The sequence below is a fragment of the Novosphingobium sp. FG137 genome (assembly GCF_057809735.1).
In genome coordinates this window covers 56,589-108,246 of sequence record NZ_JBMDKN010000010.1, presented here as the reverse complement: position 1 = coordinate 108,246, position 51,658 = coordinate 56,589, and the positions used below count along the sequence as shown (strand labels likewise).

Below are 51,658 nucleotides of genomic sequence, written 5' to 3'. Positions count from 1 at the left end.
TCTTGCTGCGGAATGTGCCTTTTCTAACTGGCGCCAACAGATTTCCGGCCCTTGTGTAAGCGCAACGTACAAATGTCACTCTTGCGCCAGATAGAGATGTCACAATCTCTGGTCGGCGCCTTTCGAGTGGCATGCCGCCCGAGCAATTGGGGGCACGCTGATGACGGTGGTCGCGATGAGCCGGAGCGAGTTGTCACGGTACGAAACGCTGCAGCGGGTCGAGCGGGGTGAGATTACCGCAAGCGAGGCTGGCGAGCTGCTCAGGCTTTGCCGGCGCCAGGTGTACCGGCTGCTCGACCGGTTCCGTGCTGACGGCGCTGCTGGCCTTGTGTCCCGCAAGCGCGGTCGGCCGAGCAACCGCCGGTTGAGCGAAACCTACCGGGAGCAGATCCTCGGCATCGTCCGCGAGCGCTACGCCGATTTTGGGCCGACGTTGGCGGCCGAGTATCTGGCCGAGCGCCACGGCATCGCGCTCTCGCACGAGACGCTGCGCCAGCTGATGATCGGCGCCGGCCTTTGGAAAGCCAAGACCGCCAAGCGCGCCAGGATTCACCAGACCCGCAACCGGCGCGAGCGCCGCGGCGAGCTCATCCAGGTCGACGGCTCGGATCATGACTGGTTCGAGGGCCGCGGCCCCCGCTGCAGCCTGCTGGTCTATATCGACGATGCGACGAGCGAGCTGATGCACCTCGAGATGGCGGAGAGCGAGAGCGCCCTCTCCTACCTGCAGGCGACGCGGACCTATCTGGAGCAGCACGGCAAGCCGATCGCCTTCTATTCGGACAAGCACAGCGCCTTTCGGAACAACCGCGCGACTGCCGACAGCGACGGCATGTCGCACCTGGGCCGTGCGCTCGACAAGCTCGGCGTCGAGATCATCTGCGCCAACTCCCCCCAGGCCAAGGGGCGGGTCGAGCGGGCGAACAGCACACTCCAGAACCGCCTCGTGAAAGCGATGCGGCTCGAAGGCATCTCCTCCATCGAAGAGGCCAACACCTTCCTCCCCTCTTACCTCCTGCGCCACAATGCTCAGTTCGCCTGCCCACCTGCGGACCCTCGGGACGCCCATCGGCCCCTCGCTCCGCACGAGAATGTGGAGGCCGAGATGGTCTGGCGCGTTGAGCGCTCCGTCACCGGCGCTCTGGCGCTCCACTACAACAAGGCGATGTTCATCCTGGAGCCGACGCCGCTGGCGCGGACGCTCGCCCGCAAGCGCGTCCACGTTTGCGAATTTCCCGATGGACGCATTGAGGTGCGGCACGGTGAAGTGGTCCTGCCCCATCGCGTCTACGACAAGATGCAGCGGGTCAACCAGGCCGAGATCGTCGAGAACAAGCGGCTTGGCGCTGCCCTGGCGATGGCGCAGGCTATGCAGAGCGCCAACCCGCACCACCGGCAGCGGAACAACAATGCGCCCGCTCGCAGCTCACAGTCGGTGGGCGTTTTCGCTACGCCGCGGGTGGTTCTGGATGACGGTCGATTGGGGAACGAGCCCCCAAAGCGACGAGGAAGACCGCCCCTCCCCCGCGTTAAGCGTCAGCTGGACACTGCCGTCGGGGAAAAGCAGACTGTCCGCTGATGATGAAAAAGCTGCCGGTCCGCTCTCGCCCAATCCCCGTCGTTCACCGCCGCATTTGTGGAACCCGAAACCCGCCGTTTGTTCACCTCCGACGGCGAGGCTTGGATTGGCTTGGCCTGGGACAAACCCACCATCTAGGCGGCCGAGCCGAACGGCGGGTTCAACCGGGAGCAGCCGTTCACGAGCGTCCCGAAGGATGGCGAAACAGCAACGCGCATATCTCGCCAGCACTCGCGCCCTTGGACGCGCAGCTCAAAGGTCGCTTCTGCTATGCCCCGATCACGTCCAACAGGGCGTCTGCGGCTTTCGTGCGATAGCGCTCCTTGTGTCGCAACCCGAAGAAAGGGCGCGGCTCGAACGCGATCGGGGCGGCGTGCAGCGTGCCTGCTGCGATGGCGGGTTCGACCACCAGCGCTGACAGAACGGCGACGCCAGCGCCCGCCTCGACGGCCGTGCGGACGCTCTCGTTCGAGGGCATTGTCAGTGCCACGTCGAGGGTGGCTGGATCGACGCCCAGGCGGCGCAAGTGGCTGTCGAAGGTCGAGCGCGTGCCGGACCCCGCTTCGCGCAGCACCCAGCGCGCCTGACACAGCCAGGCGGCGTCGATCGGCGCATTCCCAAACGGCCTGGCCCCGATCAGCAGCAATCGATCCTCACCTATCCGCCAATGCGCCAATGCCGGATCGTCGATCTGCCCTTCGATGATCCCCAGGTCCGCCGCGCCATCGTGGACGCGCGCGGCCGCCTGTTCGCTGTTCCCGATCGCCAGGTCGATGTCGATCGCCGGGTGACGCGCGTGGAAGGTCGCGAGGAAGGGCGGCAGCCAATAGGCAGCGATTGTCTGGCTGGCGACGACCCGAAGTGTGCCCCGCGCCAGGCCGCCCAGGTCGCGCAGCACCGTCTCAGCTGCTTCCGCCCGCGCCAGAACGCCGCGCGCTTCCGCCAGGAACAGTCGTCCGGCCTCGGTCAGCATGATACCGCGCCCGACACGGTGGAACAGCTTGATCGCATGCCGTTCCTCCAGCGCAGCAATAGCCGCAGAAGCCGCCGATTGAGTGACGTTAAGCGCGCGGGCAGCCGCCGTCATATGCTCGCGCTCGGCCACGGCGACGAAGATGCGAAGCTGTTCCAGCGTCATGCCGGCCCTGTATCTCAATCAATCATGTCTGGCGATCGGAATGATAATATAGATGCGTTGGAACGATCGGTGATCACGGCATAGATGATGCGGCGGAAGGAATATCCCCATGACGACCGTTGCCCGACCCAACACTGTCACACCCATCGGCCGGTCTGACCGACTGCTCCCCCTCATGCCGGGTATCGGTCTGTGTCTGACTGTGACCGGCACCGCCTATGCGCTGGAAGCTGGTGAGCGCGCCGTCGCGGGCAAGGCCTGGCTGGAGGCGTTGGTGCTCGCCATTCTGATCGGCACCGCCATCCGCAGCCTTTGGACGCCCGGTGACAGATGGCACGACGGCATCGCGTTCAGCGCCAAATATCTGTTGGAAGTCGCGGTCGTCCTGCTCGGAGCTTCCGTCAGTGCCGCCACAATCGTGGCTGCCGGCGTGCCGCTTCTCGTCGGGATCGCCGGCGTGGTGGCAAGTGCGATCCTGCTGAGCTTCGGTATCGGTCGCCTGCTGGGCCTGCCGACGCGGATGGCGCTGCTGGTCGCATGCGGCAACTCGATCTGCGGCAACTCAGCCATTGCCGCGGTAGCACCGGTGATCGAAGCCGACAGCGACGATGTAGCCGCTTCCATCGCGTTCACCGCCGTGCTGGGCGTCATCGTCGTGCTGGGCCTGCCGCTGCTCGGGATCGCGCTCGGCATGAGCGGCATCGCCTTCGGGGCGCTGGCCGGACTGACCGTGTACGCGGTGCCGCAGGTGATTGCGGCCGCCTCGCCACTGGGGGCTGCGGCGGTGCAGATGGGGACGTTGGTCAAGCTCGTCCGCGTGCTGATGCTGGGGCCAGTCTGCCTCGTCCTGTCGCTGATTGCGCCGCGCCTTGCCCCGCAGGAGCTACCAGCGGGAGAGGTCGTGGCGGGCACCGCAAGGGTAAGAAAGTTCGACCTCGCCCATTTGGTCCCGTGGTTCATCGTCGGCTTTCTCGTGATGGTCGCCTGTCGGTCGTTCGGGCTGGTGCCGTCCGCCGCGATTGCGCCGATCGGCCGCATCTCCACCTTGCTGACCGTGGTGTCGATGGCAGCGCTGGGACTGGGCGTGGACGTCCGCACCGTCGCCAAGGCGGGCGGCAAGGTGACGGCCGCGGTGGTGCTGTCGCTGCTCGGCCTGGGCGTGATCAGCATGTCCCTGCTGGCCGTGTTACACATCGCCTGACGGCCGATCGTGGCCGGAGCGGATCGAATAACATGGGTTTATGTTGAGCCGGATGCGTGGACCTCCCGTGTCCGACCGTATGGAGTTGCCGATATCGTGAGAATCCCGCTCAAGACAGCGCTCGCTGCTGCCGCTCTGGTCAGTGGCGCGGCGCTGGCCCAGACCAGCGACTTCGCCACCGTGATGGCCGGCGCGATGCAGCGCATGCATCAGGCGATGGCAGTCCCGTCGACTGGCGATCCCGACCGCGACTTCGCCGCGATGATGATCCCGCATCATCAGGGCGCCATCGACATGGCAGAGGCGGAACTCCGCTTCGGCAAGGACGAGCGGCTACGCCGTCTGGCGCAGGGGATCATCGTCGAGCAACGGCAGGAGATCGCGGTGATGCAGGCCATCCTGAACGAAAAGGGCGGCGCTCCCGCCGCTCCCCAGACCCACCACTCGGAAGGAACCCATCGGTGAAGCAGCTGATCCTCGCAGCCCTTGCCGGCACCTTGCTGGCCCCCGCCGCGGCGACCGCGCAGCAGGTGCCGAACGCACAGCCTGACATGCCCGTCTCGTCCGGCGACCGGTTCTATACCTCGGACCAGTTTTCCAACACCGTGTCGGTCATCGATCCGTCGACCAACCGGCTGCTCGGCGTCATCAAGCTGGGCGATCCGACGCCGATGAACCTCAGCCCGCTCTATCGTGGGCAGTTGCTGGTCCACGGCATGGGCTTCTCGCCCGACCGGCGGACGCTCGCCGTCGTGTCGATCGGATCGAATGCGGTCAGTTTCATTGACACCGCCACCAACAGTGTCCGCCACACGACCTATGTCGGCCGCAGCCCGCACGAGGCCTTCTTCCGCCCCGACGGCCGCGAGGTCTGGGTCAGCGTACGCGGCGAGGATTATATCGCCGTCCTCGATGGCGCGACCTACAAGGAGGCGGGCCGCATTCCCGTCCCGAACGGTCCCGGCATGACGATCTTCTCGCCAGATGGGAAGTATGGCTATGTCTGCTCCAGCTTCTCGCCCGAAACCGTCGTGATCGACACCACGTCGAAGCGGATCGTCGGCCGGGTGAAGCAGGAAAGCCCCTTCTGCCCTGACATCGCCGCGACGCCCGATGGCAAGCAGGTGTGGCTGACGCTGAAGGACATCGGGAAGGTCATGGTGTTCGACGCCAGGCCTCCGTTCGCGGTGCTGAAGAGCTTCGCGACGGGAGCGATCACCAACCACGTCAACATCGCTAAGACGCCACGCGGGCAGTTCGCCTATGTGACGGTCGGCACCGAGAATGTCGTGAAGGTGTTCCGCACCGATAATTTCGCCCAGGTCGCGACGATCCCCGTTGGAGCGTTGCCGCACGGGCTGTGGCCCTCGGGCGATGGCAGCCGCATCTATGTCGGCCTGGAGAATGCCGATGCGGTGGCCGCGATCGACACCGCGACGAACAGGGTTATCGCCACCATACCGATCGGGCAAGGCCCGCAGGGGGTCGCCTATGCTCCCGGCGCGGTGCCCTCAGGCGATGGCATGGCCGGTCTTCAACCGCTCGCCAAGGCGGGCGAGAAGGTGCAACTGACCCTCTCCGGCACCGGACAGAGCCAGGTGACGCTGTTCGATCAGGGGCAGGTGCAGATCCTGCAGGCCGCCGTCGCGGGCCTGCCGCCGAAGATGCCGTTCGTGCTGGGCCTGTCGACCAGTCCCGATGGCAACGGCCCGGTCGAACCGCTCGCCAAGTTCATGACCAATCCCGCCGGCGGTGCGATCGTCAACGCGGTTGGCCCCCTGCGGCAGATCGTCACGCCGGCTGCCCCCGCACGATCGCGCCGCTATCTGGTGATCGCCTCCGGTCAGCCGGAATCTGTGGGCACCGTCGTGCAACGGCAGGTCAAAAAGTAACGGACGCCCGTTTCGGAACGAGCATCGGGGACGCCACAGATGCTCGTTCTTGACTGCCCATTTTCGAAAACGAATTTCCAATGGGACGGGATGGTACGAGCGCAGTGGTTTTTCCTATGCTTATAGGTGGCAGTTTTCCCAAAATCTGTTTCAAATCGATCTTTCCCGAACCTGCCCCAGAGAGATGAAGAGGTTGAACTGCCAAATGGTGTGGCGCAGCAGGCAATGTGTGTGCGGAGGCGTATGCAAAGAATGGCCTTCGACCGAACAATGTGAGTGCTTGGTCGAAAACCCATGAGTGGCCGCTTTTGGAGATAGCGGCCGTACACGTGACCTAACCGGAACGGCAATAATTGGTCGGAAGGCGCCCCACGGCGGGGCTCACTCAACGGCAGCTATGCCGATTTCGTCCTCCGAAAGCGGTCATGTCCGGCTTCCACCACTCTCGGCCGTTCAGGCGAGCGGTCGCGCCGAAAGCGGCCATTCGCTGCTCGTTGCCGGCCAACGTCCGCTTCTAGCTCTTCTCCTATCCAGCGCGACCGAGATTGGTGGAAAGCGGACGTTCTTAATTGGCGCTATCCGACCCGATCGCCACCGCAATATCCAGTCCGTCTGCCATCGCCTCGTCAGCTAAGCCAACGTCTCCCCCGTTGCTATGCAGGGCAATTGCTCGCGCGATGTCGCGTGCTCCGTGAAGCATCGCAAAGCCTAAAGCGCCCAAGGTTTGACCTGACGAGCCGATGCTGTAGCGTGGCGATGTATCGATCCCTGCCTCAAGCAGAAGTTGTGACACCTTCAAGGAACGACTGAGAACGGCGGAGAAAAGGGGATTCCGTATTGCCGTTGAGGTATCAAGCGGCACGCCAAGGCCTAAGAAAAAGCTGACATTCTCATCCCTCCCGTTGACCGCTGCCATCTCGACCGGGGTCTCGCCTTCTGGTCCGCCCATCGAACAAGGATCAAAACCGCGCGCAACCAGCCACGCCAGCATTGACGCGCTGCTGTGCGCTGCGGCGTAATGAAGCCATGTTCCGAACGCGGGCACGCGAAGGCCCTCCATCTCAGGGTATCGATCAAACAGGCTCGCCACCTGTTCAACCTGATCTCGCCTGATCGCGTCGGTAATCAGCGGATAAGGCTTCACTTCGTCGGGCATCCCTCGTTCCTTCCGCAAAGATCGTGGCGGATATCGCGAACGACTGCAAATGGGGCGCGAGCTGCCGGTCCGCTTTCTCTCCCGAAGCTGCCATCGACTCCCTACCCGATAGCACGAGCACAGGCAGTTGAGGCGGTGTGACCGGGCCCACTGCGTGCGCAGCGGGTCCGGGGTCAGAAGCCGGGGAGTTGGGGCATCAGCGGGGGCAGCGCTGCGCTGTGTGGGGGGCTCCACGCAGCCCCCGCTGCCAACGGCGTTTGTGCCATTTCTATCTTGCTGCGGAATGTGCCTTTTCTAACTGGCGCCAACAGATTTCCGGCCCTTGTTATTTCGGCTCTCAGCGCTTCAGGCAAGCAATGATCGCCGACACGACGGCGGCGGTTTCGGCGACGTCGCGGACCTTCACCGTATCCACGCCGATTTCCGCCGCCGGATAGTCGTTGCCGCCGGGGTAGATCGCATCGCCGAGGAAGAGCATCCCGGCCAGCGGCACGCCGCTTTCCTTGCTCAGCCGCTTCAGTCCATAACCCTTGTCGACGCCGGCGCGGGTGACATCGATCGACGTGGTGCCGCCCAGGTTGATCGAAAGGCCGGGCAGCGCCGCCCGCAGCGTCTTCTGGATCGCGGTCCGCTTGGCGCGATCGCGATCCCAGCCCTCCTTCGCTTCCAGCGGCGCATCCTGGCCGAGGCCGGAAAAGGTAATCTGGCTTCCCCGATCCTCGATCCGTTCGCCCCAAAAGCGTTCGTCGGCAAGCCCCGCTTCCGACAGCGCACGGTCGAAGGCTGCGCGGATGCTCGCCTTCTCCGCGTCATCGAACAACTCAGCATAGATCGCGCGCCACGCACCGTCGACAAAGCGGTAGAGCTTCGTGCCGGTGGTCGGCATCAGCCATAGTCGCTCGCGCGCGGCGTCGATCGGCAAGCGCGAGGCGACTTGCCGGTCGAATTGCGGCCAGTCGCCGCCCGAGATCACCGCGACATCGACCACGGCCAGCAGACGCGCGAGCGTCGCCGCCATCTCGGCCGACAAGGGGCGCTTGCTCTCCGCAAGCGTCCCGTCGAGGTCGAATACGATCAGCCATTTCACGACGCGGTGCCCTCCCCGTCGCGGTTGCGCAGATCGTTGTGGAGGGCGGTCGCGGCGATTGCCGCATGGCCCATCGCGACGCTGATCTGATCGAGCGACATGACGATATCGCCCGCCGCATAGACGCCGGCGACGCTCGCGCGCTGCTTGGTATCGACGACGATGCAGCGATCGTCGCTCAGCTCGACACCGAGCTGGCGCGCAAGCGCATTGTTGCTGTCCGACCCGAGCGCCGGATACACCGTGTCGACGTGCAGCTCGCTGCCGTCGGTCAGGTGGAGCGCGACCCGATCGCCCGAAAAGTCCATTCGGGCCAGCGGTCTCGCCGCGATCTTGATTCCGGCCGCCGCGAGCGCGGAGCGATCGTCAACACTCAGGTCAATTGTTTCATGCGCGACCAGCGTGATCCGGTCCGAGAAGGTGCGCAGGAACAGCGCCTCCGCGACGCCGTGCGTATCCGCGCCGATCACCCCGATCGCCAGCCCGGTCGCTTCGTAACCGTCGCAGACCGGGCAATAGCGCAGGGCTCCCCGCTGGAGGGCGTCGCGGTGCGTATCTGCATCGAGCGCAGGTCGGCGATTTTCGACCCCGGTTGCGATCAAGACGGCACGCGCGGAGATCGTCACGGTGGACCCTCGCGCTTCGAAACCATCCACCTTACCGTCGATGTTCTCGATGCGATCCGTCAGGATCGTCGCGCCGTAGCGTTTGGCCTGTTCGCGCATCCGCCGCAGCAGCTCTTCGCCCGCGATCCCATCCGGAAAGCCGGCATGATTATGGGAGAGCGGTATCCATTTCGCTCGGCTATGCCCTTCGTCGACCACGACCACGCGGCGGTGATATCGCGCAAGGTAGATCGCCGCCGTGAGGCCCCCGGGGCCGCCGCCGACGATCAGGGCATCGTAGCGGTCCGCCGTCATGCCGCTTGCGTCGCCGGATCGCGGTAGGCGAGCAGCCGCAGCGCATTGAACACGACCAGCAGCGTCGAGCCTTCATGCATCGCGACCGCCGGGCCGATGCCCAGGCCCAAGATCGTCGCGGGCACGAGGAACGCCACGACGCCGAGGCTGACGAACACATTCTGCCGGATAATACCGCGGGTGTGTCGGCTCAGACCCACCGCGAATGGCAGGTGCGCGAGATCGTCGGCCATCAGCGCGACGTCCGCCGTTTCCAGCGCCACGTCCGAGCCCGCAGCGCCCATCGCGATGCCGACGGTCGCCGACGCCATCGCCGGCGCATCGTTGACGCCATCGCCGACCATCGCAACCTTGTCTTCGCCGGCGAGCTTCTTGATCGAGGCAACCTTATCCTCCGGCATCAGGTCGCCCCATGCCTCGTCGAGCCCGACATCCTTGGCGATGGCGTCGGCCACCTTCTGGTGGTCGCCGGAGATCATAATCATCCGGGTGATGCCCATCTCGCGCAGCCGCTTGAGCGCAACTTTGGCCGCCTCGCGCGGCGTGTCCATCAGCCCGATCGCGCCGATGTCCTTATCGCCCTTGCGGACGACCATCGTGGTGCGCCCGCCCTCGCGCAGGGTTGCAATCGCGTCGGTCGCGGCCGCGTTCAGCGTGGGGATACCCTCCACGCCGAACATCTCGGCCTTGCCGATCCACACCGTCTCGCCATCGACGGTCGCGGTGACACCGCGACCTGTCAGGCTCTTGAGATCGGTCGCGGTCGGCAGCTCGCGCCCGCCCAAGCGCTCGCGTCCATCTTTCACGATCGCCTGTGCCAGCGGGTGATCGCTCAAGCCCTCGACTGCGACCGCGAGCGCCAACAGATCCTCTTCGCTCGCGCCGTCGACGGGGACGACATCGGTGATGCGGGGGCGCCCTTCCGTCAGCGTCCCCGTCTTGTCGAAAGCGATCGCCTTTAGCGAGCCGAGGTTTTCGAGCGGCGCGCCGCCCTTTACCAGCACGCCGCCGCGTGCGGCCCGCGCGACGCCGGACAGCACCGCGCTCGGGGTGGCGATCGCCAGGGCACAGGGGCTGGCGGCGACCAGCACCGCCATCGCGCGATAGAAGCTGTCGCGGAACGGCTCGTCGATCACAACCCACGCGAACAGCAGGATGAACGAGAGTGCCAGCACCGCCGGCACGAAGACGCGCTCGAACCGATCGGTGAACCGCTGCGTGGGCGACTTCTGCGTCTCCGCTTCGCTCACCATTTTCACGACCTTCGCGAGCGCACTTTCGTTGGAACGCCGCGTCACCTCGATCTCGATCGCAGCGCCGCCGTTGATCGTGCCGGCGAACACCCGCGACGTCGCCTCGACCGCATCGGGCTTCGCGCGCGCCGCCTCGACATCGGCGACCGGCTCCTTGTCGACTGGGATGCTCTCGCCGGTGACGGGGGCCTGGTTGATCGCGCTCGACCCCTTGATGACGAAGCCATCGGCGGGCAGGCGTTCGTTCGGGCGCACGACCACCACGTCGCCGACCACCAGCTCCTCGACCGGAATCTCCGTCGTCTGCCCGTCACGGCGCACCGTCGCCTTGTCGGGCGCAAGTTCGGCCAGCGCCTCGATTGCGCGCTTGGCGCGACCCATCGCGTAATGCTCGAGCGCATGGCCGAGGCTGAACAGGAACAGCAGCAGCGCGCCTTCCGCCCAGGCACCGAGCGCCGCGGCGCCGGCGGCCGCGACGAGCATCAGCGTATCGATCTCGAATTTCTTCAGCTTCAGATTGTCGATCGCCTCGCGCAGCGTGAAGAAGCCGCCGAACACATAGGCGCCGACATAGAAGGCGGTCGGCAGCCAGTCGGGCGTACCCGCCACCAGCTTCTCGATCGCGAAGCCGATCGCCAGCAGCGTGCCGCAGGCAAGCGCAAAGATCAGCTCGGTATTGGGGCCGAGGAAATTGGCGTGGGCGTGATCGTGACCATCATCCGGTCCGTGCTTTTCCGCGCCCTCCGCATGGCCACCAGACCCGTGATCGTGCCCGGCATGGCCGTCGGCGCCGTGATCGTGTCCAGCATGATCGGAGCCCGTCCGCTTGCCCGGCTTGACCTTGAGCTTGCCCAGCGCCGCGACGATCGCGGCCTCATCGACGCGCTCCTTGTCATATTCGACCCGGACGCTGCCCGAGGCGCTGGCGTCGGCCTGCAGCACGCCGGGCACTTGGCACAGGGTTTCGCCGACGGTGCGGGCGCGGCGTTCGTGCCCGATCCCCTCGACCTGCCATGTCGCATGGCCGTATCGCCCGCTGATCTCGGCGCCCGCCGCCCGCACCATCTCGCGCACACGCGGCAGCGGCAGGGCCGCCCCGTCGAAATGGATGCACAGCTTTGCCGGTGTGTCGCCATCGGCGGGCAGGACGTGCGCGCGCTCGACGCCGGGTTTGGCGCTCAACGTCGAGACGAGGCGCCCTACACAGGCATCGGCCACGTCGGGAACCTCGGGCAGAAGGACGGGAATATCGAGTTCGAGTTTTTCGGTCATCACGCCGTCTCCGCGTTGGTCTTGGTTTCTGCCCGCGCATCGCGCAGGATTTCGATGCCGCCCTTGATCGCGATCAGAGCGGTACCCAGGCCGACCAATAGATCGGGCCAATTCGTTCCCAGCCACAGCACCAACGCCCCCGCGATCAGTATGCCGCCGTTGGAGATGAAATCGTTGAAGCTGAAAGTGGTCGCCGCGCGCAGATTAACATCGGGCTGCTTGAGCCGTTGCAGCAGACGCAAACAGATATAGTTCACGACACCGGCAATCGCCGACATCACCATCATTGTCGGCCCGATCGGTTCACTGCCATGGATATAGCGACGGCCGACGTCGAGCAGGATGCCGCCCGCAAAGATGAGTAGCACCACGCCCGACACGGTTGCAGCCCGTGTCTTCCATGTGCGCCCGTGGCTCAGCGCGACGAGGCTCAGCCCATAGACGGCCGTGTCGGAGAGGTTATCGACGCCATTGGCGATGAGCGCGCTGGAATCGCCAGTCAGGCCGGTCACGAAGAAGCCGGCGGCGATCGCCGCGTTGAGCAACAGCACGATCCAAAGCGTGCGCCTCTCGGCCGAGACCTTTGCGTCCGGTGTAGCCGTCATGCCATGATTTCCTCGATCAGCAGGAGGACGAGGAAGCCGACGAAGAACATCGCGCTGATAAGCGGCGAGTCCGGCTTCTCGTGCGCTTCGACCAGCAACTCTTCGGTGACGAGATAGAGCAGCGCCATAAGGCCGAAGCTCAGGAAGCCGGTGATCCATATCGGCGTCAGCAACGCCACCGGCTGCGCGATCAGCGCACCGATAGGCACAAGCACCGCCAGCGCGCAAGTCAGGCCGATCGCCTTTGCCTTGCGATACCGCCCCACCAGATCGTTGGTGAGGGTCAGGGCCAGGAACAGCACTTCGAGGGTCAGTGCGACGGCCAACAGCGTGCCCGCCTTCTCGCCGGCGATGAAGGCGAGACCGAGAACAAGGCCATCTATCGCCAGATCGAGCCCGATCGCGGCGAGCAGCGCGACAGGCCCCTCAAACCGGCTTTCGGCCGCCTTCAGGCCGAGCATCACGGCGACGCCCAGCGCTCCGCCGATCAACGTCGCGGTCGGAGAACCGCCGTGCATCACCAGCGGCAGGATCTCCGTCGCAGCAGCGGCGAACACCACGCCGGCCGCGAGATGCTGCATGGCCGCCACCAGCTTCTCGCCGGGAGTGCGCCATCCGGCGATCAGCGCGCCGATCATGATCGCGATCATCGGGATCAGGGAGAATTTGAGCGCCGCCATCGTCAGCGCCCCTCTGTGCCGGGTGGGTTGGTCACAAGCTCGTATCCTTCCTGCACAAGACGGGGGGCTTGTCCCCTTCCTCGATCTTGAGTTCGTTGCCCGAGAACATCGCGCTCATCGTGTCGCCGACATATTGAAGCCCGGCCGCAGGCGCGGTCAGGACAACCGGCGCAGCGTCCCCGTCGCGGCGCAGCTCGAGCGTCAGGCCCTCATTCTTGAAGTCGACGAGGAGCGGGCGATCGTCGTCGCACCGATAGGGGTGGCGACCGGGGATGCCGCTGGCATCCCCGCTGTCCCCGGCGTGGATTTCCTGTTCGGTCGGCGGCGCCTTGCGAGGTTGTTCGGAACAGCCCGATAGCGCCAGCGCAACGCTCATGCTGGCGATCCCAATCCGCATTGGCGTCATCAATGCCTCCGGGAAAATCCTGATGCTCATCCAAGCCATTGCGCAGCTCCGACGACGACGGCGATCATGACCATGATGCCCAAGAGCAGCAGCTTTTCCTGTCGCGGATCGCCGACGTTGCGGATGCGCACGGCGATCTGCCAGGCAGGGCGCATCCGGACGCGCCAAGACCCGGCAGCGATCCGGTCCAATTCGGTATCCGAAAGCTGGAAAAACGACTTCACGTCGCCCCGAGAGCGTCCCGTGAGACCCGTCACCCGAAAAACCGGGTCGGCAAACGCCAAGTCAATGGCACTTGGTTTCCCTGCCATCGGTGCGTCGTCGTCGCCCGATGCCCATGACGGACTTAGAAGAGTGATAAGCTGATTTGGGTCTCGTTCGAGCAGAGAAGCCCAGCGTACCAAGCGCGAACGACGGTCGTCGTTCGAAAGCGCAGTCATGGGCCTTGAATGCCCACCGCTTTTTGGCCGGCGCCATTTCACCAGCGAACTTGAGAGACGATTGCGCTTCATTGCCGGTCAGCCGGCTCGAGGTGATTTTGGGAGGCGCGCTTCAGCGGATGGGAAAAGCGCAATGTCAGAAAGGTCGTCAGACTGAGAACCACCGCGATGTCATAGAGACCGTAGCCGACAGCGGCGCCCAGTGCGCCGGTCGACCACAGGCTTGCAGCGGTCGCGGTCCCCGACGCTTTCCCGCGATACTTCAATATGGCGCCGCCGCCGATGAAGCCGACGCCGGTGATCAATCCTTCGAGCAGGCGTGCTTGGGCAGGAGACGTGCGTCCGAGAATGGCGATGCCGACGAGCACGAACCCGCAACTGGCAATGGCGACCAGCGGGAAAGTGCGAATGCCAGCGCTGCGTTCGTCTTTCTCCCGGTCCCAGCCAACCGGAAGCGCAAGCGCATAGGCCAGCGCAAGACTGACGACATGGGAAAGAGTCTCTCCCCAATATGGCAGCGTCATCATGCGGCCGAGCCTTTGCCTTGGCCGCCTGCCACACTGTCCGCTGCATCTTGATAAGCGAGCACCCTTTTGCAGGCCAGCGCGCGCGCACCGGGGCGCTTGAGTGTGATCTGGTCGCCGCCTGAGATCGACACGTTGAGGTTCCGACCGACATAGGTCCGCCCGCTTGCCGGCGATGTTACGCGTTCCGGAGCGGCGTTCGGTCGGGTCTTTATGTCGAGGGTCAGGCCATCGCCGAGGAAGTCGACATCGAGGCGTGAACCATCAGGACAGGCATAGAAATGCTCGCCGATGAAGTTGGGCAGCTCGCGATCACGCGACGCTTCAGCCTCGCTCTTGTTAGTGGCTGGCGAGCAGCCGAGCAGGCCCGGCGCCAGAGCAAGCCCGGTTGCGAGTATGATCCCCCGAACCGGGCCGTTCCCAAGGCGCCGAGCCGCTATTTCCCCGACTTTCCATAATCTGTCGCCATGGGCGCTACAGGGGGCACGCCCATGGCGCGGGCCGTTCTCACACGGACACCCGAAGGACTCGTTGTGTGGCGGCCGATCCATAGCAGTCAGTCGAACAATTCGCTCAGGAAGCCCTTGCGGCGACCCTTATGCCCCCGCTCGTAGCCGTGCTTTCCGCCATGATCGCCATGGCCGCGATCATCGGATATTCCGAGGCGAACGCCGCTCAACGGCCGCGCGCTGTCATCGCCGGCGCTGCGCTCGATAATCTTGTCGAGTTCGCCGCGATCGAGCCAGACGCCACGACACTGCGGGCAATAGTCGATCTCAATGCCCTGCCGCTCGCTCATGACGAGATCGACGCGGCAAGTCGGGCATAGCAGCCCTGCGGAGGGACGGTTGTCTACCATGATGGATTCCCTTCTTTAGAATGCTGGCCCGTTAGTCGTTCGCGGCACCGCGAGGCGGCGGTGGTTTGATGGGGCGCCGATGATGCCGCATGGACCGCCCTGGCAGTCGCGATTGCCGGCGCAGGAGGGCGAGAAACGCCGCATCCTGCAGCCGCATTGTTCGCCGCAGACCCTTGCGCATTATGCGGCCGGCCAGGCCGCCGATGATGCCACGACATTCGACCGAATGGTGAATGCAGACACCGTTCGCGATCGGCTCGATCTCGTAGCGTTCGTCGAAGGTGAGGAAGCCCTTCACGCCCATCTGCCAACCGATGAGCTGGGGCTTGGTCAGGCGGTTGATGATCATTTGCGTCGTCATCTTGCGGTCGCCTTTGAAGAGCAGCCAGGTGACGTCCATTTCGGCACCGCGTTCGGCATCGCCCGCAATACGATAGATCGGATGCCATCGTGCGTAGCCTCTCAGATCGGAGATCAGCGACCAAACCCGCAGCGCGGACATATTGAACTCGAAACTTGTCTCTTCCTTCATGGCTGCCTGTCCTGTCCGGCCAAGGCGCGGCGAAACCGGAGGCCGCGCAGAGGCGGCCGCCTCCCCGATTGGGCGGGGGATTGATGGGAGCTGGTGGGGCGTCGAGGGCTTGCATGGCGCAAGCCCTCTCGCTTGCCGGACCGCGGTTCATAGTCTTAGGCTTCCAGCGTCTTGCTGGCCTTGCCACCAATGACCTCGACCGCCTCAAGGGTCATCAGCCCGATGTCGGGTACATCGCTCAAGGCAGACACGAACGCGCGCAAAGCGTCCTCGAAATCGACGATTTCGATCACCACTGCCCGATCACTCTCAAGCACATGGCGTCGGTGGACGTGCGCCGATGCCCCGAAGCCTATCAGCGCCTCCAGCACCGTCAGGCCAGCCATCTTTCGATCGCGCGCCAGCGAGGCCACATATTCGAAGACCTTGCGATCGCCGATATAGGCCGCCTCGTCCGTATAGATGCGCAGCAGTTTCCGGACAGGTTCTACCATCATGCTTCTCCTTTCAGGTGGGCGGGTTCCTCGCCATGCGGCGTGCTCGCCTCTTGCTCATTTTGACGATCGGTCCGCCCGAGGATCACTTTCGCGATCGCCGGCAGCACCAGCAGTGTCAGGATGGTGGCCGCGACGAGACCACCGATCACGGTGACGGCGAGCGGCTTCTGCACCTCAGCACCAGTGCCGTGGGCGAGCGCCATCGGCACGAAGCCGATCGCGGGCACGAACCCGGTCATGATGACCGCCCGCATCTTCTCGGCCATGCCGTGGCGGATCGCCTCCGCCACCGGCAATCCAGCTTCGATGCGCTCCCGGATCGCGGACATCACAACAAGGCCGTTCAGCACCGCCACGCCGGCAAGACAGATGAACCCGACCGCCGCCGACACCGAAAAGTTGATGCCGGTCAGCAGCAGGGTAAACAGGCCGCCCGCCAGACCAAGTGGCACCGCCAAAAACACCGATGCTGCCCTGCCGAAGCCGCCGAGTGCCATGTAGAGCAACCCGAAGATTACCAGGAAGCACAGCGGCACCACGATCGATAGCCGCTTCGATGCCGCTGCCAAATTCTCGAACTGACCGCCCCATTCGAGGTAGTAACCGGCAGGCAACTTGACCTGTGCGATCTTTGCCTGCGCTTCCTGGACGAATGAACCCGCATCGCGGCCGCCCAGATTGACCTGGACGACCACACGACGCTTGCCGTTCTCCCGGCTGATCTGGTTCAGACCTTCCGTCAGCCGGATTTGCGCCACTTGCGCAAGCGGCACCTGGGCACGCGGCCGTCCCTCGACTTCCGGCAGCAGCACCGGCAGCGTCCGGATTTCGTCAAGGTTCGCGCGCGTGGCCTCAGGCACGCGCACGGTGACATCGAACCGCCGATCGCCCTCATAGACGAGCCCCGATTCACGGCCGCCGAGCCCTGCCGCAACCGTGTCCGCGACGTCGCGCACCGTAAGACCCAACCGCGCTATCGCCGCGCGGTCGAGCCTTACATCAAGCGCCGGCGCACCACCGACCTGCTCGGCCTTGACGCTCGCCGCACCGGGTACGGTCTGAAGCACCCGCACCATCTCGTTGGCGGTCAGCGCCATCTTGTCGAGATCGTCGCCGTAGAGCTTGATCGCGACATCGCCGCGGACACCGGCGATTAGTTCGTTGAAGCGGAGCTGGATCGGCTGACTGACCTCGTAGAGATTTCCGAGGAGCCCTTTGGTAGCTTTCTCAATCTTCGCGACCACGTCGGCTTTAGTCGTACCCTCGGCCCACTCTTCCTTCTCCTTCAGAATGACGAAGCCGTCGGATACGTTCGGCGGCATCGGGTCGCTGGCTACTTCCGCCGTGCCGGTCTTGGAAAACATCAAGGCGACTTCCGGAATCTTTATCACCGCTTCTTCGACCTTGCGTTCCATCGCCAGCGACTGATCGAGGCTGACCGAGGGCACGCGAGTCGATGCGAAGGCGAGATTCTTCTCGTCGAGCTGGGGAATGAACTCCGAGCCCAGCAAGCCAAATGCAGGAATTGCCGCCAGGAAGAAGGCTAACCCCCCCAGAATGAACGGCCACGGGCGTGCGATCGCCTTGTCCAGCAACGGCAGGTAGCGGTCCTTGGACTTCCGGATCAGCCACACGTCCTTTTCCGCGACTTTTCCGCGAATCATGATCGCCACCAGCGCCGGCACCAGCGTGATCGCCAGCACAAACGCTGCCACGAGTGCCAGCATGATCGTGATCGCCATCGGCGAGAACGTCTTGCCTTCGGTGCCGGTAAAGGTGAGCAGCGGCGCGAACGCGAGCAAGATGATGGCCTGGCCAAAGACGGTCGGCTTGATCATCTCCTGCGAGGCCCGCATCGTCTCCTCCAGCCGTTCTCGCAGAGAAAGCAGCCGGCCTTCATGTTCCTGTCGATGCGCCAGTCTGGCGAGGCAGTTTTCGATGATGATGACCGCGCCGTCGACGATCAGACCGAAGTCGAGCGCGCCCAAGCTCATCAGGTTGCCGGGGACTTTGAAGGCGTTCATCCCCATCGCCATCATCAGGAACGAGAAGGGAATCACCAGGGTCGCGATAATCGCCGCGCGCCAGTTGCCGAGCAGCAGAAACAACGACGCCGCAACGAGGATTGCGCCTTCGGTGAGGTTGCGCTGCACCGTAGCCACCGTGGCCCCAACCAACGCGGCGCGGTTCAGCACGACCTTCACCTCGATACCCGGCGGCAGCGTCTTTGCTACCTGATCGAGCTTGGCAGTTGCCGATTCAGCGACAACGCGGCTGTTCTGGCCGATCAACATCAGCACAGTGCCGATGACCGCCTCCCGGCCGTTCATGCTGCCGGCACCCGTCCGCAAATCGCCACCAACGCGGACGTTCGCGATCTGGCCGATAGTAATTGGCGTTCCGCCTCGTGTCGCCGCAACCGCGTTGCGGATTTCATCAACGGTTCGCACGCGTGAGTCGACGCGGACCAGATAGGCTTCGCCCCCGCGGTTATAGTAATTCGCGCCGACCGCAAGATTGGCGTTTTCGAGAGCCTGGCCAAGCTCGCTGTACGAGACACCGAAACTGGCGAGCTTCGTCGGATCCGGCTCGACCACGAAGGTCTTGGCATAGCCGCCAATCGAATCGACCCCGGCAATGCCTTTAACCGACCGAAGCTGAGGCCCGATAATCCAATCCTGAACGGTGCGCAGGTAGCTTGCTTTGGCCACCGCATCGGTCAGCCGCTCGCCTTCGGGTGTCAGATAGCTGCCGTCAGGCTGCCAGCCGGGTTGGCCGGCGACTTTTTTGGCGCCCTTGCCGTCCGGGTTGGCATAATTAACCGTATACATGACGATTTCGCCGAGGCCGGTCGACACCGGTCCAACCTGCGGCTGCACGCCGTCGGGCAGGTTTTCTGTCGCTTGGCGCAGCCGTTCACCGACCTGCTGACGCGCAAAATAGAGGTCGGTATCGTCAGTGAAGATCGCACTGACCTGGCTGAAGCCGTTACGCGAGATAGAGCGTGTCGTTTCCAGGCCGGGGATGCCGGCGAGCGCGATTTCAACCGGGTAGGTTACAAGTTTCTCGATCTCGACCGGCGAGAGCCGCGGGTCGACCGTGTTGATCTGAACCTGTTTGGTGGTGATGTCGGGCACCGCGTCGATCGGCAGCTTGGAGAGCTGCCATACGCCGAGACCGGCGATGACGAGGAACAACGCGAGGACCGTCCAGCGGGCGCGGACGGAGAGCGCCATAAGGTTGGCTATCATGGTCTATTCTTCCTCGCCCGCGCCCTTGCCGAGTTCGGCCTTGAGCAGGAATGCGTTCTTGGTTGCGACCTGGCTGCCGCCAACGAGACCCTTCAGGATCTCGACGCGACCGTTGCTGCGCTGTCCGATCGTGACATTCCGGGCGCGGAAGCCCTGCGCGGTCCGAACGAACACGATGTCGCGCCCATCGAGCGTCTGCACCGCATCTTCCGGCACCACGATCGCGTTGGAGGTGCCGCCCCGGCTCGGCAGTAATCGCACCCGCACCGCGAGACCCGGCTGAAGCGTGCCGGGCACATCGAGGACCGCGGTTGCCGAGCGCGTATCGTTAGCAAGTCCCGGTGTAACGGCACGCACCTTTGCCTCCACCGTCCGCCCATCGGGCAGTTCTATGATCGCTCGATCACCTTGTGAGAGCCGCTGGGCGTCAGTCGGTCCGACCGACGCCTCGATTTGGATCTTCGAGGCATCGGCGACGCGCATCAGCTCGGTCTCTGGCTGGACGAAGGCACCCAGGCTGACATTCTCCGAGGTGACACGGCCTGAAATCGGGCTCGACACCAGCACACCGCGACCGTCCGATGTCACGCGGGCCGCGCCTGCCGCCACGCTGGCGCGGCGCGCCTCTGCGGCGGCCGAGGCGGCCTCCGCCTCCGCCTGTTCCAGCTCGACACGCGCCGAGACTTTCTGACGGAACAGATATTGTTCGCGGGCGAGCGCCTTTTGCGCAAGCGTCGATTTGGCAGCGGCAGCAGTGCGATCGGCGGCAAACTGCGCCGCGTCCCGGCTTTCGACGACAGCAAGCGTTTCGCCGGCGCGCACGGGATCGCCGAGCCGCTTCATCAGCCGCGTCACCGCGCCGGCTGCGCGGGCGGTCACGATCGCTTCGCCTTGCGGCGCCGCGCTCACCGTCGCCTGCGCGACGATTTCCGCGCCGAGCCCGCCGAGATTGATCGTCTCTGTGGCGATGCCGGCCTGCTGGACCGCCTGCGCGGTCATCGTCACCGTGTCAGGGGTCTTTTCCACCTCCGCAGGCGCAGCGGCATTGCCGCTTGCCGCTTCCGTCGCGGCGGGTTCATTCCCAGTCCAGCGTGCGATCCCGAAGCCGCCAAGTGCGGCGACGATCGCGACAGCCGCCGCACCGCCAAGAAGGCGCTTATCGTTCATCATCGATCATCTCCGGAAATCATGGGGGCCGGCGTCGTGAGCCGGTCGAGCCGGGCCTGTGCGTCGTGATAGGCGGCGAGCGCATCGACGTAGGTCTGGCGGGTCTGTGACAGCGTGCGCTCGGCATCGAGGAGCGCGATCTGGTCGAACTTGCCCTGCGTCCAACCGATCCGCGCGATACGGGCAGCTTCCTGTGCCGCCGTCAAAGCCGGTCCGCCCGCCGCTCGGGCGGTCGCAGCGGCGTTCGCCACTTCGGTTTGCGCGCTGGCAATCTGCTGGCGGGTATCGATCACGGCGAGGTTGCGCAGCGCGATCGCCTGCGTCTGCTCCGATCGCGACTGCGCCACGAACGCGCTACCGTTGTTGAAGAACGGGATCGGGATCGAAATGCCGACGACCGCGGCGGTGTCGTTGGTCGCCTCCAATCGGCGGGCAAACGTGCTGACGGTCAGGTCGGGCACGCGCAGCGATCGGGCGACGCGCACTTGTGCGTCGGCGGTGCGAACGTCGGCTTCCGCCGCAGCCAGGGCCAACGTCCCCTCGACCTCGATCGGCCGTGGCGGTCCGTAGCCATCGATTCGCTCGAACCACGCGCGATCGAGGGGCCCCGTCACCGGCACCGCCAGTAGTGTCTCAAGGTTTGCCCGCGCCGCCTGTGCCTGCCGCGCCGCGCTGTCGGCCGCGACCTGCGCGTTGATGCGCAGCACGTCGGCCCGCTGTTGTTCGATCGGGCCGACGTCGCCGGCCTTGACGCGCTCGCTTGAGACCCGGAACGCATTGTTAGCGATCCCGGCTTGCTCGCTCAGCACTTCGGCGCGGCGCTCCGCAGCGGCGGCTTCGATATAGAGCTGCGTGATCCGCAGGCGGAGATCCGCTCGCGCGATTTCAGCCTGGACCTGCGCGCGGGTGAGCCGTGCCGTTGCAAGCGCGACACGCGCCGGCCGCTTGCCGCCCAACTCCAGCGGGAGCGCTACACCCACCGTCGTTTCGGAACTCCGCAGCCCCTTGTAGACGCCGGTGCCGGCGACGTTCTCGACCTGAGCCTGAAACTCTGGATTGGGGCGCAGCCCGGCAACGCGCCGCGCTGCGGTTGCGGCGCCAACGCCGGCCGCCGCCGCCGCAACCGATGGAAGGGGTGCCGGACCGTTACCCCCCGCCCCCGACGCCAAGCCGTTGCTGGCTGCGGCCGATGGGACTGATGGCATACCGCCCGCGGCAAGGGCGTCCTCGAGCGAGAACGCATCTGCCGCTTGTGACGAAGTGGTCGCCGCCGGAATGCCGGACGGCAGTGCTGTCTGCGCCCCGGCCGTACTGGCCAAGGTCGCCGCGACCATGACGGCCGCGATTGTGCGATACATAGATGATGACTCCTGACGAACCGGATTCGCCCCGCGCGGCTATGGCCGGCGAGGTCAGCGGATCGTCAGGCTTGCGGGGGCCTCAGCGCCGGATCGGCAGTCGAGAGCGGCCGCATAGAATGGCTTGCGAAAATGGGGGCAAGCCGAAGGTCGTGCGTGAGTGCGGCATTGGAGATCTTGACCGGCGCTGCGACGTGATCGCCGTGGCAGCCGCCGTGATGGTGAGGATACCCTTTGTCACCATCGGCGGGCACTTGATCGGGATCGCCGGGCGCATGGCCCATGGCGACTTCGTCCACGCCTATTTCTTGCGACGAAACGCTTACATCCGGCCGTTCCAGCACATGCGCCGTCGCCGTCGTCCCTACGGAAAGGACGATCGCCAAATAAGCAAGGATGTTCAGCAAGCGTCGCACGGACAACGAACTAACAGGAAAGCCGACAACCCGATAGCCCCAAGATCGCATAATCTCTGGCGAGATCGCGCGTCTTGCGCGAAGGCGGATTGCGATGGAAAGCATCTATTTGCGCTCCAGCAACTGCAAGCTGCCAGAAGTTCGCGAATGTTGTGCCGACGCCTCTTCCGATGGTTTGGGATATAGCTCCGTCCGCGCCAGGATAATGATTTGGAGGCCGCCCCAAATGCCGAGCCCCGCCATGATCAGCGCTACCGCCAAATCCGGCCAGGCCGTACCCGTGCCGAGCACACCTGCGGCGGCAAGCAATACCGCCAAGTTACCGATGGCGTCGTTACGAGAGCAGATCCACACCGATCGCATGTTCGCGTCACCGCTCCGGTAGCGGTAGAGCATGAGCGCAACGCTACCGTTTGCGACCAGTGCGATCACCCCGACTATACCCATCGTCCCAGCTTGCGGTATGCCCCCGCCCAGCGCGGCAAGCAGCGTGGTGATCAAGACGTAGAGGCCGAAGGCAAGGATGGTGCCGCCTTTCAGCAATGCGGCACGCGACCGCCAACCCAGTGCCATACTCGCGACCCCGAGACTGATCGCATAATTGGCGGAGTCGCCTAGAAAATCGAGTGCGTCCGCCTGCAGCGAACGCGACCCCGAGGTGATACCTGCGACGATCTCGCCAGCGAACATCGTCAGATTGATCGCGAGAGCGATCCACAGCACGCGGCGCCAGCGCGGATCGGGCGCAGCCGGCGCAGCCGACTGGCAGCTGCTACAGACCATGATTATCCACGCGTGCAAGCATCATGGGAAGCCTTATGCACCCTCTAGCTACTAGAGGGTCAAGACGAATATCGCTCCCTGCTCCGATCTTCATCAGGTGGTTGCCGCGACGGCACGGCGCCGGTTGAGAATAAAGCCGCCGGCCACCGCGACGAGCATCAGCAACTGGGCGCCCATCGACTGCACGGTCGGGAAGATGCCCAGCACCGAGACGCGAATTCCGCCGCCAAGCGGCGCAATGTCGATGATGCCGGCTTCCTGCAGCGCCGACACACCTTTGCCGGCTAGTACGATGGTGAGGAGCGCCATCAGCCACGCGCTATAGGCAAAGAACTTCGCGATCGGCAGGTCGCGGCTGTAGCGCAGCATCGCCTGGGCAATGAGGCCGAGCAGAAGGACCGCCGAGCCGGCGCCAGCCAGCATGATACCGCCATTGCCCTGGGTCCAGAGCGCGGCATAAAACAGGATGGTCTCGAACACCTCGCGATAGACGACGATGAAGGCCAGGCCGAAGAGGAACCAGGCCGATTGCCGTGACAGCGCGCGCGACATCTTTTCGCGGATGTAGCGCTGCCATTGGTCCGCCTGCGCCTTGCCGTGCATCCATATCCCCACGGAGAGCAGGACGACGGCCGCGAACAGCGATCCAAACCCTTCGGTGAGCTCACGGCTCGCCCCGCTGATCCCGATCGCATAGGTTGCAACCGCCCAGGTCAGGCCGCCCGCCGCCAGCGCGCCGATCCAGCCGCCATGGACATAGGGCAGCACCTCGGGTCGCTCGGCCTTGCGCAGGAAGGCGATCATCGCAACGACGATCAGCAGGGCTTCGAGCCCCTCGCGCAGCAAGATGGTGAACGCGCCCAGAAAGGTCGATGCGCTGCTCCCCGCGTCCGGGGACAAGGCCGCATCGGCGTCATCGAATAAGCCATCGAGCACCTGGACACGGGTCGCCACCTCGTCGGCCGGGCGGCCTTGCTGGAGCGATGCGCGGAATTCGCCCATGGCGCTCTCGATATGCCCCATAAGCGTTGCGTCACGCGCGGTCAGCATGGGTTCGAGCGGCTCGAACCCGTCGAGATAGGCCGACAGCGCTAATTCCTGCGCCGCATGGCGATTGCCCGCGCGATAGGCCGCGAGGCTCTGCGCCAGCTTGCCCCGCGCCACGTCGAGCGAGCCCGTTGCCTGCTGAACCACGGCTTCAGGGTGGCGGCGCAGATAGGCTATGATCGCATCGGCCTGCTCGGGCCCCATGCTCTTGGCCAGCGTTACCGGGGTCAGCCCGGCCAGGGCCGTCAGATCGGGAATCCGTTGGCGAACGCTGGGATCGGCTTTCCATAGCCGTTCGCCTTCCTTAGCGGCCGCATCGGAAAAGGCGAAATGCCCCGCATAGAAAGCAAGTGCCCAGCGATCGTCTGACGGCAGCGATGAGAAGCTCTGCATCGCGGTGCCGTCGATACCCTGGTCGATCACCTGATACAGCGCGAAGGGGCTGCGCTGGCGAGCGCGGGTGACATCGGTGAACGCGATAGGCGGGGTGGCGAGCTTGGCGGCGTTCGGGCCGTGACCATCGCCGGCCGCACCGTGGCAGCTCGCGCAATTCTGGGCGAAGAGCGTCGCGCCACGCGCGAAATCGGGTGCCTTGGCCGGAGCAAGCGGGACCGGATAGGCTTTGAGCAGATCGGCGGCGAGACCATGAGCAAGATCGGCAACCTGGCTCGGCGACCCCTTGGCGGCAACGACCGCCTGAAGCCGTGTCGCACCCTCGATGAGCCTCGCACGTTCGGACGTTGGCGGCAACGCCGCGAGGCGCGCGGAGACCGACGCCGCGAACTCGGTCATTTCTGCATATTCGGAGGCACTCTTGATCCTGCCACCGGAAACCGCGCCACCATAGTCGACCGCCATATAGTCCAGAAGCCGCCATGCGGTCTGGACATCCGCCGTTTCGGCATGGGCCATAGCGCTGGCACCCAGTGTACAGGCCACGGCAGCAAGCACCGCCATCATGCGGAGCACCCATCGGCGGACTGAAGGCGCTTGCACGCGAATCGGCAAAAGGCGGAGGCGGGTCGGGGACGTAAACATCCGCCTCCTTTAGACCCTCTAGCAGCTAGAGGGTCAAGCAGTTTTGCGACTCGTTTGCATTAGCTCGTGCGTGCGGAGGGCATTATCGGACACCATCTCCCCTAACTGAATGCTGTGGAATCCGGCGCTAACGTCTCGATGATGCGGCACTCGGAAATTGTGCCCTGCCCGCACTGGACGATAACGCTGCTCAGTTCGGATCTGAGGGTATTCAGATCCCGAAGCTTTCGGTCGATCTCGGCGAGATGTTCGCGGGCGATCGTGTCGACGGCCTTGCACGAAATGTCTTTCTGGTCCGCGAGCTTGAGAAGCTCCTGGACCTGGTCGATCGAGAAGCCCAGCGCGCGTGCCCGGCGAATGAAGCTGAGTCGTGCGAGATGCTGCGCGGAATAGGCCCGATAATTGCCCTTCGTTCGCCCCGGCGGGGCAAGCAAGCCTACACTCTCATAGTAGCGAATTGTCTCGACCTTCGTCCCTGTCGCTTTCGCGAGCTTTCCGATGCTGAGTAGCTCGACGGACATATCGGTTGACCCTCTAGTGACTTCAGACTTTATAAAGGGTGTCATGTCGAAAAGTCGAGGTGACGATATGGTCGAGCAAACCAACGCGCACGCTATCGCGATGGGCCGCTGGTGGCGTTTCAAGGTCCACGGGCTCGACTGCCAGAATGAGGTTCGGCTTCTCAAGGAAGTCCTCGTCCCCCTTATCGGGGACGAGGAGCTTTTGTCGTTCCAGCCGAAGCGCGGTCTCCTCGATGTCGATGTCGAGTCCGGCATCGGGGTGGAGGCGGTGATCGCGGCCGTCTCGACCACCGGGATGACAGCCGAATTGCAAACCGCAGATGCGTTCGCGGAGGATAAAGCAGATGCTGGCGGTTGCAGTGGCTGCTCGGGCGAACCGATGCCTGTCGAACAGATGCTTCCTGACCGTCCGGACAGCGTCATCTTCAAAATCCACGGCATGGACTGCGGCGACGAAGTCGAGGTGCTCAAGCGCGAAGTCGGGCCGGTCGTCGGGTTGGAGAAGCTGTCGTTTGATCTCATCAATGGCCGCATGTCGGTCGCGGGTGCTTCCGACGCCTTACATCACACCGAAATATTGAAGGCGGTCGAGCGCACCGGCATGCGCGCCGAACTCTGGAAAGAAGGCGTGAACAGTGCCGGCGCGCAAGCCGAGCAGCGTCGGCGCCGCATCCAGGCCGCGCTGACGATCGCGAGCGGCGTGTTGGTCGTGGCGGGCTTTGCGATCCATGTCCGCGCGAGCGGCCTCGCCGCGGTGTTGCACGAGAGTCTGGCGCGGGAGGCTCATCCTCCGCTCCTCGCCATGCTCGCCTATTCCCTGGCAATCCTCTCGGCGGTTCGGTACGTCGCCCCCAAGGCGGTCCTCGCGGCACGGCGGCTCCGGCCGGACATGAACCTGCTCATGATCGTTGCTGTGGCGGGCGCCCTCGGCATTGGGCAATGGTTCGAAGCGGCGACCGTGGCGTTCTTCTTCGCGCTTGCGCTCGCCCTTGAGGCATGGAGCCTTGGACGGGCCCGCCGTGCCGTCGCGGCGCTCATGGACATCGCCCCCGACTCTGCCCGGATACGCGATGCCACAGGCGTCGAGAAGGATGTGCCGGTCGCTGATGTCGCGGTCGGCACGCAGGTGATCGTTCCGCCCGGTGGAAAGATTCCGCTCGACGGGCGTGTGATTGCGGGGACGAGCGCGGTCGACCAGGCACCGATTACAGGCGAGAGCGTCCCCGTCACCGTCGCACAAGGCGCAACGGTCTTTGCCGGGACCATCAACGGCATGGGTGCGATCGAGATCGTAACGACCAGGCCGGCCTCCGACACGACGCTTGCCCGTATCGTGCGCATGGTGGGTGAAGCGCAGCGCAAGCGTGCGCCGACCGAACAGTGGGTGGAGCGCTTCGCGCGGATCTACACGCCGGTTGTGATGCTGCTTGCGCTGGCCGTATTCCTCGTCCCACCGCTTCTGCTCGGCGGTAGTTGGGCCGTCTGGTTTTATCAGGCACTGGTGTTGCTTGTCATCGCCTGCCCCTGTGCCCTCGTCATCTCGACGCCCGTCAGCATTGTTGCGGGACTGACCGGCGCGGCAAAGCAGGGCGTGCTGATCAAGGGAGGCGTCCATCTCGAAACGCCTGCGCGCATCACCGCGATCGCTATGGACAAGACGGGGACGCTCACGCTTGGGCGTCCCAAGGTGGTCGAGCTTGTTCCCCTTGGCGGCCGGAGTGAGGTTGAACTACTGGCGGTTGCCGCGGCCATTGAAGCCCGAAGCGAGCACCCCATTGCGCGTGCGATCCTTGACGCCGCAGCGGAACGCGGCGTTGACGTGGTCCCCGCAAAATCTGTGACGGCGTTGCCCGGTAAAGGCGTCGTTGGCGCGATCGACGGCCGCGAGGCCTGGGTCGGATCGCCGGGCTATCTTGGAGAGCGCCTTGGGGGCGCTGGCGATGATGCGCTCACCGCCCAATTGCATCGTATAGCCGCCGCGGGACTGACCGGCACTATTGTCGGTGAGGCGGGGTCGGTCATCGGACTGATTGCGGTCGGTGACGCGATGCGTCCCGAGGCCCGACAGATCGTCGCGCAACTGCATGAACTTGGCATCGCGCAGATCGTCATGCTGACCGGAGACAGTCGCGCGCCTGCCCAGGCCATCGCGCGCGCGACCGGCGTGGATGAGGTTCACGCCGAGCTGCTTCCCGAACAAAAGGTCGAGGCGATAGAAAGGCTGGTAGCGCAGCACGGCCTCGTCGCCATGGTCGGTGACGGCGTCAATGATGCGCCGGCGATGGCGCGATCGGGCCTCGGCATCGCCATGGGCGCGTTTGGCAGCGATGCGGCGATCGAGACGGCGGATATCGCGCTGATGCAGGACGATCTCTCTCGGCTGCCGTGGCTCATTCGGCATTCGAGGGCGACACTCGCCGTCATCCGGCAGAACATCGGCTTCTCGCTGGCCGTAAAGCTCGTTTTCGCAGGCCTGACGCTGCTTGGCATGGCGTCGCTCTGGGGCGCGATCGCGGCGGATGTCGGCGCATCCCTCCTGGTCGTGCTCAATGGCATGCGTCTTGTCGGTCACGACCAGCGGGTTCGATAATCCGGTTACCCGGGCAGCGAAGCAACGATCTACGCTCACCCACCACCCAATAGGACTGTACTGCTATGACCGGACAATGTGCCGCGGGCGTCGACACGGGCTTCGTGACACTGGGCTATGCCAAGGTCGCCATATTGGGCGTGGTGCAAGGTATCACCGAACTTCTGCCGATTTCGTCGACAGCTCATATGCGCATCGTGCCCGCCCTGTTGGGTTGGCGAGATCCCGGCTCGGCTTTTTCGGCCGCGATGCAGCTCGCCGCGCTCGCCGCCGTAATCAGTTATTTCTGGCAGGACGTTCGCCGCCTGGTGGTCGGTTCCGTGTCGGCCATCGGCCATCGACAGTTCGCCGATCCCAATCTCCGTCTGGCGATCTGGATCGCTCTCGCGACGGTCCCGATCGTGCTGGCGGGTGCTCTGCTGTCGAATAGCCTCAATACATGCAACTCGCCCTTTCGCGCCCTGTCCGTCATTGGCTGGGCCTGCATAGCGATGGCGGCGCTGATGGGGCTCAGCGAGATTCTGGCGCGCCACAGCCGCAGCGTTGAGAAGGCATCGCTGGTGGACGCTTTGCTCGTCGGGCTCGCGCAGGTCGGTGCCCTTATTCCAGGCGTCTCGCGCTCAGGATCGTCCCTCACCGCCGCGCTCGCGCTCGGCTTCAAGCGCGAGGAAGCGGCCCGCTTCTCATTCCTGTTGGGCATTCCGGCGATCGCTCTGGCAGGATCGAAGGAATTATGGGAGCTGCACAAAGCCCATCTCGATCTGCATGGCTGGTCCGTTCTGGCGGTCGGCCTGGTTGTCGCGTCCGTTTCCGCGTTCGCCGCGATCTGGGCGCTGATGCGCGTCCTTGAGCGGTTCTCCGCCTGGCCGTTCGTCATCTATCGGGGAATGCTCGGCGTTCTTCTGCTCGTTGCGACCGCCAACGCCTGGCTCGTTTGAACCACGCGCCCGGGCCGCCGGCTTCGCAGTTGCCGCTGAAGAGTCGAGCATGGCGGTCCCCTCAATGCCGCATCGACGTTAGGCGCTTCGATGGCATGGTCGGCACGATGACAGACCGCTACCCCATTCGGTGAACAGCGTGGCAGGATTGCTAATCAAATAGCTTTACAATGTATGTGCCCCTCAGAGTCGGAAGGATCCCCGGCCTGGATTGAAAGGCTAGTGAGTTGGTGTTGGGAAAGACTACGATTACTCGCCGTGATATTACTGCGGGGCTTCTTTGCTGCGGGACTTTATTGGCCGAAGCGCTGTACCGGCCCGCGTACGCGGGAGCGGCGATGTTAATGCGCGATTGGAACGGGTTTCCTGTCCCCCCTCGTTGGCAGGCGTTCAGCCTCGTCACAGGCGACACGTTAGTTCTCCCCATTGACGTGGCGGCCGTATCTGCTGAAGCTATTCTCGATAGCGGTAGCGCTGCCACGATCCTTAGTTCGTCTTTGGCAGCCAAACTTGGACTCTCGTCGACGGAGCGGAGGACAATTCGCGGAGTGGGCGCGCGGGCAAGCGTACAGCTTGCGCGCGATGTAGAGATCGCGTTTGCAGGCGAACTGCGCCGCGCACCCTTTGTCATCATAAGCGATCTGAAAGCCGTATCGGCCGCTTTAGGCCGCGATGTCGATGTAGTGCTTGGCGCAGATATGCTTACCGGGCGTTCAATAGCCTTGGACTTTGACAATTCTCGGATTGCTGTCGCCGAGAGCGGTTCGTTTTCAGCAGGACCGGACTGGCGCCGCGTCCCGCTTTCACATGGGGCAAATCTCGAGTTACTCGTGCAGGCTTCCGTGGCCGGTCTGCCAAGCGCGCCCATGGTCTTCGATCTCGGCAGTTCGACAGCGCTGATGCTGGCCCGCGCCTATGTTGAAGAGCATCGACTCCTTGAAGGAATCAAGCGGTCAACCGCGGCGATCGGGGGGGTAGATGGTATCATGCTTGCAACCGCCTTCATGGCTGAAATGGTCCAGTTAGGCTCATTCTCCGTCCCCTCAATTCCTACGCTCACACCTTCAAGCTGGCTGTCTACGAGTGCCGTGGGCAGCATCGGATTCCCGATAATCTCTCAGTTTGACACGGTGCTTGACCTTTCGGCTGGACAGGTGTGGCTGCGACCAGCGCGGCACGGATTGCCCATCCTGGAGGACCACAGCGGCTTCGGACTGGCCCTCACCGGGAACGAACTGTCCATTGTCCATGTCGCGGCAAACAGCCCAGCTGCCGCCGCTGGCTGGACCGTGGGAGACCGCATTCGGGCGCTCAACGGTCGGAGTATCGATGGATCTTACATTTCAGGTAAGCATTGGCGGTGGCGCTTCAGGCCGGCAGGCACGCGCGTAACCTTGCGAGATCAGAAGGGCCATGTGCGAGAACTCCTTCTCGCAGACTATTTCTAAGTCACGAATGCCCTTCCAAAGACAACTGACCGAACATCGTGGGAGCAAGTTGAATCAGCCTCTGTTTCGCCGCCGCGCCGCCTGCAGAAATTATAAATCGTGCGTATGCCGGTGGTGCAAATCGGGAAAGTGGGCATGGCGATGCGTCATTCGCTCATGCCGATGCCAGTGACTGTGGGGTTCGTCTAAAGCGACGCCTGGCGAATGTTGGTGCTGATGATGGCTATCATGAACATGGCGATGATCATGTTCGAGAGGTTCGTGCGCATGGTCGTGGCCATGCGGTTCGGTCAGGTGCAGCCAGAGCCCGATCGCCATCAGGATCCCGGCGATGATGAAGGGCATGGTGACCGTTTCACCGAACATCGCGATCGCGAGTAATGCACCGATGAACGGTGCCGTCGAGAAATAGGCTCCCGACCGAGCCGTGCCGAGGTGCCGAAGCGCGAGAACGAACAGCACGAGGCTGACGCCGTACCCAAGAAAGCCGATCAGCGCGGCACCTGCAACCACCGGAACCGTTGGTAAGGATGCGCCAAGCGTCAGCGCCAGGACGAGATTGACGCTCCCTGCGGCCAGCCCTTTCAGCATCGCGATCTGGACAGGATCGGCGCTGCTGAGCTTTCGGGTGAGATTGTTGTCGATACCCCAGGCGAGGCAAGCGCCGGCGATCGCCAACATGCCCAGGCCACCGCCGGCGGGAGCGCCACGCCACGATAGCAACACCGCGCCGCCGAGGATCGCCGCAGCGCCGACCAACAGACGGTGATCGACATTTTCGCGGAACACCAGCCAAGCGATGGTGAGGGTCGCAAGACCTTCCAGATTGAGCAGAAGCGACGCGGTGGACGCAGGCGTCTTTGCCAGTCCCGCCATCAGCAAGATCGGTGCGACCCCGCCTCCGCACAGGATGACGAGCGCCAGCCAAGGCAGGTCGGATCGGACGAGCGATGCTTCCCCCTCGCCGCGTCCGATCGCTCTGCGCAACGCATATACGAGAGCAAGCCCGCAACCCGATCCGAGATAAAGCAGTCCGGCGAGCAGCCAAGCGTTTACACCATTACCAAGGGCGAGCTTCGCGAACGGTGTACTGGCGCCAAACAATAGCGCTGACAAGATCGCCAGTACGGCACCCGAGCTTGGCTTCACTGGCGAGCGATCATCATACGAATGCTACCTGACTCGTGGATGCTCCCTATACGGTATTTTTCACAAGCAGGTCACGGTAGATCCGCCGGGGCTTAAGGCGGATGATCCTCGACTGTCCAGATCGGACAAGGACCGCAGCTTGTGTGGTGACCAATGCAACGGACGCCGAAGCGCCCACCGAGGCGCGCCGCTGCTTTAGCAGGAATTTCGAAAGATTCGCGATGTTGGATACTAGCGAGACTAGATCCGTACCCAGCGCGAAGAGCGCCCCAACTATCAGATTATGTGCAAGCCAGAATGGCGCACCGACAAGGAAGAGACTTTTCATCCGCGTGGTTGAAGTCTGGAGCCGTGCGAGGGTGCCGAAGGAGCTACCGGTTAAGGCCAAGGCAGACGGGATGCCATGCCACGTCACAATTGAGAGAAAGGCCAAAAGAATGAGGCTCGCACCATAAAGCCTGATGACCACGTAACGGTCTCGCACAGCCGCAGAAATAATGAGTTGGGAGCACGAAATGAGACAAGCCATCGCTGCCGTGGGCGATCCCAGCGCAAGAAAATAAAGCGCGAACGCGGCCGCACCGGTGCTCTGAATTTTGATCACCGTCCCGTAATCGTTGAAAAATGGCCAACTCACGACGCACAAGAGAGCCAGGCAGCCAAAGGCGGTGGCAATCATGACTGCCACTGCGCGATGTATAGGACGTCGAGTTGTGCTTGCGTTTTGGCGCGGGATCTCAATTGTTCCATTGCCGAAGCGTGACGGAACAAGGTTAATTACACGCTAATGCGCCAAGGCGATCGCCGGCTCAGGGCTGTTTTAGGATTGCCGTCACCTCGCCGGCGCTGCCGGTTAGTGTGACGTCGAAATCGACCTTTTCGCCTACCTTTGCCGCGCCGGTGACCCCAGGTGCCGCCTTAAACGTCATGGTCATCGCCGGCCATTTGGCTTCAGGGATCGGGCCATGGTCGAGCGTGATCGTGCCTGCGGTCTTGTCGATGGCGGTGACCTTGCCGTGGCCCTTGGCCTTGATCGGCGCAGTCGCCGCCGGCGCCATCGCCATATTGCCCATGTCGCCGCTCATGGCCGCGGCGGGTGCCGCCTGATTGGTCTCGGCCGCAACCGGCGTCTCCGCTTTCTTGCCACAGGCGGCCGTCAGGGCGGTGAGGCCGAGAGCAATGGTCAGTCGTATCATAGTCATGGTCTTCTCCTTGCAGATTAAAGAGGTTGGTGGAGGGATTTTACTCGTCGCCGCCGAAGCAACAGATAGGCAGCGGGCAGGACGAACATCGAGAGCAGTGGCGCGGTGAGCATGCCGCCGATCATCGGCGCGGCGATCCGGCTCATCACTTCCGAACCCGCGCCCGAGCCGAGCAGGATCGGCAACAAGCCGGCGAGGATCACTGCGACTGTCATCGCCTTGGGCCGGACGCGGAGCAGCGCGCCTTCGCGGACCGCCGCCTCGATCTGGTCGGCATCAGGATCGACGCCACGCTCTTCCAGCGCATTCTTGAGGTAGATCAACATGACCACGCCGAACTCGGCGGAGACGCCGGCCAGCGCGATGAACCCGACGCCCGTCGCCACCGACTGGTTGAAGCCGAGCAGGTAAAGCGTCCAGATACCGCCGGTGAGCGCGAACGGGAGCGTGCCCATGATCAGTGCGGCTTCGTCGAACCGACCGAAAATCATGAAGAGCAGTACGAAGATGATCAGCAACGTGGCCGGCACGACCAGCTTGAGCTTTTCGACGGCCCGCTGGAGATATTCGAATTGGCCGGAGTAGGCGATACTCACGCCCGGCGAGAGCTTTACCTCCTTCGCCACCGCGCGTTGCAGGTCGCCTACCACCGAAGCGAGATCGCGGCCGCGGACATCGACGTAGACCCAGGTCGATGGCCGGGCATTCTCGGTCTTGAGCATCGGCGGCCCTTCGGCGACCGCAACCTTCGCTACGGTGCCCAGCGTGATCTGCTGACCTGAGGGTGTGAGCACCGGCAAAGTGCGCAAACCCTCGAGGCTGTCGCGCAGCTCACGCGGATAGCGCACGCTGATCGGGTAGCGCGCCAGGCCTTCGACGGTTTCGCCGATGGTCTCGCCACCGATCGCGCCCGAGACGATCGCCTGCACGTCGGCGATGTTGAGCCCGAAGCGGGCGGCGGCGGCACGATCGATATCGACATCTACATAGCGCCCGCCGGTCAATCGCTCGGCCAGTGCCGAACTGACGCCCGGCACGGTCTTGGCGACCGTCTCGATATCATGGGCGATGCGGTCGAGCTGGGCGAGGTCGGCGCCCGAGACCTTGACCCCGATCGGACTCTTGATGCCGGTCGCGAGCATGTCGATGCGGTTACGGATCGGCGGCACCCAGACATTGGCGAGGCCGGGTAGCTTCACCGTGCGGTCCAGCTCTTCAACGAGCTTGTCCGTGGTCATACCGGGCCGCCATTGGTCACGCGGCTTGAACTGGATGGTGGTCTCGAACATTTCGAGCGGCGCGGGATCGGTGGCAGTCTCGGCGCGTCCCGCCTTGCCGAACACGCTCTCAACCTCGGGTACCGTCTTGATCAGCCGGTCGGTCTGCTGGAGCAGTTGCGAGGCCTTTGCCGCTGACAGTCCTGGCAAGGCCGAGGGCATATAGAGCAGGTCGCCTTCGTCCATATTCGGCATGAACTCGCCGCCGAGTCGGGAGAGCGGCCAAGCCGTCGTTGCGAAGACCAAAACCGCAATCAGCAGCACCGCCTTGGGCTTTTTCATCGTCCAGTCGAGGGCGGGCCGGTAGATATTGGTCAGCCAGCGATTGATCGGGTTGGACTGCTCGGCGGGAATGCGGCCCCGGATGAGATACCCCATCAGGATGGGGACCAGCGTCACCGAGAGGATCGCGGCCGATGCCATCGCATAGGTCTTGGTGAACGCCAGCGGCGCGAATAGCCGGCCCTCCTGCCCCTCCAGTGTGAACACGGGGATGAACGAGAGGGTGATGATCAATAGGCTGAAGAACAGCGCTGGGCCGACCTCGGCTGCGGCATCAGTGACCACCGTCCAGCGTGTCGGACTATCGAGTACCTGCTGCGGGTGGTCATGTTCCCAGCGCTCGATCTTCTTGTGCGCGTTCTCGATCATGACCACCGCCGCATCGACCATCGCGCCGATCGCGATGGCAATGCCGCCCAGCGACATGATGTTGGCGTTGACCCCCTGGAACCGCATCACGACGAACGCCGCCAGCACGCCTATCGGCAGGGTCAGGATCGCAACCAGTGCCGAACGGACGTGCCAGAGGAACAGGCCGCAGACGATCGCGACGACGATAAACTCCTCGATCAGCTTGTGGGTAAGGTTATCGACCGCACGGTCGATGAGCTGCGAGCGGTCATAGGTGGTGACGATCTCCACGCCGGGCGGCAGGCTCGCCTTCAGGGTGGCCAGCTTGTCCTTGACCGCCGCGATCGTTTCGCGCGCATTCTTGCCCGACCGCAGGATCACGACGCCGCCGGCGACCTCGCCTTCGCCGTTCAACTCGGCGATTCCGCGCCGCATCTCGGGGCCAATCTGGACCGTGGCGACATCGCCTAGCCGCACGGGCACACCGCCCATTGCGGTCCGCAGGGGAATGGCCCGGAAATCGTCGAGCGTCTTCAGATAGCCCGAGGCACGGACCATATATTCGGCCTCGGCCATCTCCAGCACGGAGCCGCCCGCTTCCTGATTGGCCTGTTGGATCGCCTGCACGGCCTGCTGGTGGGTGACCCCGTAAGCGGCGAGCTTCACCGGATCGAGCAGCACCTGGTACTGCTTGACCATGCCGCCGATGCTGGCGACCTCGGCAACACCGGGAACGGTTTTCAGCTCGTAGCGCAGGAACCAGTCCTGAAACCCGCGAAGCTGGGCCAGATCGTGCTGGCCGGTCCTATCGACCAGGGCATATTCATAGACCCAGCCGACACCGGTTGCATCGGGACCGAGCGCGCTGCGGGCGCTCGCCGGCAGGCGGCCCTGTACCTGATTGAGATATTCGAGCACGCGGCTGCGCGCCCAATAGAGATCGGTGCCGTCCTCGAAGATCACATAGACGAAGCTGTCGCCGAAGAAGGAATAGCCGCGCACCGTCTTGGCGCCCGGCACCGAAAGCATGGTGGTGGTCAGCGGATAGGTGACCTGGTTCTCGACGATCTGCGGCGCCTGTCCCGGATAGCTGGTGCGGATGATGACCTGCGTGTCGGAGAGGTCCGGTAGCGCGTCGATCGCGGTTGATCGCACCGCCCAGATACCCACTCCGATAAGGGCCAATACACCGATCAGGACGAAGAAGCGGTTCCTGACCGACCAGCGGATGAGATGGGCAATCACTGCCCCGCCACCTTCGCCATGCGCCGCACGGTCGGTCCGGCCGGCGGTTGATCGAACCCGAAACGGACACGATCGCCCGTCTTCAGGCCGCGCGCGACGTTCGGATCGGGAAGTTGGAATGTCATCGTCATCGCCGGCCAGCCAATCGCCGGCACCGGCTCGTGGCTCAGCGTCACCGAATTGGCGGTGAGCTGCTCGATTTTGCCTACGGTCTCGTAGAGCGCGGCGGTAGCTGCGGGTTTGCCAGCTGCCATCGGCACACCGCCACCGATCGGCCGTGCCTGCACGCCGGAAAGACTAGCCTCGGAGTCGATCAGGAATTGGCCCGAGGCGATGACCTTCTCGCCTTCGGAGAGCCCAGCAAGGATCTCGGTGTCGTCCCCGGATTCCCTGCCGGTTTGCACCTCGGCCGGCCGGTAGCGGCCCTTATCTAGCGCAAGCATCACCAAGGTCCGCTTGCCGGTGCGGATCAGCGCCTCGGAGGGTACGAGCAATGCTGGCTGTGCGCTGCCGCCGAACGACACGGTTGCGAACATGCCCGGGCGCAGACGACCACCACGATTGGGTAGTTCGATCCGCACGGTGAGCGTCCGGCTGTCGGCCTGCGTCGTAGGCAGGATCGCCGAGACACGGCCCGACAATGTCTCGCCGGGGAATGCGGCAAGCGTGGCCTGCACGGTTTGTCCGGGCTTGAGCGGTCCCGCGATGGCTTCGGGCACGGCAGCATTGAGCCAGACCGTGCCAAGGCCGTTGACCTCGGCAAGCGTCTGTCCTGCCGTCATCGTCATGCCGGCCCGCACATCCAACGTCTTTATGACGCCGCCGGTTGGCGTGGAAATCGTCATGACATTGTGCGGCCGACCCGTTCGCTCGACCGATGCGACCGTACCAGACGGCATGCCAAGCAGTATGAGCCGCTGGCGCGCTGCCTGTATCAACGCAGCGTTCCCGGTGCGGCGGATCGCCAGGAACTCGGCCTGTGCGCCACCCCATTCGGGAACGAGCAGGTCGGCGAGTGGGGCACCGGCGCCAATGATGTCGCCGGGCGCCAGGGCATAGACCCTTTGAACGAACCCGCCAGCGCGCGCCTGGACGATCGCGACATCGCGCTGGTTGAAGTCGATCGTGCCGGTGGCGGTCAGGCTGCTGGTCAGTTGTCCCCGTCGTACGGCGACCGGGCGCAGCCCCAGCGTCTGGGACGCAGCGGGATCGATGCGGATGCCCGGCGCGTTGCCGCCGCCTTCATCGGCATATTTGGGGATGGTCTTCATCCCCATCGACGAAAGCGTATCCGGATTGTTGTAGTGCTCTTGCGGCACCATAGGATCGTACCAGTAAAGCGCCTTACGACCGGCATCGGCTGTTTGCGTAGGAGCGGTTTCGCTCCCACCGAGGTGGGCGATGCCATAGCCTGCGCCACCAGCGACGAGGGCGAGCGCTGCGGCGGCAAGACCCAGCCGGGCGCGCGGTGATATCTCGAGGCTCATCGATCTTCGCTCCGGTACGTTAGAGTCAATCGCGCGCCGTCAGCGGCGACCAGCGCCTCGCGGTCGAGGACAGTGAGGGTTGCGTCGGCCAGCGCGGCATAAGCGTCGGCGACATCGACAAGACTGGCGCGTCCAGCACCGTAGCTGGCGGTCTCCAGTTTCACGCGCTGCTCGGCCAGCGGCTGCAGCGTTCCTTGCGCGCGCATCCATTGCTCATGATGCATGACATGATCGGCGAGATCGGCGTCGAGATCGGCGGCGAGCGCCCGCCTAGTGGCCTCGCGCTCGGCCAAGACCCGCCCCACATTCGCCTGGGCCGCGGCGATCCCGGCATTCTGGCGGTTGCGGGTGAAAAACGGCAGGCTGACGGTCACACCGGCCGAGACATAGTCGCCGAAACGAGGATCGCGCCGCTGATAGGCGACATTCACGCCGAAGTCAGAACGCCGACTGGCATCAGCCACGCGCACATCGGCGTCCGCCTGGCCGGCCTGGGCATCGATCACCTGAACGGTGGGATGGCGATCGAGACCGGCACGCAGTTCGGCCGCATCGACCGGGAATTCGGGGATCGGCCCGGCGATTTCAGGCGTGGGATCGCCGGTCCAGCGGGTCAGCGTCGCGCGTGCTCGCGCCACGTTCGAGACGAGCTCGCTGCGGCGATCCTGCATCGCCGCGACCGCCTGCTGACCGGCAAGCGTCTGTGCCGGCCGGGCGTTACCCGAAGCGACAGCGCCGGTCGTGGTCCCTACGACGCGCTCGAGCCGGGACAGCACGTCGTCAAGAGCGGCAAGCCTGCGCTCGGCATAGGCCAGATTGATCCACGCCAACGCCGTACCTACCTCGACGGTGCGCGCCTCGACCGCCGTATCAGCCTCCGCCGCCCTGATGTCGCTATCGGCGCGCGCCTGCTGGGCATGGCGCTTGGCGAGGTTGGGAATGTCCTGAGACACGCCCACCCGCGCCATGGTAAAATTGTCCCGCTGCGGCTCGAACGCGAGCGGTCCTGAGATCGGGAAGCTGTCTACGCCCACTGCGAGGGTGGGATCGGGCAGCGTTCCCGCGGCCCCACGCGCCGAACGCGCGGCATCAGTGCCAAGCGTCTTCGCTCGAATGGAGGGAGCATCGTGCTCCGCCTGGCGAAGCGCCGCATCGAAGGTAAGCGGACCGGCGAACGCAATCCCGGGGATCGCCGCGAGCAGCGACGCACAAACAAACAATCGCATGGAAAACTCCTGGTCGGAGGACCGGATCGGCAGCGCACAATATGACAGGCCTATCAGTGGCGGCGGAATGGGGGGCATTCCGCCGCCACTGCTGGCCTAGCCGTCTATGCGACCTGAAGCGGCCAGAACTTTTGCCTAACCGACCGACGGGGCCGACGAAGGCGATGCCATGCTGTGCATCTGCTTCATGCAATCAGCAGCGTCGGCGCTGCTCATCTTCATCATGTCGCAGTCGCACGCCGCCACTTGCGTGGTATCAGGCACCCAGACGCGCCGCTGTCCCTGGAGCGGCGCACGCGGTCCGTATTGCGGGACCGACTTCCACTCATAATGGCCGGACTGCTGGCTATGGTCGGGGACGCCGGCGAATGCGGCGACGGGTGCGGCAAGGGCTACGCCCAGCAGTGCATAGAAAACACGGTTCTTCATGACTATCATCCTTTGGCAAATCATCGGGGTAGCCGCAGGTTGGACAGGAGGTTCGATACGCGACAGGCGCAACGACCCTTCCAACCTTACGGCCGAGTTCGATCAGCCAAGGAGAGTCGGCGGTTCCGGTTCGGGAGCAACGTCACCGCCGCGCAGGACAGTGGTGGTCGCCCAGAAGGCCAGGGTCGGATCGGCCGCGCGCACCGCAAGCGTCGGTGCGTCATTGCGAACCGCCATGGGAATGACACAGCCCATCGCGGCGATGCAGGCGAGCGTCATGCCCTTGCAGGGTTTCTGCGCGGGCTGCTGTTGCTGCGTCATCATCTTCATGCAGTCTTCGGACATGCCGGAATCGGCCGTCCCGGTCATCGCCATCGATACGGACACTACAGGCGGTGCTGACGCAAAGGCGGCTTCCTGGCCGAGCAGACCGAGCAGGGCTCCGAGCAGGAGAAAGAGGGGAAGCGCACATTTCACAGCTGTAATCAACTACGCCAATCTTGATCCAAGAGCAACGTCATGCTCATTCGCCGTGCCGCGCGTAGATAGTTTTGCTTCCTGCACCAAAGGCTAAGACATTGAACGGCTGAACCGGCTGCCCGGGGCCCTCCATGCCTGGTGATCCGAGAGGCATGCCCGTTACGGCAAGACCGCTCACACCACGAGGACGCTGCGCGAGAACGCGCTTCATGTCCGCGATAGGGACGTGTCCCTCGAAAACCATGCCGTCGACGATCGCTGTATGACATGATGACAGCCGAGCGGGCACGCCGTGCACGCGCTGAAAGGCAGATCGCTGCTGATCATCGATTATGGCCACGCGCCGGCCGAATTGCTGGCGGATCTGGGCGGCCCATTTCTCGCAGCAACCACAGCCTGGATCGCGATGGACTAGGATAGGTACGGCCGCGGCATTGGCGACCGAGACAGACGCGGCGAACGCAGCAAGAACGAGTTTGAGTGGCATATACACCTTCAGTTATCCCCCCGCCCTTGGGCGGGGGGAAGTCTCTACTGCGCACGCTTGTGGTGAGCTCTTAGCCAGCCCTGCAGCTCGCCCACTTCCCGAGTCTGCTCGGTAATCGCCTTGGTCGCCATCGTTCGAACCTGCGCGTCCTTTGTGTCGCGCAAGACGATGCGTGACATCGCGATCGCGCCGCGATGATGCTCGATCATCTTGCGAACCCAGGTTTCCGTCGCGTCGCCGCCCATGGCGGACATCATCTTCTGATGCATCTCCATCTCGGCCGGCGGATACGGGTTGGCCGGCGTAGGGTTCATCATCTGGCCCATGTCCATCTTTGAATGGTCCATGCCCTGCATTTGCGCGATCGCGGGTGTGGTCAACAATCCCACGATCATGACGGCGATTATTTTCTTCACAATTCTCTCCTCATCGCCCCGCATTGTTAATACGCGCGAGCGCGCCATTACCCTCGCAAGCCTGCGCTAATTTTCGAGAATGGGATGGCGAAACCTACTTGCGGGCGAGAATAGCCTTCATCTCATCAATCTCGCGCCGTTGGGATTCCTCGATGCCACCGCACAGCCGGACGATTTCCGGGTCCTTCAAGGTCGCCTCGCGACACATGAGGATCGCCCCCGAATGGTGCGGGATCATCGAACGCAGGAATGCCGTGTCACCGATCGTCGTTTGCGTGCGGATCAGGGCGAACGATCCAGCAAATATCACAACCGAGCCGACCAGAAGGGCAGCATTGGCCGCCTTTGATGGGAACATATGACCCATTGCGAGGATCATCAGCACCACCATCGGCGCGACCATCATCAGCGTCATATAGACCATATTGAGATTATTGTAGAAGCTCCCCAGGCTGTCGATCATGACGAACATCACCAAATACATGATAATGCCGCCGACCAGCGTCTGCAGCGCGAGGCTCGCATAAGCATTCTTCATCATCGGTCGTCTCCTTTGGCCCCCGCCCAAGAATTCCCCATGTTTGTTCAGTTCTTGCGGCGCCGCTTTCGCGGCCAGCGAAAATACAAAAGGGCAGAACCAGCGATCGCCAGCGCAAGCCCCCCAGCGGCGAATCCAATCAGCCAAGGTGAGTTGAAATCCTCATGGTTCTTCCAGTCCATGATGTGGAGGCCCCAGAAGAAGTCGTAGAGACGCCAGGTGCCGTTCCTGACGGCAACAATTCGACCGCTGTTTTGCGCAACATAGATACGGGTCGCGTCGTGGTCCGGGAAATCGACCCGCCATGCCGGCAGCGTCGCCTTATATTCGGTGCTGGCGGTCAAAATGGCGCGTACGCTCGGCGTCGGCGCCACGCCGCGATAGGCTTGGACCGCGACTGCTCGCGCCATTGCAGCATTTAGAGGAGGGATGCGCTTTCCAGTCTCGGCGTCGTGGAGCGCCACCGCACCATCGGCCAGCTCGACCTCGGCGACCTCGCGTCCCAGCAGCAGACGATAGCGGACCTCTCGCGCGGGTTTGTTCGCCTTGCGCAACACGAGATCCAGCGGTGCGCGGGGACGAGCTTGATCAAGCGTCGCTGGCGATACCCGCTCCACGAGACGTTCACCGCGAACCCGATCGATCGGCAGCACGCTCATGATCAGGCCGCTGGCAACCCATAGCAATAGCTGGACACCGATGATCAGAGCCAGCCAGCGGTGGACGCGGCTAGCCCCGACGTGGAGCCGAAGCCGAGCGCTCCTCAGAACCAGGTCCGCACGCCAATGACGAAGCTCGTCGCCTTGACGTCCTTTCCGTCTGCCCGCGCATAGTCAGCTGTCTTACCGAGCTTTCGGTCGTAGGAAACGCCGATATAGGGAGCAAATTCACGTCGAATCTCATAGCGCAGGCGCAAGCCCAGCTCCGCGTTGGAGAGGCCCGACCCGATCCGGGTTTCGGGCACATCCTGGGCCGAAAGGTTCAGTTCGACGCGGGGCTGAAGGATAAAACGCTGCGTGAGGCGCTGATCGTAATAGCCCTCGACCCGTCCCAGCACCTCGCCCTTGTTCGACAGAAACACGGTAGCTTCCGTTTCGAACCAGTAAGGCGCGACGCCCTCAATGCCGATCGTTGCGTAGGTGCGGGAGGGATTGGGCTTGAAATCGTAGCGGACGCCCGCCTGCACATTCCAGTAGGGATCGAGTGCGCGACTGTAGAGCGCCTGGACTTCGGCGCTATCGACGCCTTCTCGAAAAGCCCCCTCGCCCTCGGTCTTGACGACAAGCCGATCGAGATCCTTGCCGAACCACGCTTCGCCGTCCCAGCGATAGCCATCGCGACCATTTCGGACCTGATATTCGGCCAGGTTGAACAGGATCATCGAGGATGTGCTGCCGCCATGTTCGTTGTGCAACATAGCGCGGGAATCGGCCATCGCGCCGTTCTGGTAAATCCGATCCGCATAGTGATCGCTCGGCGGCAATGGTGCCGGCGCGTTGCCCGGTACAAGGCTCGTGCCCCCTGCCCCATGCCCCGCCATCTGCCCATCCATCGCCATCCCGGGCATCGACGACATGTCATGCTCCATCGGCTGACCACTTCCAGCAGCAGGCATATTCATGCCGGGCATATCATGTTTCATAGCGCCACCCGCCGTGTCCGGCATTGTCATGCCAGGCATGCTCGACATGTCATGTCCGGCATGGGGATCGGCCTTCGGAGATGCCTTGCTTCCCGCCGTTCCCGACATATCCATTCCGGGCATGGTGCCCATTCCCGACATGTCGTGGGCGGCGGCATTGGGTTTCGCCGCAGGTGTCGCGCGCCTGGCGGGTGTTGGTCTGGTAGCCGGCTTGGCCGACGTTTTGCGCTTGGCGGGCGTAGCGGGCTTGGCTGCAGGCCTCTTCTTCGCGGGCGCCTTGGCTGCAGGCATGTTCATGCCCGGCATATTCTGCATGGATTGCGCGCTCGCCGGTACTGCGAAAGCGAGCGGCGCGGCGCTGATCAGGAGAAGAAGCGACTTCATGCGGCTTCTCCCCGGGGACGGACAGAGACTACGCGCATCATCCCGGCGTGCATGTGGTAGAGCATATGGCAGTGGAAGGCCCAATCTCCGACTGCGTTGGCGGTGAGATCGAAGCTCACCTTGCCGCCCGGCGCGACGTTCACCGTGTGCTTGCGCGGCGAATATTCGCCATGGCCCGTGACCAGCTCGAAAAAATGTCCGTGAAGATGGATCGGGTGCGACATCATCGTGTCGTTCACCAGCGTGACACGCACCCGTTCATTTTCGAGAAACGGAATCGGCTCCCGCTTGTCGCTCAGCTTCACGCCGTCGAACGACCACATATAGCGTTCCATGTTTCCGGTCAGATGAATCTCCATTGCGCGGTCGGGTGCCCGCACGTCGGGATTGCGGTCGACCGCCATGAGATCGCGATAGACCAGAACACGGTGCCCGACATCGTCAAGGCCCTGTCCGGGCTCTCCCGTGCGATCCATCGGCATAGGAGAGATCGTCTGCACGCCAGGCCCCATCTTGACCTGCGGGGCTTTGCTGGCGTCGCGCATATTCATGCCGCCCATTCCGCCCATCGCCATGCCGCCCATCGCGTCGCCGGCAGGCGCACCCATTCCAGGCATGTTCGCCATCGAACCATCGGCCGGCTTGTCCATTGCGGGCATCGAGGCCCCGGATTCCATGTTCATTCCAGCCATACCGCCCGCGGCGGCCCCGCTTGCCGACATGTCATGTCCCATCGCTGCGTGATCCATGCCTTGCATGCCACCCATATCCATGTCCCCCATGCCCATGTCTTTCATATTAGCGAGGGGACGTTTGCGTAGCGCAGGCACTTCAGCTGCCATGCCTTCGCGCGGAGCCAGAGTTGCGCGGGCCATGCCCGATCGATCGACGGATTCGCCGACCAGCGTATAGGCGCGATCATCAGTCGGTGTGACGATGACGTCGTAAGTCTCGGCCACCGCGATCTGGAACTCGTCAACCTCGACAGGCCTGACGTTGAGCCCGTCGGCCTGAACGACCGTAAGTTTGAGGCCGGGAATCCTGACATTGAATGTCGTCATCGCAGAGGCGTTGACGAAACGCAGCCGGACGCGCTCGCCGGGCCGGAAGAGCGCAGTCCAATTGTCCTGCGGGCCATGCCCGTTCACGAGATATGTATAGGTCGAACCCGTGACATCGGAAACGTCGGTCGGGTCCATACGCATATTGCCCCAGTCGAGACGTTCCTTGAGTGGTTGGTCTTTCTTGGCCAGGAGACCGGCCAGCGTTTGGCGCTGATAGTTGAAATAGCCCCCGCCGACCTGCTTGAGCTTCCGGAAAATCGCGTGGGGGTGCATCTGGCTATGGTCGGACAGCACGACGACATGCTCGCGATCCGAGCGGATCGGGTCCTCGCCTTCCGGATCGATGACGATCGGCCCATAATGGCCCATCTGCTCCTGCAGCCCCGAATGGCTATGATACCAATATGTGCCCGCCTGAACGATCGGGAACTCGTAGACGAAGGTCGACTTTGGTTTGATGCCGGGGAAGCTGATCCCGGGCACGCCATCAAACTGGAATGGTACGAGTAAGCCATGCCAGTGGATCGAGCTGTCTTCGTCGAGATCGTTGATCACCGACAGGCGCGCCGTCTGGCCCTGGCGCAGCCGGATGAGGGGTGCCGGCACCGTGCCGTTGATGCCAATGGCATGGCTTGCCCGGCCATCGATCATCATCATCTGATGGGCGATTTTGAGCGTGATGTCGTTCCCGGTGACGATCGGGAGCGGCTTCACGATCCCGGCCGAAACGGGCTGAGCCCATGCCGGCATCCAGGCCGACAATGCCAGACCACCGCCGGTCAATGCGGCACCGCGGAAAAGGTCGCGGCGGTTCAATAACGGGGGCATAGTATCTCCTTGTTCAAACTGCAGCACTCCGGGTCCGCAAAGGCGCTCGAGCGCGGTATCTCTCTCTCCTTACGCGCGAGCGGGGCGCCCCCCTCATTCCTCGGCCAAGATTTCCGCAAGGCGCGACCGCGCACGGTAAAGGCGCGTCTCGACCGCCTTGCCACTTATCGAGAGCGCAGTTGCCGCTTCCGACTGATTCAGCCCTTCGACTGTGCGGAGCAACAGAACTTCCCGCAACGAGACCGGTAGCGCGCTGATTGCGGCGGCCATTCGCTCGAGCTCCATTTTCGAGTCGGCACTGGCATGCGCGGAGGGTGCATCATCCGGCACTTGTTCGATCTCGGCGTCGGACGCTGCAGAACCGAAGGTGAAAAGCTGCCGCACCTTCTGGCGGCGGTGCCAGTCGCGGCATTTGTTAATCGCGATCCGGGACAGCCAAGCCCGGAGCGGCCGCGCGCCATCATATTTTCGCAGATGGCTGAACGCGGAGACGAAGCAGTCCTGGGTGAGGTCTAGCGCGTCCTCGGCATTACCCACCAGGCCGCGTACCAGTCGAAATATCGCAGCCTGGTGCCGATGCATGATCTCTGCGAAGGCCGGCTGCCGACCCGCGAGCGTTAGCGCTGCTAGTTCACCGTCCGAGCACGCGCGAAGATCCAGACTCACCGTGCATCGTCGGTGAGCGCATGTACCACCGCCTGATCGAAGGTCTTGGCCTGATCAGGGCGCAAGATCTGGCGCATCGCGAAGATATGGCCAAGCGTTTCCTTTTGCAGTTCGCCCATCGCCTGATGCGACTGATCGACGGCCGCCGTGACACCCGGTCCGTTGCCATGTTCGGCTTCGATCGCGGCCGCGAGACGCGCGTTGTCCGCTCTCAGTTCGAGCTCCAGCGCGCGACGACGCACGGCAAAGCGCTGCTCAAGCAGTTCGATCTGCGCCTTCTGACGGTCGTCCAGGTCGAGCTTGCTGTGCAACACGTCGTGGAGTTCGACACCGGCCGCCTTGGGCTGGGGGAAGAAGTGACGCCCAAGGAACACGCCCGCAACGGCTGCGACGAAGGCGACGACAGCTACCAAAACAAGCAATTTTGCCTTCATTGAGAGCCTACCAGCAGCGTCGAGGGGGCAAGCGGATTGGATGGCCCGAACGGCGAGAGCGTGACCGATGCCTCGGCAGGCGGCGTAAATCCGTTGCTGGCGATACCGAGCAGCACTGCTCCAAAGGCGGCCACTGCACCAAACCGGAGTTGAGAAGCGGCCGAAACCTGCGGCAATGCCGCAATGCGTTGGAACACGGCCTCCTCCAGACCGATCAGGCCCGGATGATCCGGTTCATTGCGCAAGCGGGTCAAAAGCCCATCCAAGTCTGTTTTCATCGCAAATCCCAATCTCTATCTGTTCAGCGCGCTGGCACGAGGGCCGCCCCCTCCACCGTTCGCTCAACCAGCCCTTAGTGATTGCGTCCCCCGCGGTCGGTTTGGCTGAACGGCGACCTGTCGGCAGGCGGACACATTGTTACGGCATCATCTTTTTCATGCCAGGCATATCCTTCATCATCGCGTCATGGTCTTCAGGCGCACTGGCAATCGCTGCCTGATATTGCGCCGGGGTCATCTTGGGCAGTTGCCGCACGAAAGCCACCATGTCCCAAATCAATTCGTCGCTATGCGTTTTACCCCAAGCCGGCATCGCAGTCAGCTTGACCCCATGCTTGATGATCCAGAATTGCTCCTTTGCCGATCTCTGTGGCTCCCGGAAAAGCTCGGGAGCCTGGGGATAAAGGCCTTGGCTGATCTCGGACTTTTCCAGACCCGGTGCGAGATGGCAGCCGCTGCACATCTCGGTGTAAAGTCCTGCGCCGCTCTGCAGCCGTTTCACGTCCTCTAGGTTGGCTGGGACGCCCACGTTGCGAGCCCGGACGGCGATCGAACGATCACGAAGCTGCTCTATCAGCCAATAGACCGGTCTGGTGTGCGGCGAATCCGCCCCGATGTCATAGGCGCCCACATATACGACAATCCCAGCCAGTGCACCGCCGACCAGCGCCGCGACCGCGATGAACGGGCCGCTCGGAAAATGTTTCCGAAGCCATGCCTTCCTTGAATCTTCCATCGCGTCCTCCCCAGCCGAAAAGCCCTTGGTCGATCGGTGATGTCGCACCTATCCACTTGATCATACGCGCGGCGAGCTTCCACCCCTCATCCGTCGCGCAGGTCTCCGGCGCACACCAGTTGGCACACCGAATTCGAAGAAATCATGCCCGTCGAATGAGGGGTCACGGTGCGCGGTGCGTAAATCGCTTTGTCGGCAGTATCGCCGCCCATGGAGAAATCGATGTTTCGTAAAACTGCTTTTGCCGTCGCCATGGCGGCGTCTGTGTTCGCCGCTACCGCTGTTCAGGCGCACCCCAAACTCACCAATGCCACGCCCGCGGCCGATACAGTCGTTTCGGCTCCGGCCAGAATTCAGCTCGTCTTTTCCGAAGCACTGGTCGCGCAATTTTCCGGGATCGACCTGACGATGACCGAAATGCCCGCCATGAAGATGGGGCCGATGAAGATGAACGGTGTCAAGGCGACCGTGGCCGCAGATGGCAAGACGCTCGTAGCCACGCTTGCCAAGCCGCTGCCGGTTGGAACCTACAAGGTCGACTATCACGTCGTCTCTACCGACACCCATCGCATTCAGGGCAGCTATACCTTCAAGGTCCAGTAAGAGCGTGCCGGACATCATAGCGATTGCGGTCAGGCTAGGGCTTTATCTCGATCTCATGTTGCTTTTCGGGTTGCCGATGTTCGGCCTATATACGTTACGCGGGGCCGAGCGAGCATCCGGCTCGGTCCTGCGCTTTCGCTCGGTCTTGGCGACGATCGCGCTTGCCGGCATCGTATTATCGATTTTGGGCATGATAGCCTTGGCGGCCTCGATGGGCGGTGTGCGGGTCGATCAAGTGGACCGCGCCACTGTTAATCTTCTGATATCGGGCACAGCGATCGGCACCGTCTGGCAAGTTCGGGTGGCAGCACTCTTACTGGTCCTGTACTTTTCCGTTGTCGGGTGGCGATGCCCTGCATTCGCCCTCGGGTCAGTTTCAGTGACGGCAGCGATCGCTCTCGCGACTTTGGCCTGGACTGGTCACGGCGCGGCCGATGAAGGTTTGTGGGGATGGATCCATCTTGGCGCCGACATCACTCATCTGTTGGCCGCAGGCATATGGATTGGAGCGCTTTCCGCCCTGTGCCTGCTCATTTTTCGCCCAGCGGCCCGCATGGCAATCGATCATGTCCACCTGTCTCACCGGGCGTTGGATGGCTTCGCAAAGGTAGGATCGATCGTCGTGGGTCTGCTCATCCTGTCAGGCTTCATCAACAGTTGGATCTTGGTCGGACCGTCCAACCTGGCGGCGCTTTTTACCACCCTCTACGGCGTGTTGCTGGCCGTGAAACTGATGCTGTTTGGCGCGATGCTGTTCCTGGCCGCCGCTAATCGCTTCTTCCTCACCCCTGCCCTGGCGGCAGCGATCGAAACCGGGGACATGTCATCGGCGATCGGGTCACTTCGCCGCAGTCTCATTGTCGAGAGCGGCTGTGCGCTCACCATTCTCGCGCTTGTTGCCTGGCTGGGATTATTGGCCCCCCCTTCCTCGGGGATGTAGACATGCGGCCTTACGGCAAAGCACGCGATATGGCCTTGATTGCTTTCAGGCCCGAACCGAACCGGGAAATCGCCTCTCTGTGGCGCTCGAGTTCGCCATAGGGAAGATAGGCAATCTCAAGATCTGCGATGCGGCTGAATGCTGGCCGCGCGAGCTGTGCCCGCACTTCGCTCTCCCGTGCATCAGGGGCCACAAGGAACAGTCCGGCTGTGGCGTGCAGTTCGCTCCCGCTCAAGGCAAGGTCGAGCATCCGGACGATGCCCGAATAAATCGACGTCGAATGCTCGACTTCGAAGGCGGCCGCGACTCGGTCCTCGCCTCGCTCGAGCCAAAGCACATCGATAAGGCGGATGGCATCAGCGCCCGTCGATGTTGAAATTGAAGCTGGCAGGCTCTCGAGACACCCGTCCCCCAAGCGCACGCTATCGTGAAGTCGCCCCCGATCGTTGGATGCTATCCAGACATCGTAGCCCAACGCACGGCCTATATCGCGAAGCCAGGCTTGGATTTCCGAATGGGTTCGATCGCTCTCGCCCTGTTTCTGAAGGGCCTTGTTAAGCGTTTGCGCTTCGGCCCTGGCCTGTTCGAGACGTGCCGCCCAAGATCTAACCGTCTGGTCTTCCTCGTCGCGCGGCGGCGCCGGGTAACGGCCCGAGCCAATATCGAACAGGAGGCCGCCAATGGCGCCGAGATCGTTCGACAGCAGATCGCGAAACCGTTCGTTAAGGTCCAGCACACCCGAGCGCATCGCGAGAAAATGCTGCCAGCTTCCGAGCTTCACCTTGCCACCGGTCAGCTTGTTATAGCCGTTGACGATCGCCGTGTTGAACGGCGGCACGAGGGTCGGATGCAGGAAATAGAGGAGATTGGCGACCGCAGGCCCGAGCCCTTTGATGTTCAAACGATCAATGGTGTGGATACCCGCGATAATCTCTTCAGCGGTATCGCAGCACGCACAATGATCGAGCAACCGGCCAAAAGCGCGCTGGTTCGCCGGGTTTTCGTAGATGTCAGGGATGCGCAATTTTGGCTTCCAGAGAAACGCATGATCCGCACCTTTGAATATCTGCCGTTGCTCGGCGACCGAATGAACGACCGTTTCAAGCGAAGATCCGCGATAGGTGACGCCGAAAGCCCCGGCTTCGATTTCAGCGACTACCTGGGCGAGACCCCGTCGGATCGAGCGGAAATTCTTGATGCGCTCGTCCCAAAGAAACCAGCTTTGATAGGTCGCGTTCGGGTCCTCCTTCCAACGCTGGATCAGTTGCCGCGCCAGCACTTCAAATTCCGCCAAGCCCCGTTCCCCCATTCACGCCGATCTTCTCCAACGCTAGCACTCCGTCCAATATACGAACAGTTTTTGCGCGGCCGCCCAGGACGAAAAGCGCCGGCCGTCATCTGATATCGTCCGGGATATGAATCAGCAGGTCACGGGTGTAGTCAATCAGAAGATCGCCAACGGTTGCCCCGTAAAGTGCGAGGAATAAGATGAACGCCAGGAGCTTGGGGACGAAGCTCACGGTCTGTTCGTTGATCGACGTCGCGGCCTGGATCATGGAGATAATGAGCCCGACCACCAGCATGATTATCAGCGGAGGTCCAGCGACGAGCATCATCACCCAAAGCGCTCGGCCCATCGAAACCGAAAACGGGCTGTAGGTCTCTATCTCTCCCCCGTCGATGATGGTGTCGTCGCCCGCTGACGTTGCGAGCTGTGGTTGTTGCGGGGCGAGCGACATGGAGCGCAATCGGTCATTCCAATCCGTCTTCCCCACATCCGCTCGCCCCCCCCCCCCACGCTGCGACCCGTGGGCATCTGGGCAGTCCATCCTGCTTGGCGATGGGCTTCATCTGAATTTACGCAGCGACGGAGCTTACCCCTCGCGACCCACCGCTTTTTTTGAAGAGCGCGCCCGCTTTCGAGGGAAGAAGCGGCGTGCCGCGTAATAGCAGTGACGGGCGAGGTCAGCGAAAGGCAGGCATGTACGACTGCGTAATCATCGGAGGCGGCCCCGCGGGGCTGACAGCAGCCACTTATCTCGCCCGGTTTCTGCGTTCTACGCTGGTCATCGATGCTGGCGATGGCCGCGCCTCGCGCATCCCGACGACACATAACCTCCTCGGTTTTCCAGACGGTATCTCTGGCGACAATCTGCTTGTCCGTATGCATCGACATGCCGCCCAGTACGGTGCCGAATTAGTCACTGGGGTCGTCGATCGCATCGACCGGGTCGGAACGGGCTTCGTCGTCGATACGAATGCCAAGACTTTCAGCGCACGGACAATATTGCTTGCGCAAGGCGTGAAAAATCATCGACCGCGAATGGCGCAGGAAACGCATGATCGAGGCGTCGCCCAAGGACTGATACGCTATTGCCCGATCTGCGACGGCTATGAGGTCCGCGGCAAGCGAGTGGCTGTGTTGGGTTGCTCCGACCATGGCGCAGCCGAGGCTCTGTTCGTTCGCCGCTACAGCGACACCGTGACCTTGCTCGCCCAAGACAGTTCGCAACTGTCGGTATCCGAGACGGCAAATCTCGCTCGAGGCGGTATTGCCGTCAAACGCGCTCCGGTTCGGGATCTGTCAATTGATGGAGAAATCCTGCTCGCAAATCTGACGGATGGCCAATTGCTCCATTTCGACACCCTTTATGTTGCCCTTGGAACCTCTCCTCGCTCGGAATTGGCGCGAACTGCTGGCGCAGAGCTGAGCCCGACAGATTGCGTCGTCGTCGATGAGCACCAGCAAACGACGGTCGCCGGCCTGTTTGCTGCCGGCGACATGGTTGAAGGGCTGGATCAAATTGCCGTGGCGGCAGGTCAGGCGGCTAAGGCCGCGACGGCCATCCACAATCTGTTGTCGAGCTAAGGCGGCAGCGCTGTGTGAGCCAAGCAAAAAAAATAGGTGGGTCGGGC

At 63.3% G+C, this 51,658-nt stretch carries 52 protein-coding genes; 10 read left to right on the top strand and 42 right to left on the bottom strand.

All coding sequences use genetic code 11. The annotated features are described in order from the left end of the window. The first annotated feature begins 160 nt into the window (after positions 1–160). Positions 161–1,579 carry an ISNCY family transposase gene (locus ACODS2_RS21720; RefSeq protein WP_489000593.1) on the top strand — a complete coding sequence of 473 codons (1,419 nt, stop codon included), beginning with the start codon at positions 161–163 and terminating at the stop codon, positions 1,577–1,579. Between the two features lie 268 nt (positions 1,580–1,847). Here ACODS2_RS21720 and ACODS2_RS21715 read toward each other — a convergent pair whose 3' ends face one another. Continuing rightward, entirely contained in the window at positions 1,848–2,717 is an 870-nt protein-coding gene (locus tag ACODS2_RS21715) for a LysR family transcriptional regulator (protein ID WP_489000592.1), read from the bottom strand. 109 nt (positions 2,718–2,826) lie between these two features. Between ACODS2_RS21715 and ACODS2_RS21710 the strand changes: the two genes are divergently transcribed. The 3 genes from ACODS2_RS21710 to ACODS2_RS21700 all read left to right on the top strand — a co-directional run bounded on the left by ACODS2_RS21710 (position 2,827) and on the right by ACODS2_RS21700 (position 5,810). Further along, positions 2,827–3,918 carry a YeiH family protein gene (locus ACODS2_RS21710; RefSeq protein ID WP_489000591.1) on the top strand — a complete coding sequence of 364 codons (1,092 nt, stop codon included), beginning with the start codon at positions 2,827–2,829 and terminating at the stop codon, positions 3,916–3,918. Between the two features lie 96 nt (positions 3,919–4,014). Then, complete coding sequence (gene copM, locus ACODS2_RS21705) at positions 4,015–4,383, top strand: CopM family metallochaperone (protein ID WP_231627831.1); 369 nt, start codon at positions 4,015–4,017, stop codon at positions 4,381–4,383. Then, on the top strand, positions 4,380–5,810 hold the full coding sequence (locus ACODS2_RS21700) for a YncE family protein (RefSeq protein WP_489000590.1): 1,431 nt from the start codon (positions 4,380–4,382) through the stop codon (positions 5,808–5,810). The genes copM and ACODS2_RS21700 overlap by 4 nt, the downstream gene beginning before the upstream one ends. Before the next feature lie 565 nt (positions 5,811–6,375). Here the strand turns inward: ACODS2_RS21700 and ACODS2_RS21695 are convergent. From ACODS2_RS21695 to ACODS2_RS21600, 20 genes are all read right to left on the bottom strand, one after another. Further along, positions 6,376–6,966 carry an ankyrin repeat domain-containing protein gene (locus ACODS2_RS21695; protein WP_489000589.1) on the bottom strand — a complete coding sequence of 197 codons (591 nt, stop codon included), beginning with the start codon at positions 6,964–6,966 and terminating at the stop codon, positions 6,376–6,378. A gap of 337 nt (positions 6,967–7,303) precedes the next feature. Beyond that, positions 7,304–8,053, bottom strand: a complete 750-nt coding sequence (locus tag ACODS2_RS21690; RefSeq protein ID WP_179563590.1) for an HAD-IIB family hydrolase — start codon at positions 8,051–8,053, stop codon at positions 7,304–7,306. Further along, positions 8,050–8,973, bottom strand: coding sequence for an NAD(P)/FAD-dependent oxidoreductase (locus ACODS2_RS21685; RefSeq protein WP_179563591.1), 924 nt, complete (start codon positions 8,971–8,973; stop codon positions 8,050–8,052). The genes ACODS2_RS21690 and ACODS2_RS21685 overlap by 4 nt, the downstream gene beginning before the upstream one ends. Then, on the bottom strand, positions 8,970–11,498 hold the full coding sequence (locus ACODS2_RS21680; RefSeq protein WP_261937550.1) for a heavy metal translocating P-type ATPase: 2,529 nt from the start codon (positions 11,496–11,498) through the stop codon (positions 8,970–8,972). Before ACODS2_RS21680 ends, ACODS2_RS21685 begins: the two co-directional genes overlap by 4 nt. After that, positions 11,498–12,103 carry a cation diffusion facilitator family transporter gene (locus ACODS2_RS21675; protein WP_489000588.1) on the bottom strand — a complete coding sequence of 202 codons (606 nt, stop codon included), beginning with the start codon at positions 12,101–12,103 and terminating at the stop codon, positions 11,498–11,500. The genes ACODS2_RS21680 and ACODS2_RS21675 overlap by 1 nt, the downstream gene beginning before the upstream one ends. Further along, the gene (locus ACODS2_RS21670) at positions 12,100–12,783 is read right to left on the bottom strand and encodes a ZIP family metal transporter (RefSeq protein ID WP_179563594.1); all 684 of its coding nucleotides are present in this window, start codon (positions 12,781–12,783) and stop codon (positions 12,100–12,102) included. The genes ACODS2_RS21675 and ACODS2_RS21670 overlap by 4 nt, the downstream gene beginning before the upstream one ends. 31 nt (positions 12,784–12,814) lie before the next feature. After that, complete coding sequence (locus ACODS2_RS21665) at positions 12,815–13,159, bottom strand: MliC family protein (protein ID WP_261937551.1); 345 nt, start codon at positions 13,157–13,159, stop codon at positions 12,815–12,817. A 56-nt stretch (positions 13,160–13,215) separates the two neighbouring features. Further along, positions 13,216–13,629 carry a hypothetical protein gene (locus ACODS2_RS21660; RefSeq protein ID WP_179563596.1) on the bottom strand — a complete coding sequence of 138 codons (414 nt, stop codon included), beginning with the start codon at positions 13,627–13,629 and terminating at the stop codon, positions 13,216–13,218. Positions 13,630–13,697: 68 nt separating this feature from the next. Further along, positions 13,698–14,153 carry an MgtC/SapB family protein gene (locus ACODS2_RS21655; RefSeq protein ID WP_179563636.1) on the bottom strand — a complete coding sequence of 152 codons (456 nt, stop codon included), beginning with the start codon at positions 14,151–14,153 and terminating at the stop codon, positions 13,698–13,700. After that, positions 14,153–14,704 (bottom strand): hypothetical protein, encoded by a 552-nt coding sequence (locus tag ACODS2_RS21650; protein WP_183684901.1) that lies wholly within the window; start codon positions 14,702–14,704, stop codon positions 14,153–14,155. The genes ACODS2_RS21655 and ACODS2_RS21650 overlap by 1 nt, the downstream gene beginning before the upstream one ends. Positions 14,705–14,709: 5 nt before the next feature. Further along, positions 14,710–14,952 carry a TFIIB-type zinc ribbon-containing protein gene (locus ACODS2_RS21645; RefSeq protein ID WP_489000603.1) on the bottom strand — a complete coding sequence of 81 codons (243 nt, stop codon included), beginning with the start codon at positions 14,950–14,952 and terminating at the stop codon, positions 14,710–14,712. Positions 14,953–15,043: 91 nt separating this feature from the next. Next, positions 15,044–15,544: an SRPBCC family protein gene (locus ACODS2_RS21640; RefSeq protein WP_179563598.1), complete on the bottom strand. Its 501-nt coding sequence runs from the start codon at positions 15,542–15,544 to the stop codon at positions 15,044–15,046. Positions 15,545–15,699: 155 nt separating this feature from the next. Beyond that, positions 15,700–16,038 carry a DUF190 domain-containing protein gene (locus ACODS2_RS21635; protein ID WP_179563637.1) on the bottom strand — a complete coding sequence of 113 codons (339 nt, stop codon included), beginning with the start codon at positions 16,036–16,038 and terminating at the stop codon, positions 15,700–15,702. Beyond that, positions 16,038–19,292, bottom strand: coding sequence for an efflux RND transporter permease subunit (locus tag ACODS2_RS21630; protein WP_489000587.1), 3,255 nt, complete (start codon positions 19,290–19,292; stop codon positions 16,038–16,040). Before ACODS2_RS21630 ends, ACODS2_RS21635 begins: the two co-directional genes overlap by 1 nt. A 3-nt stretch (positions 19,293–19,295) precedes the next feature. Then, positions 19,296–20,459, bottom strand: coding sequence for an efflux RND transporter periplasmic adaptor subunit (locus ACODS2_RS21625; RefSeq protein ID WP_489000602.1), 1,164 nt, complete (start codon positions 20,457–20,459; stop codon positions 19,296–19,298). Next, positions 20,459–21,817: a TolC family protein gene (locus tag ACODS2_RS21620; protein ID WP_489000586.1), complete on the bottom strand. Its 1,359-nt coding sequence runs from the start codon at positions 21,815–21,817 to the stop codon at positions 20,459–20,461. Before ACODS2_RS21620 ends, ACODS2_RS21625 begins: the two co-directional genes overlap by 1 nt. 65 nt (positions 21,818–21,882) lie before the next feature. Then, positions 21,883–22,338, bottom strand: coding sequence for a hypothetical protein (locus tag ACODS2_RS21615; protein ID WP_489000585.1), 456 nt, complete (start codon positions 22,336–22,338; stop codon positions 21,883–21,885). Continuing rightward, positions 22,339–23,016 carry a cation efflux transmembrane domain-containing protein gene (locus ACODS2_RS21610; protein WP_489000584.1) on the bottom strand — a complete coding sequence of 226 codons (678 nt, stop codon included), beginning with the start codon at positions 23,014–23,016 and terminating at the stop codon, positions 22,339–22,341. 93 nt (positions 23,017–23,109) lie between these two features. Further along, a complete protein-coding gene (locus ACODS2_RS21605; RefSeq protein WP_489000601.1) occupies positions 23,110–25,020 on the bottom strand; it encodes an FTR1 family protein in 1,911 nt (636 codons plus the stop codon). 182 nt (positions 25,021–25,202) lie between these two features. Continuing rightward, positions 25,203–25,622, bottom strand: a complete 420-nt coding sequence (locus ACODS2_RS21600; RefSeq protein WP_174839339.1) for a MerR family transcriptional regulator — start codon at positions 25,620–25,622, stop codon at positions 25,203–25,205. Between the two features lie 67 nt (positions 25,623–25,689). Here ACODS2_RS21600 and ACODS2_RS21595 point away from each other — a divergent pair, with 67 nt between their 5' ends. The 3 genes from ACODS2_RS21595 to ACODS2_RS21585 all read left to right on the top strand — a co-directional run bounded on the left by ACODS2_RS21595 (position 25,690) and on the right by ACODS2_RS21585 (position 30,598). Then, positions 25,690–28,212, top strand: coding sequence for a heavy metal translocating P-type ATPase (locus tag ACODS2_RS21595; protein ID WP_489000583.1), 2,523 nt, complete (start codon positions 25,690–25,692; stop codon positions 28,210–28,212). A gap of 65 nt (positions 28,213–28,277) precedes the next feature. Then, the gene (locus ACODS2_RS21590) at positions 28,278–29,150 is read left to right on the top strand and encodes an undecaprenyl-diphosphate phosphatase (RefSeq protein ID WP_489000582.1); all 873 of its coding nucleotides are present in this window, start codon (positions 28,278–28,280) and stop codon (positions 29,148–29,150) included. 338 nt (positions 29,151–29,488) lie between these two features. Then, positions 29,489–30,598, top strand: a complete 1,110-nt coding sequence (locus tag ACODS2_RS21585) for a retropepsin-like aspartic protease (protein WP_489000581.1) — start codon at positions 29,489–29,491, stop codon at positions 30,596–30,598. A gap of 90 nt (positions 30,599–30,688) precedes the next feature. Here ACODS2_RS21585 and ACODS2_RS21580 read toward each other — a convergent pair whose 3' ends face one another. From ACODS2_RS21580 to ACODS2_RS21490, 19 genes are all read right to left on the bottom strand, one after another. Then, entirely contained in the window at positions 30,689–31,747 is a 1,059-nt protein-coding gene (locus ACODS2_RS21580) for a DMT family transporter (protein ID WP_489000580.1), read from the bottom strand. A gap of 46 nt (positions 31,748–31,793) precedes the next feature. After that, positions 31,794–32,426 carry a YgjV family protein gene (locus ACODS2_RS21575; protein WP_489000579.1) on the bottom strand — a complete coding sequence of 211 codons (633 nt, stop codon included), beginning with the start codon at positions 32,424–32,426 and terminating at the stop codon, positions 31,794–31,796. 130 nt (positions 32,427–32,556) lie between these two features. After that, positions 32,557–32,949, bottom strand: coding sequence for a copper-binding protein (locus ACODS2_RS21570; protein ID WP_489000578.1), 393 nt, complete (start codon positions 32,947–32,949; stop codon positions 32,557–32,559). A 17-nt stretch (positions 32,950–32,966) separates the two neighbouring features. Further along, positions 32,967–36,104, bottom strand: a complete 3,138-nt coding sequence (locus ACODS2_RS21565) for an efflux RND transporter permease subunit (protein WP_489000577.1) — start codon at positions 36,102–36,104, stop codon at positions 32,967–32,969. Then, complete coding sequence (locus ACODS2_RS21560) at positions 36,101–37,591, bottom strand: efflux RND transporter periplasmic adaptor subunit (protein ID WP_489000576.1); 1,491 nt, start codon at positions 37,589–37,591, stop codon at positions 36,101–36,103. The genes ACODS2_RS21565 and ACODS2_RS21560 overlap by 4 nt, the downstream gene beginning before the upstream one ends. After that, positions 37,588–38,817, bottom strand: coding sequence for a TolC family protein (locus ACODS2_RS21555; RefSeq protein ID WP_489000575.1), 1,230 nt, complete (start codon positions 38,815–38,817; stop codon positions 37,588–37,590). The genes ACODS2_RS21560 and ACODS2_RS21555 overlap by 4 nt, the downstream gene beginning before the upstream one ends. A 135-nt stretch (positions 38,818–38,952) precedes the next feature. Next, positions 38,953–39,246, bottom strand: a complete 294-nt coding sequence (locus tag ACODS2_RS21550; RefSeq protein ID WP_489000574.1) for a hypothetical protein — start codon at positions 39,244–39,246, stop codon at positions 38,953–38,955. Between the two features lie 102 nt (positions 39,247–39,348). Continuing rightward, positions 39,349–39,615 carry a hypothetical protein gene (locus ACODS2_RS21545; protein WP_489000573.1) on the bottom strand — a complete coding sequence of 89 codons (267 nt, stop codon included), beginning with the start codon at positions 39,613–39,615 and terminating at the stop codon, positions 39,349–39,351. 154 nt (positions 39,616–39,769) lie between these two features. Beyond that, positions 39,770–40,213 carry a DUF411 domain-containing protein gene (locus ACODS2_RS21540; protein ID WP_489000600.1) on the bottom strand — a complete coding sequence of 148 codons (444 nt, stop codon included), beginning with the start codon at positions 40,211–40,213 and terminating at the stop codon, positions 39,770–39,772. A 44-nt stretch (positions 40,214–40,257) separates the two neighbouring features. Beyond that, entirely contained in the window at positions 40,258–40,653 is a 396-nt protein-coding gene (locus ACODS2_RS21535) for a DUF305 domain-containing protein (RefSeq protein ID WP_174839330.1), read from the bottom strand. Positions 40,654–40,723: 70 nt separating this feature from the next. After that, entirely contained in the window at positions 40,724–41,170 is a 447-nt protein-coding gene (locus ACODS2_RS21530) for a DUF305 domain-containing protein (protein ID WP_149524032.1), read from the bottom strand. A gap of 44 nt (positions 41,171–41,214) precedes the next feature. Further along, positions 41,215–41,934, bottom strand: a complete 720-nt coding sequence (locus tag ACODS2_RS21525) for a PepSY domain-containing protein (RefSeq protein ID WP_489000599.1) — start codon at positions 41,932–41,934, stop codon at positions 41,215–41,217. Further along, positions 41,931–43,193 (bottom strand): copper resistance protein B, encoded by a 1,263-nt coding sequence (locus ACODS2_RS21520; protein ID WP_489000572.1) that lies wholly within the window; start codon positions 43,191–43,193, stop codon positions 41,931–41,933. Before ACODS2_RS21520 ends, ACODS2_RS21525 begins: the two co-directional genes overlap by 4 nt. After that, positions 43,190–45,085 (bottom strand): copper resistance system multicopper oxidase, encoded by a 1,896-nt coding sequence (locus tag ACODS2_RS21515; protein WP_489000571.1) that lies wholly within the window; start codon positions 45,083–45,085, stop codon positions 43,190–43,192. Before ACODS2_RS21515 ends, ACODS2_RS21520 begins: the two co-directional genes overlap by 4 nt. A 93-nt stretch (positions 45,086–45,178) precedes the next feature. Next, positions 45,179–45,751 (bottom strand): RNA polymerase sigma factor, encoded by a 573-nt coding sequence (locus ACODS2_RS21510; RefSeq protein ID WP_489000570.1) that lies wholly within the window; start codon positions 45,749–45,751, stop codon positions 45,179–45,181. Beyond that, positions 45,748–46,185, bottom strand: a complete 438-nt coding sequence (locus ACODS2_RS21505; RefSeq protein ID WP_174839325.1) for a periplasmic heavy metal sensor — start codon at positions 46,183–46,185, stop codon at positions 45,748–45,750. The genes ACODS2_RS21510 and ACODS2_RS21505 overlap by 4 nt, the downstream gene beginning before the upstream one ends. After that, complete coding sequence (locus tag ACODS2_RS21500) at positions 46,182–46,463, bottom strand: hypothetical protein (protein ID WP_174839324.1); 282 nt, start codon at positions 46,461–46,463, stop codon at positions 46,182–46,184. The genes ACODS2_RS21505 and ACODS2_RS21500 overlap by 4 nt, the downstream gene beginning before the upstream one ends. Before the next feature lie 139 nt (positions 46,464–46,602). After that, positions 46,603–47,199, bottom strand: coding sequence for a c-type cytochrome (locus ACODS2_RS21495; protein WP_489000569.1), 597 nt, complete (start codon positions 47,197–47,199; stop codon positions 46,603–46,605). Between the two features lie 86 nt (positions 47,200–47,285). Beyond that, the gene (locus tag ACODS2_RS21490) at positions 47,286–47,453 is read right to left on the bottom strand and encodes a hypothetical protein (protein ID WP_489000568.1); all 168 of its coding nucleotides are present in this window, start codon (positions 47,451–47,453) and stop codon (positions 47,286–47,288) included. Between ACODS2_RS21490 and copC the strand changes: the two genes are divergently transcribed. Together copC and copD are read left to right on the top strand one after the other, a co-directional pair. Next, positions 47,452–47,802 (top strand): copper homeostasis periplasmic binding protein CopC, encoded by a 351-nt coding sequence (copC, locus tag ACODS2_RS21485; protein WP_489000567.1) that lies wholly within the window; start codon positions 47,452–47,454, stop codon positions 47,800–47,802. The two genes, ACODS2_RS21490 and copC, sit on opposite strands and share 2 nt — an antisense overlap. 4 nt (positions 47,803–47,806) lie before the next feature. After that, positions 47,807–48,742 (top strand): copper homeostasis membrane protein CopD, encoded by a 936-nt coding sequence (gene copD, locus ACODS2_RS21480; RefSeq protein WP_489000566.1) that lies wholly within the window; start codon positions 47,807–47,809, stop codon positions 48,740–48,742. A 10-nt stretch (positions 48,743–48,752) separates the two neighbouring features. Here copD and ACODS2_RS21475 read toward each other — a convergent pair whose 3' ends face one another. Together ACODS2_RS21475 and ACODS2_RS21470 are read right to left on the bottom strand one after the other, a co-directional pair. Then, positions 48,753–50,051: a type II restriction endonuclease gene (locus ACODS2_RS21475; protein ID WP_489000565.1), complete on the bottom strand. Its 1,299-nt coding sequence runs from the start codon at positions 50,049–50,051 to the stop codon at positions 48,753–48,755. 85 nt (positions 50,052–50,136) lie between these two features. Next, positions 50,137–50,481 (bottom strand): flagellar biosynthetic protein FliQ, encoded by a 345-nt coding sequence (locus ACODS2_RS21470; protein WP_489000564.1) that lies wholly within the window; start codon positions 50,479–50,481, stop codon positions 50,137–50,139. 242 nt (positions 50,482–50,723) lie between these two features. On the opposite strand from ACODS2_RS21470, the gene ACODS2_RS21465 reads away from it, so the two are divergent. Next, positions 50,724–51,611, top strand: a complete 888-nt coding sequence (locus ACODS2_RS21465) for an NAD(P)/FAD-dependent oxidoreductase (RefSeq protein WP_489000563.1) — start codon at positions 50,724–50,726, stop codon at positions 51,609–51,611. Positions 51,612–51,658: the final 47 nt, after the last annotated feature.

Coding starts and splice junctions, on each gene's coding strand:
- ACODS2_RS21720 (WP_489000593.1), top strand. CDS start 161: ATGACGGTGGTCGCGATGAGCCGGAGCGAGTTGTCACGGTACGAAACG.
- ACODS2_RS21715 (WP_489000592.1), bottom strand. CDS start 2,717: ATGACGCTGGAACAGCTTCGCATCTTCGTCGCCGTGGCCGAGCGCGAG.
- ACODS2_RS21710 (WP_489000591.1), top strand. CDS start 2,827: ATGACGACCGTTGCCCGACCCAACACTGTCACACCCATCGGCCGGTCT.
- ACODS2_RS21695 (WP_489000589.1), bottom strand. CDS start 6,966: ATGCCCGACGAAGTGAAGCCTTATCCGCTGATTACCGACGCGATCAGG.
- ACODS2_RS21685 (WP_179563591.1), bottom strand. CDS start 8,973: ATGACGGCGGACCGCTACGATGCCCTGATCGTCGGCGGCGGCCCCGGG.
- ACODS2_RS21680 (WP_261937550.1), bottom strand. CDS start 11,498: ATGACCGAAAAACTCGAACTCGATATTCCCGTCCTTCTGCCCGAGGTT.
- ACODS2_RS21675 (WP_489000588.1), bottom strand. CDS start 12,103: ATGACGGCTACACCGGACGCAAAGGTCTCGGCCGAGAGGCGCACGCTT.
- ACODS2_RS21670 (WP_179563594.1), bottom strand. CDS start 12,783: ATGGCGGCGCTCAAATTCTCCCTGATCCCGATGATCGCGATCATGATC.
- ACODS2_RS21665 (WP_261937551.1), bottom strand. CDS start 13,159: ATGAGCGTTGCGCTGGCGCTATCGGGCTGTTCCGAACAACCTCGCAAG.
- ACODS2_RS21660 (WP_179563596.1), bottom strand. CDS start 13,629: ATGACTGCGCTTTCGAACGACGACCGTCGTTCGCGCTTGGTACGCTGG.
- ACODS2_RS21655 (WP_179563636.1), bottom strand. CDS start 14,153: ATGACGCTGCCATATTGGGGAGAGACTCTTTCCCATGTCGTCAGTCTT.
- ACODS2_RS21650 (WP_183684901.1), bottom strand. CDS start 14,704: ATGGATCGGCCGCCACACAACGAGTCCTTCGGGTGTCCGTGTGAGAAC.
- ACODS2_RS21645 (WP_489000603.1), bottom strand. CDS start 14,952: ATGAGCGAGCGGCAGGGCATTGAGATCGACTATTGCCCGCAGTGTCGT.
- ACODS2_RS21640 (WP_179563598.1), bottom strand. CDS start 15,544: ATGAAGGAAGAGACAAGTTTCGAGTTCAATATGTCCGCGCTGCGGGTT.
- ACODS2_RS21635 (WP_179563637.1), bottom strand. CDS start 16,038: ATGGTAGAACCTGTCCGGAAACTGCTGCGCATCTATACGGACGAGGCG.
- ACODS2_RS21630 (WP_489000587.1), bottom strand. CDS start 19,292: ATGATAGCCAACCTTATGGCGCTCTCCGTCCGCGCCCGCTGGACGGTC.
- ACODS2_RS21625 (WP_489000602.1), bottom strand. CDS start 20,459: ATGAACGATAAGCGCCTTCTTGGCGGTGCGGCGGCTGTCGCGATCGTC.
- ACODS2_RS21620 (WP_489000586.1), bottom strand. CDS start 21,817: ATGTATCGCACAATCGCGGCCGTCATGGTCGCGGCGACCTTGGCCAGT.
- ACODS2_RS21615 (WP_489000585.1), bottom strand. CDS start 22,338: ATGCTTTCCATCGCAATCCGCCTTCGCGCAAGACGCGCGATCTCGCCA.
- ACODS2_RS21610 (WP_489000584.1), bottom strand. CDS start 23,016: ATGGTCTGTAGCAGCTGCCAGTCGGCTGCGCCGGCTGCGCCCGATCCG.
- ACODS2_RS21605 (WP_489000601.1), bottom strand. CDS start 25,020: ATGGCGGTGCTTGCTGCCGTGGCCTGTACACTGGGTGCCAGCGCTATG.
- ACODS2_RS21600 (WP_174839339.1), bottom strand. CDS start 25,622: ATGTCCGTCGAGCTACTCAGCATCGGAAAGCTCGCGAAAGCGACAGGG.
- ACODS2_RS21595 (WP_489000583.1), top strand. CDS start 25,690: ATGGTCGAGCAAACCAACGCGCACGCTATCGCGATGGGCCGCTGGTGG.
- ACODS2_RS21590 (WP_489000582.1), top strand. CDS start 28,278: ATGACCGGACAATGTGCCGCGGGCGTCGACACGGGCTTCGTGACACTG.
- ACODS2_RS21585 (WP_489000581.1), top strand. CDS start 29,489: ATGTTAATGCGCGATTGGAACGGGTTTCCTGTCCCCCCTCGTTGGCAG.
- ACODS2_RS21575 (WP_489000579.1), bottom strand. CDS start 32,426: ATGATTGCCACCGCCTTTGGCTGCCTGGCTCTCTTGTGCGTCGTGAGT.
- ACODS2_RS21570 (WP_489000578.1), bottom strand. CDS start 32,949: ATGACTATGATACGACTGACCATTGCTCTCGGCCTCACCGCCCTGACG.
- ACODS2_RS21560 (WP_489000576.1), bottom strand. CDS start 37,591: ATGAGCCTCGAGATATCACCGCGCGCCCGGCTGGGTCTTGCCGCCGCA.
- ACODS2_RS21555 (WP_489000575.1), bottom strand. CDS start 38,817: ATGCGATTGTTTGTTTGTGCGTCGCTGCTCGCGGCGATCCCCGGGATT.
- ACODS2_RS21550 (WP_489000574.1), bottom strand. CDS start 39,246: ATGAAGAACCGTGTTTTCTATGCACTGCTGGGCGTAGCCCTTGCCGCA.
- ACODS2_RS21545 (WP_489000573.1), bottom strand. CDS start 39,615: ATGACCGGGACGGCCGATTCCGGCATGTCCGAAGACTGCATGAAGATG.
- ACODS2_RS21540 (WP_489000600.1), bottom strand. CDS start 40,213: ATGCCACTCAAACTCGTTCTTGCTGCGTTCGCCGCGTCTGTCTCGGTC.
- ACODS2_RS21535 (WP_174839330.1), bottom strand. CDS start 40,653: ATGCGGGGCGATGAGGAGAGAATTGTGAAGAAAATAATCGCCGTCATG.
- ACODS2_RS21530 (WP_149524032.1), bottom strand. CDS start 41,170: ATGATGAAGAATGCTTATGCGAGCCTCGCGCTGCAGACGCTGGTCGGC.
- ACODS2_RS21520 (WP_489000572.1), bottom strand. CDS start 43,193: ATGAAGTCGCTTCTTCTCCTGATCAGCGCCGCGCCGCTCGCTTTCGCA.
- ACODS2_RS21515 (WP_489000571.1), bottom strand. CDS start 45,085: ATGCCCCCGTTATTGAACCGCCGCGACCTTTTCCGCGGTGCCGCATTG.
- ACODS2_RS21505 (WP_174839325.1), bottom strand. CDS start 46,185: ATGAAGGCAAAATTGCTTGTTTTGGTAGCTGTCGTCGCCTTCGTCGCA.
- ACODS2_RS21500 (WP_174839324.1), bottom strand. CDS start 46,463: ATGAAAACAGACTTGGATGGGCTTTTGACCCGCTTGCGCAATGAACCG.
- ACODS2_RS21495 (WP_489000569.1), bottom strand. CDS start 47,199: ATGGAAGATTCAAGGAAGGCATGGCTTCGGAAACATTTTCCGAGCGGC.
- copC (WP_489000567.1), top strand. CDS start 47,452: ATGGCGGCGTCTGTGTTCGCCGCTACCGCTGTTCAGGCGCACCCCAAA.
- ACODS2_RS21490 (WP_489000568.1), bottom strand. CDS start 47,453: ATGGCGACGGCAAAAGCAGTTTTACGAAACATCGATTTCTCCATGGGC.
- ACODS2_RS21475 (WP_489000565.1), bottom strand. CDS start 50,051: ATGGGGGAACGGGGCTTGGCGGAATTTGAAGTGCTGGCGCGGCAACTG.
- ACODS2_RS21470 (WP_489000564.1), bottom strand. CDS start 50,481: ATGTCGCTCGCCCCGCAACAACCACAGCTCGCAACGTCAGCGGGCGAC.
- ACODS2_RS21465 (WP_489000563.1), top strand. CDS start 50,724: ATGTACGACTGCGTAATCATCGGAGGCGGCCCCGCGGGGCTGACAGCA.